52 protein-coding genes, 1 tRNA gene and 1 pseudogene (2 of these 54 cut by a window edge) are annotated in these 55,856 nt (G+C 64.8%); 28 read left to right on the top strand and 26 right to left on the bottom strand.

Translation table 11 applies throughout. From position 1 onward, the window contains the following. Positions 1–54: pseudogene (locus QQW98_RS06320) on the bottom strand (tyrosine-type recombinase/integrase) (it extends 1,175 nt beyond the left edge of the window). Positions 55–231: 177 nt separating this feature from the next. Then, positions 232–318, bottom strand: a tRNA-Leu gene (locus tag QQW98_RS06315). Positions 319–573: 255 nt separating this feature from the next. Here QQW98_RS06315 and QQW98_RS06310 point away from each other — a divergent pair. Continuing rightward, entirely contained in the window at positions 574–1,566 is a 993-nt protein-coding gene (locus QQW98_RS06310) for a complex I NDUFA9 subunit family protein (protein ID WP_290136680.1), read from the top strand. Between the two features lie 13 nt (positions 1,567–1,579). Here QQW98_RS06310 and QQW98_RS06305 read toward each other — a convergent pair whose 3' ends face one another. Next, positions 1,580–2,437: a dienelactone hydrolase family protein gene (locus QQW98_RS06305; RefSeq protein WP_290136679.1), complete on the bottom strand. Its 858-nt coding sequence runs from the start codon at positions 2,435–2,437 to the stop codon at positions 1,580–1,582. 139 nt (positions 2,438–2,576) lie between these two features. Between QQW98_RS06305 and QQW98_RS06300 the strand changes: the two genes are divergently transcribed. After that, complete coding sequence (locus QQW98_RS06300) at positions 2,577–4,001, top strand: aldehyde dehydrogenase family protein (protein ID WP_290136678.1); 1,425 nt, start codon at positions 2,577–2,579, stop codon at positions 3,999–4,001. A gap of 28 nt (positions 4,002–4,029) precedes the next feature. Here QQW98_RS06300 and QQW98_RS06295 read toward each other — a convergent pair whose 3' ends face one another. After that, positions 4,030–5,148 carry an FAD-dependent monooxygenase gene (locus tag QQW98_RS06295; RefSeq protein ID WP_290136677.1) on the bottom strand — a complete coding sequence of 373 codons (1,119 nt, stop codon included), beginning with the start codon at positions 5,146–5,148 and terminating at the stop codon, positions 4,030–4,032. 71 nt (positions 5,149–5,219) lie between these two features. Here QQW98_RS06295 and QQW98_RS06290 point away from each other — a divergent pair, with 71 nt between their 5' ends. Further along, positions 5,220–5,345, top strand: a complete 126-nt coding sequence (locus QQW98_RS06290; RefSeq protein ID WP_290136676.1) for a hypothetical protein — start codon at positions 5,220–5,222, stop codon at positions 5,343–5,345. Positions 5,346–5,348: 3 nt separating this feature from the next. Here QQW98_RS06290 and QQW98_RS06285 read toward each other — a convergent pair whose 3' ends face one another. From QQW98_RS06285 to QQW98_RS06265, 5 genes are all read right to left on the bottom strand, one after another. Next, complete coding sequence (locus QQW98_RS06285; protein ID WP_290136675.1) at positions 5,349–6,002, bottom strand: YceI family protein; 654 nt, start codon at positions 6,000–6,002, stop codon at positions 5,349–5,351. A gap of 70 nt (positions 6,003–6,072) precedes the next feature. Beyond that, the gene (purU, locus tag QQW98_RS06280) at positions 6,073–6,927 is read right to left on the bottom strand and encodes a formyltetrahydrofolate deformylase (RefSeq protein ID WP_290136674.1); all 855 of its coding nucleotides are present in this window, start codon (positions 6,925–6,927) and stop codon (positions 6,073–6,075) included. Positions 6,928–6,949: 22 nt separating this feature from the next. Further along, a complete protein-coding gene (locus QQW98_RS06275; protein WP_290136673.1) occupies positions 6,950–7,960 on the bottom strand; it encodes an NAD(P)H-dependent flavin oxidoreductase in 1,011 nt (336 codons plus the stop codon). A gap of 22 nt (positions 7,961–7,982) precedes the next feature. After that, positions 7,983–9,140: a formate-dependent phosphoribosylglycinamide formyltransferase gene (gene purT / locus QQW98_RS06270; protein ID WP_290136672.1), complete on the bottom strand. Its 1,158-nt coding sequence runs from the start codon at positions 9,138–9,140 to the stop codon at positions 7,983–7,985. Positions 9,141–9,147: 7 nt separating this feature from the next. Then, positions 9,148–10,443 carry an aspartate kinase gene (locus tag QQW98_RS06265; protein ID WP_290136882.1) on the bottom strand — a complete coding sequence of 432 codons (1,296 nt, stop codon included), beginning with the start codon at positions 10,441–10,443 and terminating at the stop codon, positions 9,148–9,150. A 52-nt stretch (positions 10,444–10,495) separates the two neighbouring features. Between QQW98_RS06265 and ubiG the strand changes: the two genes are divergently transcribed. Further along, positions 10,496–11,245 (top strand): bifunctional 2-polyprenyl-6-hydroxyphenol methylase/3-demethylubiquinol 3-O-methyltransferase UbiG, encoded by a 750-nt coding sequence (ubiG, locus tag QQW98_RS06260; RefSeq protein ID WP_290136671.1) that lies wholly within the window; start codon positions 10,496–10,498, stop codon positions 11,243–11,245. Next, positions 11,242–11,745 carry a DUF2721 domain-containing protein gene (locus tag QQW98_RS06255; RefSeq protein ID WP_290136670.1) on the top strand — a complete coding sequence of 168 codons (504 nt, stop codon included), beginning with the start codon at positions 11,242–11,244 and terminating at the stop codon, positions 11,743–11,745. Before ubiG ends, QQW98_RS06255 begins: the two co-directional genes overlap by 4 nt. A gap of 3 nt (positions 11,746–11,748) precedes the next feature. On the opposite strand, the gene QQW98_RS06250 is transcribed toward QQW98_RS06255, so the two are convergent. From QQW98_RS06250 to QQW98_RS06240, 3 genes are all read right to left on the bottom strand, one after another. After that, positions 11,749–12,093 carry an arsenate reductase gene (locus tag QQW98_RS06250; protein WP_290136669.1) on the bottom strand — a complete coding sequence of 115 codons (345 nt, stop codon included), beginning with the start codon at positions 12,091–12,093 and terminating at the stop codon, positions 11,749–11,751. A gap of 1 nt (position 12,094) precedes the next feature. Then, positions 12,095–12,571, bottom strand: coding sequence for a crossover junction endodeoxyribonuclease RuvC (ruvC, locus tag QQW98_RS06245; protein WP_290136668.1), 477 nt, complete (start codon positions 12,569–12,571; stop codon positions 12,095–12,097). A gap of 93 nt (positions 12,572–12,664) precedes the next feature. After that, entirely contained in the window at positions 12,665–13,411 is a 747-nt protein-coding gene (locus QQW98_RS06240) for a YebC/PmpR family DNA-binding transcriptional regulator (protein ID WP_290136667.1), read from the bottom strand. Here QQW98_RS06240 and QQW98_RS06235 point away from each other — a divergent pair. Then, positions 13,410–14,249, top strand: coding sequence for a CPBP family intramembrane glutamic endopeptidase (locus QQW98_RS06235; RefSeq protein ID WP_290136666.1), 840 nt, complete (start codon positions 13,410–13,412; stop codon positions 14,247–14,249). The two genes, QQW98_RS06240 and QQW98_RS06235, sit on opposite strands and share 2 nt — an antisense overlap. Here QQW98_RS06235 and QQW98_RS06230 read toward each other — a convergent pair. Genes QQW98_RS06230 through QQW98_RS06220 form a run of 3 tightly spaced genes read right to left on the bottom strand, consistent with a single transcriptional unit; the run spans position 14,246 to position 15,205 of the window. Further along, positions 14,246–14,599, bottom strand: coding sequence for a hypothetical protein (locus tag QQW98_RS06230; protein ID WP_290136665.1), 354 nt, complete (start codon positions 14,597–14,599; stop codon positions 14,246–14,248). The two genes, QQW98_RS06235 and QQW98_RS06230, sit on opposite strands and share 4 nt — an antisense overlap. Beyond that, positions 14,596–14,943 carry a heavy metal-binding domain-containing protein gene (locus QQW98_RS06225; RefSeq protein WP_290136664.1) on the bottom strand — a complete coding sequence of 116 codons (348 nt, stop codon included), beginning with the start codon at positions 14,941–14,943 and terminating at the stop codon, positions 14,596–14,598. Before QQW98_RS06225 ends, QQW98_RS06230 begins: the two co-directional genes overlap by 4 nt. 25 nt (positions 14,944–14,968) lie before the next feature. Beyond that, positions 14,969–15,205 (bottom strand): DUF2312 domain-containing protein, encoded by a 237-nt coding sequence (locus QQW98_RS06220; RefSeq protein ID WP_290136663.1) that lies wholly within the window; start codon positions 15,203–15,205, stop codon positions 14,969–14,971. 228 nt (positions 15,206–15,433) lie between these two features. On the opposite strand from QQW98_RS06220, the gene pyk reads away from it, so the two are divergent. Both pyk and QQW98_RS06210 read left to right on the top strand, forming a co-directional pair. Further along, positions 15,434–16,885, top strand: coding sequence for a pyruvate kinase (gene pyk / locus QQW98_RS06215; RefSeq protein ID WP_290136662.1), 1,452 nt, complete (start codon positions 15,434–15,436; stop codon positions 16,883–16,885). Positions 16,886–17,040: 155 nt separating this feature from the next. Further along, complete coding sequence (locus QQW98_RS06210; RefSeq protein ID WP_290136661.1) at positions 17,041–19,407, top strand: TonB-dependent receptor; 2,367 nt, start codon at positions 17,041–17,043, stop codon at positions 19,405–19,407. 60 nt (positions 19,408–19,467) lie between these two features. Here the strand turns inward: QQW98_RS06210 and gltX are convergent, their stop codons facing one another. The 3 genes from gltX to QQW98_RS06195 all read right to left on the bottom strand — a co-directional run bounded on the left by gltX (position 19,468) and on the right by QQW98_RS06195 (position 22,961). After that, positions 19,468–20,817 (bottom strand): glutamate--tRNA ligase, encoded by a 1,350-nt coding sequence (gene gltX, locus QQW98_RS06205; protein WP_290136660.1) that lies wholly within the window; start codon positions 20,815–20,817, stop codon positions 19,468–19,470. A gap of 27 nt (positions 20,818–20,844) precedes the next feature. Then, positions 20,845–21,177, bottom strand: coding sequence for a hypothetical protein (locus QQW98_RS06200; RefSeq protein ID WP_290136659.1), 333 nt, complete (start codon positions 21,175–21,177; stop codon positions 20,845–20,847). A gap of 116 nt (positions 21,178–21,293) precedes the next feature. Then, positions 21,294–22,961: an NAD+ synthase gene (locus tag QQW98_RS06195; protein WP_290136658.1), complete on the bottom strand. Its 1,668-nt coding sequence runs from the start codon at positions 22,959–22,961 to the stop codon at positions 21,294–21,296. A gap of 174 nt (positions 22,962–23,135) precedes the next feature. On the opposite strand from QQW98_RS06195, the gene QQW98_RS06190 reads away from it, so the two are divergent. Genes QQW98_RS06190 through QQW98_RS06180 form a run of 3 tightly spaced genes read left to right on the top strand, consistent with a single transcriptional unit; the run spans position 23,136 to position 25,296 of the window. Beyond that, positions 23,136–24,419 carry a pilus assembly protein TadG-related protein gene (locus QQW98_RS06190; RefSeq protein WP_290136657.1) on the top strand — a complete coding sequence of 428 codons (1,284 nt, stop codon included), beginning with the start codon at positions 23,136–23,138 and terminating at the stop codon, positions 24,417–24,419. 26 nt (positions 24,420–24,445) lie between these two features. Beyond that, positions 24,446–24,895 (top strand): TadE/TadG family type IV pilus assembly protein, encoded by a 450-nt coding sequence (locus QQW98_RS06185; protein ID WP_290136656.1) that lies wholly within the window; start codon positions 24,446–24,448, stop codon positions 24,893–24,895. Then, positions 24,892–25,296 carry a TadE/TadG family type IV pilus assembly protein gene (locus QQW98_RS06180; RefSeq protein WP_290136655.1) on the top strand — a complete coding sequence of 135 codons (405 nt, stop codon included), beginning with the start codon at positions 24,892–24,894 and terminating at the stop codon, positions 25,294–25,296. The genes QQW98_RS06185 and QQW98_RS06180 overlap by 4 nt, the downstream gene beginning before the upstream one ends. Positions 25,297–25,408: 112 nt before the next feature. Here QQW98_RS06180 and rpoC read toward each other — a convergent pair whose 3' ends face one another. Continuing rightward, positions 25,409–29,752, bottom strand: coding sequence for a DNA-directed RNA polymerase subunit beta' (gene rpoC / locus QQW98_RS06175; protein WP_290136654.1), 4,344 nt, complete (start codon positions 29,750–29,752; stop codon positions 25,409–25,411). An 82-nt stretch (positions 29,753–29,834) separates the two neighbouring features. Further along, the gene (gene rpoB, locus QQW98_RS06170) at positions 29,835–34,046 is read right to left on the bottom strand and encodes a DNA-directed RNA polymerase subunit beta (protein ID WP_290136653.1); all 4,212 of its coding nucleotides are present in this window, start codon (positions 34,044–34,046) and stop codon (positions 29,835–29,837) included. A gap of 409 nt (positions 34,047–34,455) precedes the next feature. On the opposite strand from rpoB, the gene QQW98_RS06165 reads away from it, so the two are divergent. From QQW98_RS06165 to QQW98_RS06135, 7 genes are all read left to right on the top strand, one after another. Continuing rightward, complete coding sequence (locus QQW98_RS06165) at positions 34,456–34,590, top strand: hypothetical protein (RefSeq protein WP_290136652.1); 135 nt, start codon at positions 34,456–34,458, stop codon at positions 34,588–34,590. Positions 34,591–34,601: 11 nt separating this feature from the next. Further along, complete coding sequence (locus tag QQW98_RS06160; protein WP_290136651.1) at positions 34,602–35,144, top strand: DUF2975 domain-containing protein; 543 nt, start codon at positions 34,602–34,604, stop codon at positions 35,142–35,144. Then, entirely contained in the window at positions 35,144–35,380 is a 237-nt protein-coding gene (locus tag QQW98_RS06155; RefSeq protein WP_290136650.1) for a helix-turn-helix domain-containing protein, read from the top strand. The genes QQW98_RS06160 and QQW98_RS06155 overlap by 1 nt, the downstream gene beginning before the upstream one ends. A gap of 52 nt (positions 35,381–35,432) precedes the next feature. Further along, positions 35,433–35,696, top strand: coding sequence for a hypothetical protein (locus tag QQW98_RS06150; RefSeq protein WP_290136649.1), 264 nt, complete (start codon positions 35,433–35,435; stop codon positions 35,694–35,696). A 310-nt stretch (positions 35,697–36,006) separates the two neighbouring features. After that, a complete protein-coding gene (gene rplJ, locus QQW98_RS06145) occupies positions 36,007–36,522 on the top strand; it encodes a 50S ribosomal protein L10 (protein ID WP_290136648.1) in 516 nt (171 codons plus the stop codon). A 78-nt stretch (positions 36,523–36,600) separates the two neighbouring features. Next, a complete protein-coding gene (gene rplL, locus QQW98_RS06140; RefSeq protein ID WP_290136647.1) occupies positions 36,601–36,978 on the top strand; it encodes a 50S ribosomal protein L7/L12 in 378 nt (125 codons plus the stop codon). A 271-nt stretch (positions 36,979–37,249) separates the two neighbouring features. Beyond that, the gene (locus QQW98_RS06135) at positions 37,250–37,543 is read left to right on the top strand and encodes a GIY-YIG nuclease family protein (RefSeq protein ID WP_290136646.1); all 294 of its coding nucleotides are present in this window, start codon (positions 37,250–37,252) and stop codon (positions 37,541–37,543) included. 331 nt (positions 37,544–37,874) lie between these two features. Here the strand turns inward: QQW98_RS06135 and QQW98_RS06130 are convergent, their stop codons facing one another. Together QQW98_RS06130 and QQW98_RS06125 are read right to left on the bottom strand one after the other, a co-directional pair. Beyond that, positions 37,875–39,626, bottom strand: coding sequence for a cation:proton antiporter domain-containing protein (locus tag QQW98_RS06130; protein WP_290136645.1), 1,752 nt, complete (start codon positions 39,624–39,626; stop codon positions 37,875–37,877). 63 nt (positions 39,627–39,689) lie between these two features. Beyond that, positions 39,690–40,232: an acyloxyacyl hydrolase gene (locus QQW98_RS06125; protein ID WP_290136644.1), complete on the bottom strand. Its 543-nt coding sequence runs from the start codon at positions 40,230–40,232 to the stop codon at positions 39,690–39,692. A gap of 110 nt (positions 40,233–40,342) precedes the next feature. Here QQW98_RS06125 and QQW98_RS06120 point away from each other — a divergent pair, with 110 nt between their 5' ends. The 5 genes from QQW98_RS06120 to QQW98_RS06100 all read left to right on the top strand — a co-directional run bounded on the left by QQW98_RS06120 (position 40,343) and on the right by QQW98_RS06100 (position 47,279). Continuing rightward, positions 40,343–41,773 carry an MATE family efflux transporter gene (locus QQW98_RS06120; protein WP_290136643.1) on the top strand — a complete coding sequence of 477 codons (1,431 nt, stop codon included), beginning with the start codon at positions 40,343–40,345 and terminating at the stop codon, positions 41,771–41,773. Between the two features lie 174 nt (positions 41,774–41,947). Further along, a complete protein-coding gene (gene groES, locus QQW98_RS06115) occupies positions 41,948–42,235 on the top strand; it encodes a co-chaperone GroES (protein WP_290136642.1) in 288 nt (95 codons plus the stop codon). Positions 42,236–42,312: 77 nt separating this feature from the next. Then, positions 42,313–43,965: a chaperonin GroEL gene (gene groL / locus QQW98_RS06110; protein WP_290136641.1), complete on the top strand. Its 1,653-nt coding sequence runs from the start codon at positions 42,313–42,315 to the stop codon at positions 43,963–43,965. Between the two features lie 156 nt (positions 43,966–44,121). Next, positions 44,122–44,748, top strand: coding sequence for a biliverdin-producing heme oxygenase (locus tag QQW98_RS06105; RefSeq protein WP_290136640.1), 627 nt, complete (start codon positions 44,122–44,124; stop codon positions 44,746–44,748). Further along, the gene (locus tag QQW98_RS06100) at positions 44,745–47,279 is read left to right on the top strand and encodes an HWE histidine kinase domain-containing protein (protein ID WP_290136639.1); all 2,535 of its coding nucleotides are present in this window, start codon (positions 44,745–44,747) and stop codon (positions 47,277–47,279) included. The genes QQW98_RS06105 and QQW98_RS06100 overlap by 4 nt, the downstream gene beginning before the upstream one ends. Before the next feature lie 21 nt (positions 47,280–47,300). On the opposite strand, the gene QQW98_RS06095 is transcribed toward QQW98_RS06100, so the two are convergent. Beyond that, on the bottom strand, positions 47,301–47,864 hold the full coding sequence (locus tag QQW98_RS06095) for a DUF305 domain-containing protein (protein WP_290136638.1): 564 nt from the start codon (positions 47,862–47,864) through the stop codon (positions 47,301–47,303). 18 nt (positions 47,865–47,882) lie between these two features. Next, the gene (locus QQW98_RS06090) at positions 47,883–48,152 is read right to left on the bottom strand and encodes a metal-sensitive transcriptional regulator (protein WP_290136637.1); all 270 of its coding nucleotides are present in this window, start codon (positions 48,150–48,152) and stop codon (positions 47,883–47,885) included. 96 nt (positions 48,153–48,248) lie between these two features. On the opposite strand from QQW98_RS06090, the gene QQW98_RS06085 reads away from it, so the two are divergent. Then, the gene (locus QQW98_RS06085) at positions 48,249–49,997 is read left to right on the top strand and encodes a copper resistance system multicopper oxidase (protein WP_290136636.1); all 1,749 of its coding nucleotides are present in this window, start codon (positions 48,249–48,251) and stop codon (positions 49,995–49,997) included. A gap of 356 nt (positions 49,998–50,353) precedes the next feature. Further along, positions 50,354–51,106, top strand: a complete 753-nt coding sequence (locus QQW98_RS06080) for a copper resistance protein B (protein ID WP_319023305.1) — start codon at positions 50,354–50,356, stop codon at positions 51,104–51,106. Between the two features lie 21 nt (positions 51,107–51,127). Here the strand turns inward: QQW98_RS06080 and QQW98_RS06075 are convergent, their stop codons facing one another. Then, positions 51,128–53,362 carry a DUF305 domain-containing protein gene (locus QQW98_RS06075; protein ID WP_290136634.1) on the bottom strand — a complete coding sequence of 745 codons (2,235 nt, stop codon included), beginning with the start codon at positions 53,360–53,362 and terminating at the stop codon, positions 51,128–51,130. 128 nt (positions 53,363–53,490) lie between these two features. Here QQW98_RS06075 and QQW98_RS06070 point away from each other — a divergent pair, with 128 nt between their 5' ends. Together QQW98_RS06070 and QQW98_RS06065 are read left to right on the top strand one after the other, a co-directional pair. Then, complete coding sequence (locus QQW98_RS06070) at positions 53,491–53,898, top strand: baeRF12 domain-containing protein (protein ID WP_290136633.1); 408 nt, start codon at positions 53,491–53,493, stop codon at positions 53,896–53,898. Positions 53,899–54,018: 120 nt separating this feature from the next. Further along, entirely contained in the window at positions 54,019–55,029 is a 1,011-nt protein-coding gene (locus QQW98_RS06065) for a serine hydrolase (RefSeq protein WP_404800876.1), read from the top strand. Between the two features lie 111 nt (positions 55,030–55,140). Here QQW98_RS06065 and QQW98_RS06060 read toward each other — a convergent pair whose 3' ends face one another. After that, entirely contained in the window at positions 55,141–55,410 is a 270-nt protein-coding gene (locus tag QQW98_RS06060; protein WP_290136632.1) for an entericidin EcnAB, read from the bottom strand. Between the two features lie 294 nt (positions 55,411–55,704). Here QQW98_RS06060 and polA point away from each other — a divergent pair, with 294 nt between their 5' ends. Then, a protein-coding gene (gene polA, locus QQW98_RS06055; RefSeq protein WP_290136631.1) for a DNA polymerase I crosses the window boundary here: on the top strand, positions 55,705–55,856 show its 5' end (the start). The gene runs 2,704 nt beyond the window's last position; the window shows 152 of its 2,856 coding nt (coding positions 1–152); it begins with the start codon at positions 55,705–55,707; the stop codon falls past the right edge of the window.

Genomic DNA, 55,856 nt, shown 5'->3' with positions numbered 1-55,856 from the left:
GTAGGGCTTCGAGCCAGGCTTGAACGCCTTAATCTCGGCTACAGTCAACGTCATTTGGGGGAATGACCATTGGCCGAATGGGGCCACATCAAGTGAAATGCCCCCGCCAATGCCCCCATCAGGAGCGGGTTTTGGGGGCATGACCTGAATTGCCCAGAACCAACCATGGATTACAAATGCCCTGTTTTACAGGCTTTTGCAAGCAATCTGGGATGTTGAGGAATGTTGAAATGGTGCCCAGAAGAGGACTCGAACCTCCACGACCTTGCGATCGCCGCCACCTGAAGACGGTGCGTCTACCAATTCCGCCATCTGGGCACACTGTGCAGGTCCGGTCGTCGAATGCCGGGCTGCCGGGTAGGCGCGGGCCACTAGCGAAGGGGTGGCGGGGTTGTCAACGCAAGATCGCCCCGACACCGGACAATTCTGCGGCGGAGAATTCTTCGCCAGGCAATTCCCAACCCGGCGAGCTGCCGGATTGCCGACCTTGCGGTCCGGCCCGGCATTGGGCAAAGGCGGCGGCGAAGACAGCCGCGCGGCACATAACCCATTCCCGCGCATTGAAAGGGCATCATGGCAACGCGCAATCCTTTGAACGGCAAGCTCGTCACGCTGATCGGCGGGAGCGGCTTTTTCGGCACCCATATCGCCCAGGCACTGCTGGAGCGCGGGGCGCGGGTGCGCATCGCCAGCCGGTCGCCGCAAAGCGCCTTCAAGCTGAAGGCGATGGCGAACCTGGGGCAGACCCAGTTCACGCGCTGCGACGTCACTAACGAGGCGAGCCTGCGCCACGCCGTCGCCGATGCGCACGGCGTGGTCTATCTCGTCGGTGCCTTCAGCGGCAATCTTGACGCGCTGATGCGCGATGGCGCGGGCGATGCGGCGCGCTTCGCTCACGAGGCCGGCGCCAGCAGCTTCGTGCAGGTCAGCGCGCTCGGCGTCGATGCCGATTCCGATGTCGATTATTCACGCACCAAGGCGCAGGGCGAGGAACTGGTCCGGGAGGCTTTCCCGAAAGCGACCATCGTCCGCCCGTCGATCATTTTCGGCGAGGACGACAATTTCCTGAATATGTTCGCCAACTTGATACAGGGCTTCCCGGCCCTTCCGGTCTTCGGGCCGGATGCGCAGATGCAGGTCGTGAATGTCGACGACGCGGCAGAGGCGGTCGCCAATGCGCTGGCAGACCCCGGCAAGCATGGCGGCAAGACTTACGAGCTGGCCGGCCCGGAGGTCCTCACCATGGCCGAGATCAACCGCATGATCGCCGATGCGCAGAACCGCGACCGGACCTTCATCGAATTGCCCGACTTCGTCAGCCGCAACTTTGCCAAGTTCACCGGCTGGCTTCCGTTTGCGCCGATGACGATGGACCAGTGGAAGCTGCTGAAGCGGGGCAGCGTGGCGAGTGGCGATTTCCCGGGGATCGAGAAGCTGGGCGTGACTCCGCGGCCATTGTCGCTGTTCCTCGACCGCTGGATGACGACCTTCCGCAAGCATGGCCGCTTCGGCAAGGCCAGCGCATCGCGTCCCACCGCCACGGGCGGCGGGACGATCGGCACCTGACCGGCTGCCCGCGCTACAACGCGCTGGCGTAGGTCTCCAGCAACAGGGCATTGGCACGTTCTGCCGCGGCGCGGTCGTATGCCGGCGAGTCTGGCACGGTCCACCCGTGGTCGCCTGCAAATACGTCGACCAGTCCTGCGGCACCGGTGTCGGCCATCGCGCTGCGCAGGATCGCCTTGTGATCGGGATTTTCCGCATCGTCATCCTGCGCGATGGCGATGAGATAATTCGCATCCCCGCGCAGCATTGTGTGCGGGCTGTTCTCCGCGTCCCGAACAAGGCCGCCGCCATGGAAACTGGCGGCCTCGCGAATGCCGGGCACTGCCGCGGCGCTCCAGATCGTGAACGGACCGCCCATGCAATAGCCCTGCGTGCCCATTCCGCGCGCGCCATCAACCGCCGACCGCTCCATCAGCCAGCCGGCTGCGGCGCGCGCGGTGCGCTGCACGCTTCCGGCAGTCAGCTGGTCGCGCCAGGGCTTCACCTTTTCGAAGCCGTCCTGCTCGACGAAAGCCGCGAAATCGGCGAATTGTTCGCCCGAAACGCTCTGGTAATAAGGGTTGAGGACGAGCACGGCATAGCCCTCGCCCGCCAGCCGCCGCGCCATGGCGCGCTTCGCATCGCGCAGCCCGGCGATATCCGGCCACATGATGACCGCCGGCGATTCGCTGTCGGCGGGATGGACGAAGAAGGCGTCCATCGTGTCGTCGCCGATAGCGAACGATACGCTGCGTTCTGCAAGCCTGCCGGTATCGCCGCCGCCATAGGTTGTGCAGGCGGACAGGCCCACGGCCCCGCCGGCGAGAGCGGCCCCTGCCCCGAACTTGCGGCGATCCATCGCCCATCTTGCCAGCAAATCGCGATCGCACATCGTCTCGTCTCCCCGAATGAAGCGGCTTCGCCTTCGTTTAATTGAACGCTTAAACTCCCGCCGCGTGCATGCTATCTATGCATGGAAAGCCATTCGGTGCCGGAGCGCGAAAAGCCCTGGCCCGCCAAAGGAGAGCGCGATGCCCACTGCCTACAAGAACCTGATCGACGGCGAGATGATCGAGACCGCCGACACGCTGGATGTCGTGAACCCCGCGAACGAGGAAATCATCGGCGTGGTGCCTGCCTGCGGCAGGGACGAGCTCGACCGCGCGGTCGCCGCCGCGCGCCGGGCGTTCAAGACATGGTCGAAGACGCCGATCGAGGAACGGCGCCAAGCTGTGCAGGCCGTCGCCAAGATCATCTCCGACAATCACGAGGAGCTCTATCGCCTCCTGACCAGCGAGCAGGGCAAGCCGCATGGCCAGGCCAAAGGCGAAATCCTCGGTGCCGCCTACATGACCGGCAACCAGGCCACGCTGGAGCTGGAAGACGAGATCAACGAGGACAGCGACACCCGCCTGTCGCGCACACGCCGGGTGCCGGTGGGCGTGGTCGGCGGCATCGTGCCGTGGAACTTCCCGGTGATGATGGCGATGCAGAAGATCGCGCCGGCCATGCTGTCGGGCTGCACCATCGTGCTGAAGCCCAGCCCCTTCACCCCGCTCGCCACGCTTCGTCTGGCGGAGCTGATCAAGGATGCGGTGCCTGCTGGCGTCGTCAACATCATCACCGGCGAGGATGCGCTCGGCCCGATGATCACCGGCCACCCGGACATCGACAAGATCACCTTCACCGGCTCCACCGCGACCGGCAAGAAGATCATGGAAGGCGCGAGCGCGGACCTGAAGCGCATCACGCTGGAACTGGGCGGCAACGATGCAGCCATCGTTCTGCCCGATGCCGACGTGGAAAAGGTCGCCGAAAAGCTCTTCTGGTCGAGCTTTTCCAACGCCGGCCAGGTCTGCATCGCATCCAAGCGGATCTACATCCACGAGGATATCTACGACGAGCTGTCTGCCGCCATCGCGGAGTATGCGAAAGGCGTGACCGTGGGCGACGGATCGCAGCAGGGCACCGGCGTCGGTCCGATCCAGAACAGGAAACAGTTCGAACGGGTGTGCGAGCTGATCCAGGATGCCAAGGACAACGGCTACAAGTTCCTGGTCGGCGGGGACACCGATCCTTCAGGCTCCGGCTATTACGTGCCGATCACCATCCTCGACAACCCGCCCGAAGACGCGCGGATCGTGGCGGAAGAGCAGTTCGGCCCGGTCATGCCGTTGATGAAGTTCTCGACCGAGGAAGAGGTGCTGGAGCGGGCCAACAACTCCGAATACGGCCTCGCCGGGTCGGTGTGGACGCGCGACACGGATCGCGGCGTGAAGCTGGCCGAGCAGATGGAAACTGGCACGGTCTGGATCAACGAGAGCCAGCACCTGTCGCCTTTCGCTCCGTTCGGCGGGCACAAGCAATCGGGCTTCGGCGCGGAATACGGCAAGGAAGGCTTGCTCGAATTCACCTATCCGCAGGTGATCACCGTTAACAGGAAGGCAATGGCCTAGGGTCAGGACCCATTACTGGCGCGGGCGATCAGCAATAGTCCGGCGGCGCGAGGCGCTGCCGGATTTGCCACGCGTCGACCCGCTTCGGGACCGCGCGAAAGATCGCGGATACACCGCGCCGCAGCCACGGCCTGCCGTGGGCGATCGCGCCCATTGTGGCGCTGTCGCGGTGGATGCGGGCGACGCGTTTCAGGCGCAGTCGGTCGAATTCCGGCAGGATCCTGTCGGGCGGGAGACGCCCTGCCAGGATGCCGAGCGCCCATGCATCCTCGATGCCCTGGCAGGCGCCTTGCCCCTGGTTCGGTTCCATCGCGTGGGCGGCATCGCCGATGCAGATGACCCGGCCGCGCCCGAAGGATTTCGGCATCGGGCGGGAATGGATCGGAATGGTGATCAGGGCTGCGGGATCGGATGCGGCCACAGCCTCCCGAATGCGCTCCGGGAAAGACTGCGAGCGGCGAAGCAATTCGGAATGGTCGAGCACGGCGATCCCGGCCTGAGTGCCGGTTGCCATGTAGAACCAGTATCCAGAGCCGCCGGCATCGAACAGGCCGAAGCGGTCGCCTTCGCCCCAGATTTCCTCGCCGTGCCCGGTCGCTTGCGGGGCGGCTTCGACCAGGTTCAGCACCCCGCCGTACCCGCGATAGACGGGCGGATTGCCAAGCAGGGACGTGGCGATGTCCGAATGGATGCCGTCTGCGACGATTAGGAGGTCGAAATCTCCTAGCAAAGTACCGTCCCGCGCAGTCAGGGCAACGCGCCCGCCTTCCTCCTGCGCGCGCCCGACCGCGACGCCGCAGCGCACGTCTCCGGCCCCAAGCCGTTCCAGCAATATCGCCTGGAGATCGGTTCGCAGCGGCAGCCAGCTGTCGCTGCCGGACAATTCGACGGGCCCGAAGAGGCCGCGTCCCTGCACGTCCCGCAGCGCAAGCCGTTCGACCCCTGCGGCCTTGCCGCGTACCGCATTCCCGCATCCGAGCCAGTCGAGGCCGGCCATCGCGTTGCCCCAGATCGACAGCGCCGCGCCTGTGGGGCGGATTTCTTCGGCCTGTTCGAACAAGGTCACGCCGAAACCTGCCTTGCGCAAGGCGATGCCCGCAGACAATCCGGCGATGCCGCCCCCGATTACTGCCGCCGACGAAGCCATGCGCTTCTCCCCGTTTGCGCACAGGCTACCGAATTTGCCTTCCGTTTCCAGTGCATTGGACGCATCCTTGCATGCGGCGGATCAAACGATGCGCCCGCGCCGCCAACAAGTTCGACGCGGTGCGCACGCCTTCCGGCGGCCGCATCTATGCCATCGGCACCGAAGTCCAGGTGCTGGACTTCAGTTTCGCCGACTGAGCCCTATTGCTTCTCGAACGCGGCGCTGATCGTCAGTTCGACCGCGTCGCCGACGACTGGCAGCGCATAGTCGATACCGAAGTCGGAGCGCATGATTGTGGTCGTGCCGTGGAAGCCGATGGTTTCGGCCTGGCTCATCGGGTTGCTGCCGGCACCGGTGAAGCGGGCCTCGATCGTGACGGGCTTCGTCACGCCGTTCATCGACAGATTGCCCGCCACGATGGCGCGGGTGCCGTCGCCATAGACGGTGACTGCAGTCGATTCGAATGTGGCGGGTGCAGGCTCGGCGCCGAAGAAGTCGGGCGATCCACCGTCCTTACCGGGCCGCAGCAGGTGATTGCGCAGGCCTTCGCTCGGCACGGCGACGCTGGTGATCGGCACGCTGACCGAAACCCGCGCGTCCTGCGGATTGGCGGGATCGATCACCAGCGTTCCTTCCGCGTCGCCGAACACGCCGTGATAGTCGTTGAAGCCGAAGTGGTTGACGCTCCAGCCCACCAGCGTGTGGGCCGGGTCGGTCTGGTAGGTTCCGGCGGCGACACGGCTGACGTCCATCTGGCCGGGCAGGTCCGCGCCGTGATGGTCGGCAGATGCTGGCAGCGTGGCGATGGCGGCAAGGCTTCCCGCTGCGGCAAGGGCGATGGCGAATTTCTTCATGGTGTTCTCCGGACTCTTGTGCTCGGCCTTCCAATGCAGGAGCCGCGCCGTGCGTTCCGGTTACCCCGCCTCAGCCGGAGAAGACCACGGTCCGCCCGCCGTTTACGAGCACCCGGTCGGCAAGATGCAGCCGGACCGCCTCGGCAAGCACACGGCTTTCGATGTCGCGGCCCTTGCGGATCAGGTCTTCGGGGCTATCGGCATGGCCGATCGCCTCGGCATCCTGGTGGATGATCGGCCCCTCGTCGAGATCGCTGGTGACGTAATGCGCGGTGGCACCGATCATCTTCACCCCGCGCGCATGGGCCTGGTGATAGGGTTTGGCACCCTTGAAGCCGGGCAGGAAGCTGTGGTGGATGTTGATGCAGCGCCCGGCAAAATGGGCCGCCTGCTCGTCCGACAGGATCTGCATGTAGCGCGCCAGCACGACCAGTTCCGCGCCGGTTTCCTGCGCCAGGCGGCGCACCTCGGCCTCCTGCGCTGCCTTGGTGTCCGGCGTGATCGGCAAGTGGTGGAACGGCAGTTCGCCCAGCTCCGTATGCTCGATCGCCTCGCGCGGATGGTTGGAGACGATGGCGACTGGCTCCATCGCCAGTTCGCCGATGCGCCAGCGGTAGAGCAGGCTGGCCAGGCAATGGTCGAACTTGCTGACCATGATCATCACCCGGCGCGGGCGGTCGCGCTGCACCAGCTTCCATTCCATGCCGAACCGGACGGCGATGGGGGCGAAGCCGCTGCGCAGATCCTCGCGGGTCGCCTCGCCGGGGTCGAACTCAACCCGCATGAAGAACGCGCCCGCGCCGGTGTCGTTGAACTGCTGCGCTTCCAGCACGTTGCCGCCGCGCTCGAACAGGAAGCCCGTCACCTTCGCCGTGATGCCGGGGCGATCCGCGCTGGACAAGGAGAGGATGAGGGGTGCGCTCATGCGAGGAATTCGGATCCGTGCCTTAGCGCCGCGACAGCGCCTCTTCGCACTGCGTCATCAGCTTGGCGATGATATCGGCGGCGGGTTCCTCTTCCTTCAGCATCCCGACCGACTGTCCGGCCATCAGGCTGCCGTTCTCGACATCGCCGTCGATCACCGCGCGGCGCAGCGCGCCGGCCCAGTAGTGCTCGATCTGCAGCTGCGCTTCGGCCATCGCGATCTCCTCGCGGTCGAGCACGGCGGCGACTTCGCGCTGCTTAGCAGTGAATTCTTCCGTGCCCTTGTTCTTCAGCGCCCGGACGGGGATCACCGGCAAGCGCGCATCGACCTGGACCGAAGCGACCGCATCGCGTGCGCTGGCGCGGAAGAAGGCCTTCTTGAAATCGGGGTGGGCGATGCTCTCCGTCGCGCAGGCGAAGCGGGTGCCCAGTTGCACGCCGACCGCACCCATTTCGAGATAGCCCGCGATCGCCTGGCCGCGGCCGATTCCGCCGGCGACGAAGACGAGGTGGTCCTCGGCCAGTTCGGGCAGGAATTCCTGCGCCAGCACGCTGGTCGAGACGGGGCCGATGTGGCCGCCCGCTTCCATCCCTTCGATCACCAGCGCGTCCCCGCCGCTCCGCAGCAGTTTCTTCGCCAGTGCGAGCGTGGGCGCGAAGACGATGACCCTGGCGCCGCCTTCCTTGATCTTTTCGACGCTGCCCTTGGGCGGGATGCCGCCAGCGAGCACGACATGGCCGACACCGTGCCGCGTGCAGACCTCGATCAGGTCGAACAGCTGCGGGTGCATGGTGATCAAATTCACGCCGAAGCGCTTGTCGGTCAGTTTCCTCGTTTCGGCGATCTCGGTATCGAGCAGTTCCGGCGTCATCGCGCCGCAGGCGATCACACCAAAGCCGCCGCCGTTGGAGATGGCGGAAACGAGGTTGCGCTCCGAAACCCAGCTCATCGCGCCGCACAGGATGGCGTGCTCCGAACCGAGGAACTCGCGGCCGCGCCGCATCAACGCGTGTGATCGTTTGTAATCTGTCATGACCCGGCCTTTAGGGTCCGCCTCAGCGGTAGGCAATCCGCACCTTGGCTGCGGCTGAGCCGGCGGTAGCGCGCGCCGCATCGGTGTCCGGCCCGCTGGCGAGGGCCACACCCATTCGCCGGTAGGGGCGCGTCAGGGGTTTGCCGAAGATCCGCAAGTCGGCGCCTTCTGCCATCGCATCGGCAAGCCCTTCGAAACCGAAGTCGGAGCTCTCCCGGTCGGCAAGGATCACGGCGGAGGCGCTGGGCCGCGCGCGGATATCGTCCGGCACCGGCAGGCCCAGGATCGCGCGGGCATGGAGGTCGAATTCGGTCAGGTCCTGGCTGACCAGCGTGACCATGCCGGTATCGTGCGGGCGCGGGCTGAGTTCGGAAAAGATGACCTCCCCGCCCTTCACGAAGAATTCGACGCCGAACAGGCCGTGTCCGCCCAGCTCGTCCACCACCTTGCGCGCCATGGCCTGCGCGGCGGCGATGGCGGCGTCGGTCATGGCGGCGGGCTGCCAGCTTTCGCGGTAATCGCCGCGTTCCTGCCGGTGGCCGATAGGCGGGCAGAAGCTGACCCCGCCGGCATGGCGCACGGTCAGGAGCGTGATCTCGTAGTCGAAGTCGACGAACTGCTCGACGATGACGCGCCGCCGGTCGCCGCGCATGTTGTCTGCGGCATAGGTCCATGCCGCCTCCAGCTCGCCCGGACCGCGCACGGTCGACTGGCCCTTGCCGCTGGACGACATGACGGGCTTGATGACGCAGGGCAGGCCGACATGTTCGGCTGCCGCCAGCACCTCGTCCAGATTCTCGGCGTAGCGATAGCGCGAGGTGACGAGGCCCAGCTTGTCGGCGGCGAGGTCGCGGATGCCGTCGCGGTTCATGGTCAGCTGCGTCGCGCGCGCGGTCGGCACGACATTGAAACCGTCCGCCTCCAGCTCGGCGAGCACTTCGGTGCGGATCGCCTCCACTTCGGGCACGATGAAATCCGGGCGGTGCCTTGCGGCCACCGCGCGCAAGGCCTCCCCGTCGAGCATCGAGAACACTTCCCGCCCGTCGGCCAGCTGCATCGCCGGCGCATCGTCGTAACTGTCGCAAGCGATCACCCGCGCGCCGAGCCGCTTGGCGGAAATGACGAATTCCCGCCCCAGCTCGCCGGACCCGAGCAGCAGGATGGTGGCGATGTGGCTCACGAGCGGTTCAAGCTGCCTCGTCTTCCGCGTCGAGGCCGTAGGCAGTGTGGAGGACGCGGACGGCGAGTTCGGTTTCGTCCTCGTCGATCAGCACGCTGATCTTGATCTCGCTGGTGGTGATCGCCTGGATGTTGATTCCGCGCTCGGCCAGCGCGGCAAACATGTCCGCCGCGACGCCCGCATGGCTCTTCATGCCCACGCCGACGACGCTGATCTTGGCGATCTGGCTGTCGGTGATGATGCGGTTGAAACCGATCTCGCCGCGGTGTTCCTCCAGCAGCGCCTGCGCGCGGGGCAGGTCGGCCTGCGGGACAGTGAAGGTGACGTCGGTCTCCCCTTTGTCGCGCCCCACGTTCTGGATGATCATATCGACATTGATGCTGGCCGCCGCCAGCGGGCCGAAGATATGCGCCACCGCCCCGGGCTTGTCCGGTACGCGAGTCAGGATCACCTTCGCTTCGGTCTTGTCGTGGGCGATGCCGGTAACCAGCTGCCGTTCCATATCCAGCTTCTCCTCGAGCGCCGTCATTTCCACTTCCGACACGATCAGCGTGCCGGGCAAATCGTCCGCCGACGGGCCGTCACCGTCGGTAAAGCTGCTGAGTACCTGCACGCGCACGCCGGACTTCATCGCCAGGCTGACGCTTCGGGTCTGCAGCACCTTGGCGCCGACGCTGGCGAGCTCCAGCATTTCCTCGTGCGTCACCGCCTTCAGCTTGCGCGCCTTGGCCACTATGCGCGGGTCGGTAGTGTAGACCCCGTCCACGTCGGTATAGATGTCGCACCGGTCGGCACCGATGGCGGCCGCCACTGCCACGGCCGAGGTATCGGAACCGCCGCGGCCCATGGTGGTGATGCGCCCTTCGTCCGAAACGCCCTGGAAGCCGGGGATGACCGCGATCTGGCCCTCGCCCATCGCCGCCAGCAGGCCTTCCGCATCGATGGCTTCGACCCGCGCCTTGGCATGGGCCTCGATAGTACGGACCGGCAATTGCCAGCCGAGCCAGCTGCGCGCCTTCATGCCCATGCCCTGCAACGTGAGCGCGAGGAGGCCGCTGGTCACCTGCTCCCCGCTTGCCACGACGACGTCGTATTCGGCCGGATCGTAAAGCGGGTTCGCCTCGCGCGCGAAATTGACCAGCCGGTCGGTCTCGCCCGCCATGGCAGAGACGACCACCGCCACCTCGTCGCGCGTGCCGTCGGGTTTGGGCGCGGCCTGCCGGCGCACGATGTTGGCGACCCGGCGAATGCGCTCGGTCCCGGCCATCGAAGTGCCGCCGAATTTCATCACGATCCGGGCCAAAGTCGCCATGCTCCTGCTGGTGCGGGTTGAACCGCGCTGTTAGAGAGCCGTCATGGCGAATGCAAATGTCTCGGGTGCAACCAGTGGCGCAACGATCCGTCCCGATGAGGCGCAGCACTTCGGCGCGCTGGCGCGGGACTGGTGGGACCCGATGGGCTCCTCCGCCATGCTGCACCGCCTCAATCCGGTGCGCCTCGGCTTCATCCGCGAGGCGGTGGACATCCATTTCGGCAGCGATGCCTTTGGCTACGAGCCGCTTTCAAGGAAGAGCGCGCTCGACGTCGGTTGCGGGGCCGGCTTGCTGTGCGAACCGCTGGCGCGGCTCGGCGCGGACGTCACCGGGGTGGACGCTGCGGCGCAAAACGTCGCGGTGGCGCAGGCGCATGCCGATGCGATGGGACTTGCCATCGCATACCGCCACGGGGAGCTGGGCGAGCTAGGCCTCGGCCAGTTCGACCTCGTCACCTCGATGGAAGTGATCGAGCACGTGGCAGACAAGGGCGCCTTCATCGCCGCGCTGACGGACTGCGTGGCCGATGACGGCCTGCTTGTGCTGTCCACCCCGAACCGTACGCTCGCCAGCCGCGCGCTGCTGGTCGGCGCGGCGGAAGCGGTCGGCGCAGTGCCCAGGGGCACGCATCACTGGGAAGATTTCATCACGCCCGACGAGCTCGAGCAATTGTTGCACGCCGCCGGTTTCACGGTCACGGACTGCAGGGGCATCGCCTTCAACCCCGCCAAGGGCTTCACCCTCTCCGCCAATCGCGACCTCAACTACATCCTCTCGGCCCGCCGCGCATGATTGCCGAACTGCTCGCCGCAGCGGGCGACAGCCTGATCGAACGGACATCCAGCACGCTGCGGGTGCAGAGCATCGTGCAGCTGTCGCTCGCACCGGTGTTCATGCTCGCGGCGATCGGCGCGGTGCTCAACGTCATGAACATGCGCCTTACGTGGATCGTCGAGCGGGTGGACAAGCTCGAGAAGCGGGAGGAAGAAGGGCGCACCGATCGCGAGATCGAGGAGCTGCCGGCGCTGCGCCGCCGCCAGAAATATGCCCACGACGCGATCAACCTCAGCACCGGGGCAGGCCTGCTGATCTGCGTGGTCATCATCCTGCTGTTTGTCAGCGCCTTCATCCGCACCGCCATCGGCACGTGGGTCGCCGCCACGTGGATCACCGCGATGGTGCTGGTTTCGGGCGCGCTGCTGATGTTCCTGCTGGAAACGCGCCTCGCCACGCGGTCGGCCCGCGAGATGCGCAGTCTTTCCCGCCGCATCGAACGGCGCGAACGGGACTGAAATTCAGAGGTAGGCATTTTCCCAGATCGTCTCGTTGAAGCCGACGTCGGTCTGCCCGTCATGGGTGACGACGGGGCGCTTGATCATGCTGGGATGCGCCACCATCAGTTCGACCGCCTTGTCGCGGTCCAGCCCTTCTTTGTCCGCATCGTCCAGCTTGCGGAAAGTGGTGCCGCGGCGGTTGAGCAGCACCTGCCAGCCGACCGCATCGGCCCATTCGCCGACCATGCCGCGCGACGGCGGCTCTTTCTTGAAGTCGTGGAAGGTGTGGTCGAGACCCTTCGCCTCCAGCCACTTGCGCGCCTTTTTCACTGTGTCGCAATTGGGAATGCCGTAGAGGTCGATCATGTCAGTGTCCTTTCGGGGCGAGATGCGCGCTCGCGATGGCGACGGCAAGCGCGTCGGCCGCATCGGCACCCGCCACCTGGGCGCCGGGAAGCAGCACTTTCAGCATAGCCTGCACCTGTGCCTTGTCCGCGGCGCCGGTGCCGACGACCGACTTCTTGACCAGCCGCGCGGCGTGTTCGCTGACCGGGATCGATGCGCGGCCGCATGCGGCAAGCACCGCTCCGCGCGCCTGCGCCAGCTTCAGTGTCGACTGCGGGTTCTTGTTGAGGAAGACCTCCTCGATCGCCGCCCGGTCCGGCGCGTGAGAGGCCAGTACCGCGTAAATGGCATCGTGCAGGTGGTGTAGCCGGTCCGCCATCGGCGCCTTCGCGTCCGTCTTCACCTGCCCGTTGGCGACATGGCTCAGTCGCGCGCCCTCGCTGCGCACCACGCCCCAGCCGGTACAGCTGAGCGAGGGATCTAGGCCGACGATGATCACTTCACCAGTTCGCCAGAGTCCACGAAAACAGCATCAGCAATAGCGCACAAATTCCGCGGGCCACTACACAAACGGCAGCGAACTCCGTCCGGCTCACCCGCCGACCTGCTCCATAACCTCGTCGGAAATGTCGTAATTGCCCCACACGGTCTGCACGTCGTCATCGTCGTCCAGCACGTCGATGAGCTTGAGCAGCGTGGCTGCGTTCTTTTCGTCCATGTCGACGGTTAAGTTGGGCTTCCACGCCAGCTTGACCGTCTCCGCCTCGCCCAGCGTCCCTTCGAGGTCGCTGGCGACCTGGTGGAGATCGTCGGCCGCAGTCCAGATCTCGTGGCCGTCATCCGAGCTGGCGATATCTTCCGCGCCCGCTTCCATCGCCGCTTCCAGCACCTTGTCCTCGCTCCCGGCATCGGCGGGATAGACGATCAGGCCCAGCCGCTCGAAACCGTGGACCACGCTACCTTCAGTGCCGAGATTGCCGCCGTGCTTGGAAAAGGCGGTGCGCACGGCGGTGGCGGTGCGGTTGCGGTTGTCGGTCAGCGTTTCCACGATGATCGCGCTGCCGCCCGGGCCATAGCCTTCGTAGCGCACTTCCTCGTAATTATCGCCGTCCGTCGCCGATGCCTTGTCGATCGCGCGCTGGATATTGTCCTTCGGCATCGACTGGGCCTTGGCCGCGTTCACCGCCAGGCGCAGGCGCGGGTTCATGTCCGGATCGGGCATGCCCATCTTCGCCGCCACGGTGATTTCGCGGCTGAGCTTGGAGAAGAGGTTGGAACGCTTCTTGTCCTGCGCACCCTTGCGGTGCATGATATTCTTGAACTTGGAATGGCCTGCCATGGTGTCGCTTGAACCTGTGGTGGATGAAATCGGGGGCCGCAATAGCCGCATGACGATGGATACGACAAGCCCGCCGATGGGTGCGGACGGCGCTGTGTCGGGCAAGCAAACCGCGCCTGCAACGATGCGCCATGAATGGCGCCGCTATGCCGGCTTCCTGCGCCGGCCCGTCCTGCCGGAAGAACAGGTGCGGACCGGTGGCAGCGGGTTGGCCGCGATCTTCCGCATGCTGGGCCTCGACCTGCTGCTGATGGCAGGCCTGGGGGTGATTGCGATGCTGGTCATCGCCGCGGGCGTGGAGCTTCCCGAAACCGCGCTGGCGGGCATGGAGATCGAAATCGGCCTCGCGCTGGCGGTCGTGATCGTTGCGCCGCTGGTGGAAGAACTGCTGTTCCGTGGCTGGCTGTCGGGCAAACCCGGGCGCGTCGCGGCCTTGCTCGCCATCCTGGGCGGGGCAGCGCTCGGCGGCGTGTTGACGGCCACGGGCCCGCAGACCGATGTGCCGGGACCGGCCTTGTTCGCGACCGGCGGCGGCATCGTCCTGGCGGTGATCCTGTTTGTCGCGCTGCGGAATCACGACGCGCCGCAATGGTACCGCAGGGCCTTCCCGATCTTCTTCTGGCTGAGCACGCTCGCCTTTGCGTTCATCCACGTCTTCAATTTCGAAGGCGCGGAGATGCTCGCCGCTCTGCCGCTTGTGCTGCCGCAATTCATCACCGGCTCGATCCTCGGCTACATGCGCGTGCACTATGGCCTGTGGTCGAGCATCGTGCTGCACATGCTGCACAACGGCGCCGCCCTGTCGCTGGCATATGCGGCGACGGAGCTTGCCGCCTAGTCGAGGATTGCCGCCCAGTCGGTGTCGTTTTCGGCCTGACGCCGCAAAACCGTGCGCCCGCTGACGAAGAGTTCGACATCCACCGGGCCTGCATCGCCGCCTTCCATGAGGCAGGCGCTCAGCTCGATGACGTCGTCCCTGCGGTTTGCCGACAAGGCATTCCATCGTTCCAGATCGATCAGCCCGCGCACCGGCGAAGGCTTGACCTTCTGGAAGTCGTTCTCGCGATAAAGCATGTTGCAGGCCTGCATCCGGGCCGTCCTGTCCTCGAACGAAAGAGGCGCCTCGACCGAAGGCCGCGCGCACGCGGCGAGGCAGACGATCAGGACCGCCGGCAGGACCTGCTTCAAATTGTCACAGCCGTACCGCTGGCGCTGACCATCAGCATCGAGCCGGTATCGCCGATCACCTCGTAATCGAGGTCGACGCCGACCACCGCATTGCCGCCCACGCGGCCAGCCTCGGCCTGCAGCTCCGCAATCGCCTGCTCGCGCGCGTCGCGCAGGATACGTTCGTAGCTGCCCGAGCGGCCGCCCACGATGTCGCGGATATTGGCGAACAGGTCGCGGAAGAGATTGGCGCCGACGATCACCTCGCCGGTCACGATACCGCGATATTCCTGGATCGGCCGCCCCTCCAGCGTGGGCGTCGTGGTGACCGGAAAGTGGCGCGCGTCCTTGTACTGCGGGGGCATGTTCGTCTCCTTTTGGCTGGGCCGCCTATGCCATGCCGAGCGCGGCCTTGTATGTATCGAGCACCATTTCCTGCTCGCTGCGGTCGTCGGGCTTCATCTTCCGCAGGCGAACGACCTGGCGCATGATCTTGGGGTCGTATCCGACCGCCTTGGCTTCGGCATAGACGTCGCGGATATCGTCGGCGATGCCCTTCTTCTCTTCCTCGAGGCGCTCGATCCGTTCGATCAGCAGGCGCAGGCGGTCGTCGGTGGCATCGGCCATTTCGTATCTCTCTTCTCTATCCGGGTGAATCGGTTGGCGGCCTGATAGCGAGAGCGGGCGCGGGGGTGAAGCGCGCAATCCCCGGCGCGGTCGGAGGCCAGCAAGGGCGCGAGCAACCGGCATCGGCGGCATTCGAATGCAGGCGCGCGCCGCCATGCGCTCGCTTGTCTTGCGCCTGCATGCTGCCATAGGGTCGGCGAAACGCAGCCATCCGGAGTTACGCAGCACATGGCACAGATCGATCCGCGCGACCGCAAGGTGAAAATTCTCGCCACGGTCGGCCCTGCCAGCCGCGATCCGGCCATGCTGCGCAAACTGCTCGATGCCGGCGCTGACGCCTTCCGCATCAACATGAGCCACGGCGAGCGCGATATCCACGGCGATACGATCAAGGCGATCCGCGACCTTGAAAAAGAAACGAAGCGCCCGATTGCGATCCTGTGCGACCTCCAGGGCCCCAAGTTGCGCGTCGGCACTTTCAAGGACGGCAAGGCGGTGATCCGCCATTCCGGCCACTTCACGCTTGATCGCAAGGACGAACCGGGCGACGAAACCCGCGTCCAGTTGCCGCATCCAGAACTCTTCGGGATCCTCGAAAAAGGCCAGCGCCTGCTGATCAACGACGGCAAGATCAGGCTCCGCGTAATCCGGGCGGACGGGAACGAGATCCTGACCAGAGCGGAAGTCGGCGGCGTCATATCCGACCGCAAGGGCGTGAACGTGCCCGATGCCGAAGTGCCGATCCCGGCCCTGACGAAGAAGGACCGCACCGACCTTGCCTATGCGATGGATCACGGGGCCGACTGGATCGGCCTCAGCTTCGTGCAGCGCGGGGAAGACCTGGCCGAAGCCCGCCGCCTGATGGGCGGGCGCGGCGCCCTGTGCGCCAAGATCGAGAAGCCGGGCGCGGTCAACCGCCTCGCCGAGATCCTCGAACTGGCGGACGGCGTGATGGTGGCCCGCGGAGACCTCGGCGTGGAGCTTGATCCGCAGGACGTCCCGCCGATCCAGAAGCGCATCGTCAACGCGGCGCGCGAGCTCGGCAAGCCGGTCATCGTGGCAACGCAGATGCTCGAAAGCATGATCGAAAGCCCCGCGCCGACCCGTGCCGAAGTCTCCGACGTCGCCAACGCGGTCTATGACGGGGCCGACGCGGTGATGCTGAGCGCGGAGACCGCGGCCGGCGAATGGCCGGAAGAAGCGGTGCGGATGATGGACCGGATCGCGGCTTCGGTAGAAGCCGATCCTGCCTATGCGGAGCGGGTGCATTTCCACCAGCTCTCCGCCCATCCTACAACCGCCGACGCACTGAGCCATGCCTGCATGACCATTGCGCAGACGGTACAGACGGCGGGCATCATCGTGTTTACGGGTTCCGGCAGCACGGCGCGGCGCGTGGCCCGCGAACGGCCGGCGGTGCCGATGTTGGTGCTCACCCCCTCCACCGCCACGGCGCGCCGTACCGCGCTCCTGTGGGGTGCGCATTCGGTGACCACCAAGGACATCGGCAGCTTCGAGGAGATGATCGCCAAGGGCAAGCGGATGGCGCTGCGCCACGGCTTCGGCAAGGCGGGCGCAAAGCTGATCGCGCTGGCCGGCGTCCCTTTCGGTACGCCGGGGTCCACCAACCTCCTCCACGTCGTCACCCTGCAGGGCAACGAGCTCGACGGCCACGCTTGAGCGCAGTCGCGCAACGTCGCGGCGAAGCTGCGGTAGCGGCCAAAATGCCACACGCCGCAACGGTACTGTAACAACATTTAATCGCTCGCTTGAATTTTGCTGTGTTGCCTCGTTAATGCGGCGGGGCATACGAATGCATTGAGGAGAGAGAACTCATGAACTTCCTTGGACGCTCCACCACGTCACTGACCGCGCTTGCCCTGACGGGTGCAGGCATGGTCGCCCTGCCCTCCGCCGCGTTGGCGCAGGACGCGCAGGACTACGATTCCGATGCCGCTACGCCGGGCGAGGCGCAGGAGCCGGAAGGCCGGCAAGGTCGCCAGAGCGCGCTCGACGATCTCAGCGGCGTGATCGTCGTCACCGCGACCAAGACGGAAGACGCCGAAGAAGTGCAGGACGTGCCGCTGTCGGTCACCGCCTTCAACTCGCAGAGCCTCGAAGCGCTCAAGGTACGCGACGTGCAGTCGCTGACCTATTCCGCGCCGAACGTCTCGCTCGACCAGGTCGGCACCAGCCGCGGTATGGCGAACTTCTCGATCCGCGGCCTCGGCATCAACTCCTCGATCCCGTCCATCGACCCGACGGTCGGCGTGTTCGTGGACGGCGTATATCTGGGCGTGAACGGCGGGGTCGTGTTCGACCTGTTCGATCTCGACAGCGTGGAAATCCTGCGCGGTCCGCAGGGCGTGCTGTTCGGCCGTAACGTGACCGGCGGCGCGGTCCTCCTCAACACCGGCAACCCGACGGAAGAATTCCAGGGCAAATTCCGTGCGGCCGTCGACGGCCCGTTCGTGGACGACCGCGGCGGCGCCAATTACTACGCCAGCGGCGTGGTGTCCGGACCGCTGGTGGAAGACACGGTGCTGTTCAAGCTGGGTGCGTACTACAACAACGACGAAGGCTATTTCACCAACCTTTTCGACGGATCGAACCAGGGCGCGGCGGAAACGTATATCGTCCGCGGCGCACTCGAACTGCGCCCGCGCGACGATGTCACCCTGCTCGCCAAGCTGGACTATTTCGATTCCACCGGTGACGGCCCGGCCGGCCAGAACCGCGGGATCTTCCGGCGCGATACGTTCGATTTGTCGATCGACAACCGCGGCAGCTACGATACCGAAATCACCACCGGCAGCCTGCGCGCCGATGTGGAGGTAGGCCCCGGTACCCTGAGCAACATCTTCGGCTATCGCGACTACTCCGCCTTCACCAACGGCGATATCGATTCTGCGCCCATTTTCGGTTTCCATTCCGACACGGAATTTACCCAAGAACAATATTCAAACGAAATCCGCTACGCGATCTCGGAAGCCGATTACGACCTGACCTTCGGCGGGTTCTACTTTACGCAGGACCTGGCCTACACCGAAGTGCGTGACCTGCCCCCGCTCAGCCCGCTGACCTTCTATGGCGGCGGCACGCAGGAACACACGGTGCTGGGCGCGTTCGCGTCTGCGAAGTACTACCTCACCGAACGCCTCAGCGTGCAGGCCGGCCTGCGCTGGTCGCGCGAAGAGAAAGACGACACGGTGACCTACATCCGCCCGCGGCCGATGTGTTCCGTGGTCGACGGAACCTGCCCCACCACCGGCACCAATCCGTTCATCCCGACCGAGAACAACGGCTTTGAAGACGGCAACGTGTGGGAAAACCTCAGCCCGAAGCTCGGCCTGCAGTACGAACTCGACAACGCGCAGGTCTACGCTTCGTGGACGCGCGGCTACCGTTCGGGCGGTTACAACTTCCGCATTACCAACGCGCAAGTCTTCGAGAACGTCGTGGTCCCGGCAACGGGCGGGAATTTCTACTTCGATGAAGAGCGCGTAGACAACTACGAACTGGGCGCGAAATTCCAGAGTCTGGACGGCCGCATCACGCTGAACGGCGCGGTCTATTACACCGACATCGCCGACATGCAGCGCGAAGTGAACCAGTCCAGCCCCACCGCGGGCGTCAGTCAATTCATCCTGAACACGGCCGATGCCTCGATCTACGGCGGTGAGCTCGAAGGCCGCTTCCGCGTCCTCGACAGCCTGCTGCTGACCGGCAACATCGGCATCATCGATGCGAGCTATGACGAAGTGCGCTTCGACATTTCCGGCGACGGGGTGATCGATGGCGCCGATCTGGCGCTGAAATTGCCGCGTGTGCCGGATCTCACCTGGGGCCTCGGGCTGATCCACGAACTGTACTTGGGTTCGGACAGCGAAATCCTGACCCGCGTGAACTTCCAGCATCGCGACGAGTTCGCGTACACCGACAGCAACCTCGGCTACATCCAGGAAGCCGACATGCTGGACGTGAACATCACGTGGAACACGCCGATGGAAGGGCTCAGCTTCTCGATCTACGGCAAGAACCTGCTCGACGAAGTGCAGGCCGGCGGCGACACGCAAGTGCCGTTCGGCGGGCCGCTGTCGACCGGACAGGCGGTGCCGTTCGCGTTCTATCCTCAGTTCGGTACGCTCGCACCGCTGAGCAAGGGCCGGACGCTGGGCGCGGAAGTTACTTTCGAATTCTGACGCAGCGCAGATACGATGGATAAAGGGGCGGTCCGGCAACGGGCCGCCCTTTTTCGTAGCCTAACGGCCGGCGGCGCGCTCCAGCCGGGCGCGGGCCTCGTCCTCGCCGATCAGCGGGAGGAGAGCCCCCATATCGGGCCCCGAAGCACGCCCGGTGAGCGCAAGGCGTAAGGGCAGGAAAAGTGCCTTGCCCTTGCGGCCCGTGCTGTCCTTCAGCGCGCCGGTCAGCTGCCCCCACGGATTGTCGCCCCATTCGAGCGCGCCGGCCGCTTCACCGACATAGGCACGATCTTCGTCGGATAGCTCGGTCCGCTCAACGGGACCGGTGACGACCTGCCACCAATCGATGACTTCGCTCGCCTTCTCGAGGTTCGGCCGGATCGCAAGCCACGCGGCTTCGGTGAAGCCGCTTGGCAGGTAGCCGCGCACCCTTTCAAACGGCAGCTGGTGGACGATCTGCGCGTTGATGCGGTGAAGCTCGGTCTCGTCGAATTTTGCCGGTGCGCGGCCGAACGTCGACAGGTCGAAGGTATCGACCAGCAAGGCCCGATCCGCGATCGGTTCGACCGGTTGCGACGTGCCGAGACGGGCCAGCATCGCAACCAACGCTTCGGGCTCATACCCTTGCGCGCGAAAGTGATCGCAGCCCAGCGAACCGAGGCGCTTGGAGAGCTTCCCTTCGCTCCCGACCAGCAAGGCCTCGTGCGCGAAAGAGGGCATTTTTGCTGCAGCATAGCGCGCAGCAATAAGTGCGGTAAACATTTGAATTTGAACCGCAGTGTTGGAGACATGGTCCTCCCCGCGCAGGACGTCAGTCACGCCCATGTCGAGATCGTCGACCGCGCTCGGGAGCATGTAGAGCCAGCCTCCGTCGGCGCGCCGCACCACCGGGTCCGACAGTTGTGCCGGATCGAATTTTTGCGGTCCGCGGACACCGTCGTTCCACTCGATCGGCGCATCGTGATCGAGCTTGAAGCGCCAATGCGGAGCAATCCCTTCAGCCTCTTTCGCGGCCCGCTCCTCGTCGCTCAGCGAAAGCGCCCCGCGGTCGTAAACGGGCGGCTTGCCGCGTCCGAGCCGGATCTTGCGCTTGAGCTCGAGTTCTTGCGCCGTCTCGTAGGCGGGATAGATGCGCCCCGCGGCCTTCAGCGCCTCGAATGCCGCATCGTACAACTCCAGCCGCTGCGACTGCCGCGCCTCCCCGTCCGGCTCCAGCCCGAGCCAGGCGAGGTCGGCACGGATGGCATCGACATATTCCTCGCGGCTACGCTCGGCATCCGTGTCGTCGATACGCAAGAGGAAGCGCCCGCCGTGCTTCTTCGCCAGCATCCAGTTGTGCAGCGCAGTGCGGATGTTGCCGACATGGAGGCGGCCGGTCGGGGAAGGCGCGAAACGGGTGATCGTGGTCATGCGCGCGGCCTTAGCGCGAGCATGGTCCTATTGCGAGAAGAGCATGATGCTGTGATCGCCCCCTTCGAACAGCAGCCCGTTCTCCGCCGTGCGCGAAACGGTGGGGTTGCTGCCGAACACGGCGACGATCGCATTTTCCGCAGGGTAGCGCCCGCGGTCGCACACGGCGATCGGGACCGCTTCGGTGAATATCCGCCCGCCGGTGTAGGTGTAGGTCCAGGTGCCGCTGACGCATAGGGAGCCGTAGCGGATCGTGTCATGCGTGATGGCCACGGTGATTGCCCATCCCAGGTCCACTTCTGCTCCGTCCGCGCCGGCGACCCTGTAATTCCCGACGATGGTGTCCGGCGCGGTGCCCACGGCGATCCCATTCGGGGAGGCGACGGGTTTTTGGGCAGCGTCTCCGTCCGGCACAGCGGCCTGCTGCCCGCAACCGGCGAGTGCGCAAGCGAGCGCGGCTATCGGTACCCGCCCCATCATCCGCTGCGGAAGCCGTGCGTTATCGGATACCGCCGGTCGCGGCCGAAGTTCTTCATCGTCAGCTTGACCCCCGGCGGGGCCTGGCGGCGCTTGTATTCGGCGAGGTGAAGGAGATGTTCGATCCGCTTCACGGTGGCGCGGTCCAGCCCTTCGGCTGCCAGCGTGTCGACCGACTTGTCCTGCTCGATCAGGCCGTGGAGGATCCGGTCGAGCACGGGATAGGGCGGCAGGCTGTCGCTATCCTTCTGGTCGGGCCGCAGTTCCGCGCTCGGCGGCTTGTCGATGATGTTCTGCGGGATCACCTCGCCCCCCGGCGCACCGTCCACGGCAACCCGCGGGATCGCCGTATTGCGCCACGCACAGGCTTCGAACACGGTCATCTTGTAAGCGTCCTTGAGCGGGTTGTACCCGCCCGCCATGTCACCGTAGATCGTCGCATAGCCGACGCTCATCTCGCTCTTGTTGCCGGTGGTGACCAGCATCGGGCCGAACTTGTTGGACAGAGCCATCAGGGCCACGCCGCGGATGCGCGACTGGATATTCTCTTCGGTGAGATTGACCTCCGTATCGGCGAAGTCCTCTTCCAGCATCGCGTCGAAACCGGCGATGGCGGGCTGGATCGGAATGATCGAATAACGGACGCCCAGCGCCTGCGCGCAGGCCTTTGCATCTTCGAGGCTGGTCTCCGACGTGTAGCGGCTCGGCAGCATTACGCACCACACGCGGTCCGCGCCCAGCGCGTCGACGGCGATCGCGGCGCAGGCCGCGCTGTCGATGCCGCCCGACAGGCCGAGCAGCACACCTGAAAACCCGTTCTTGTTCACGTAATCGCGCAGGCCCACGGTCATCGCGCACCAGACGTCTTCCGGATAGGGGGCAAGGCTGGCGAGCGGTTGCGGCTCGCAGCGCCAGCCGCCGGTCTCGCGCCGCTGCCACTCCGTGATGGCCAGGGCCTCGTCCCAGTCGGCCATCTGGAGATAGACCTCGCCGTCGTCTCCCACCACGAAGCTGGCCCCGTCGAACACCAGCTCGTCCTGCCCGCCGACCCGGTTCAGATAGGCCATCGGCACGCCGGTTTCGTCGGCACGCTTGCACGCGACCTGCTCGATCCTGAGGTCGTCCTTGTCGACTTCGTAGGGGCTGCCGTTGACGCACAGGAAGATTTCCGCGCCCGCTTCTGCCAGGTGCTTGCACACCTTGGGATGCCACACATCCTCGCAGATCGGCAGGCCGAGCGAGACGCCGCGGAATAGCACCGGCTCCGGCAGCGGGCCGGGATCGAACAGGCGCTGCTCGTCGAACGTGCCGTAATTCGGCAGTTCGTACTTGTGCCGGATCGCGGACACTTTGCCGCCGTCGAGCAGGGCCACGGAATTGTAGAGCATTTCGCCCTCGCGCACGACCGTGCCAACCAGCATGGCCGGGCCGCCGTCGGCCGTATCCCTCGCCAGTTCATCCAGCGCAGCCGCAGCCCGCTCGATCAGGGCGGGGCGCAGCACGAGGTCTTCCGGCGGATATCCGATGATCTGCATCTCCGGGAAGACCACCAGGTCCGCAGCCGCGGCCTTGCCCCGCCACGCGCGCATGGCAGCGACGTTGGCGTCGATATCGCCCACGCGCTGGTCGATCTGGGCAAGGGCGATGCGAAGCCGGTCGGTAGCCATGACCCGTGTGTGCCCCCAATGCGCCGGCAGGGCAAGTAAGGACGCCGACCGCTCTTCGCCGATCCCAGAGGGTTAATTTCGCCCTAACGTTTACCCTATTTTCAGTATCTTGACCTACTGATCAGTGACCTTCCCCGGGCTACACCGCACGGTGTGATAAAAAGGATTGCCCCGATGAGACTGAAAACTCGGCTCGCGACACTGCGCGATTCTGCGCGCGCACTGTGGCAGGACACGGGCGGCCAGTCGCTGATGATTTTCGGCCTGATGGCGGTGCCGCTGTGCGGCGCGGTCGGGATCGGCCTGGATGTCGCGCAGTGGACGGTATGGAAGCGACAGTTGCATAGCGCCGCGGATGCCGCCGCTCTCGCCGGTGCGACCGCGAAAATCGAGGGCAAGAACGTCAAGGCTGCGGTCAACAAAGCGCTCGCGCAGAATACGCAGCGTGCATATACCGTTGTGGCAATCGAAGATGGTCCGACGAGCGGTGCGTACTCCGGAGACACCAAAGCCGTCCGCGTCATACTACGAACTTCGCAGAAGCTCAGCTTTTCCAGCATGTTCATGAAGCAAACGCCGGCCATGGATGTTGCTGCCACAGCGATCGGCGCCACGGAAGTCGGGAACTGCGTGATCGCTCTCGACACGACGGGGACACCGCTCCAGATTGGCGCGTCGTCCAGCGTCGATTTCGATTGCGGGATGGCTTCGAACAATGATCTCGACGCCTTGAGCTCCGACATGATCAGAGCCAAGGCTCTCTCGGCAGCCGGAAACGTGAACGTCGGGTCGCAAGTGACCCCGGAAACCCGAATCAATCCAGGCGCTGGCCAAGCTGCCGATCCGCTGGCCGGGAAACTTACGATGCCTGCGGTACCCGGGGGGTGCGTCGATGACCTGTCCGTCCGTTCCAACAAGACGGTGGCAATCAGTCCGGGCTGCTGGGCCAGTATGGATGTCAAAGGCAACCTTACGATGGCCCCGGGGACCTACATCATCAACGGGGGCGATATCAGGATCAATGCGAAAGCCCGGATAACCGGGATCGGCGTTACGATCATCATGACGAATTCGTCGACCTCGCCGAGTGCCCCGATTGGCGGCTTCAAGGCAAACGGTAATTCGATCGTGCAATTGAAGGCTCCGACCACCGGAACGTGGGCGGGCATCCTTTTCTGGCGAGACAGCCGTGCTTCGGTAAGCAATCCCATGGTCTTAACCGGGACGAGTGGCACAGAAACCGGCGGCGGCGTGTTACGCTCCACCTATGAGGGCGCAGTATACTCCCCCTCAAGCGCAGTCGAATTTACCGGAAACAGCAGCGTCGACACCCCTTGCATGCAACTTGTTGCGCGACGGGTGAAATTCTGGGGCAACTCAACGGTGATCAACAAATGCCCCGGCGGCGCAAGCGGGGCAAACTTCGCCGATACAATCAAGCTAAAGCTGGTCGAATGATGAGGGGTCGGAGCATGCTACGTCGATTGGCCCGCGATCAGGCGGGCGTAGGTACAATAGAGACCGCAATTGTCGTCCCTGTGATGACGTTCATGGCGCTCGGATTTGTCGATTTGACCTTGGGATTCGCAGAGAAGCTCGAAATGCAGCAGCACGCGCAAACAGGTGCCGAGCTGATTGTCGCCAACATCCAGGACCTGCCTTCCGATGATGACATCAAATCGCAGCTGGCAACTGCGAGCGGTCTGAAGGCCTCGAACTTCAAGGTGACCCGCTGGACCGAATGCGGAGCCTCGAAAGTCGTTTTCAAGGCGAAATGCGCCGACGTTTCAGCGGTATCGGCGCATTTCATCAAGATCGAAGCCGAGGACGTATACAAACCCGTACTGGGGGATATCGGACCCTACGGCTACATCGGCGACACCACGCTGAAGGGCGACATCACCGTGCGCGTACCGGATGCAAGCGAAATATGACCGGCTTTTTCGACAAACTCCGCCGCAATGAAGTGGGCGCGCCACTGGTCGAATTCGCTTTGACCCTACCGATTATAATGATCGTGTTCATGGGCGCGTTCGGCATCGGAAATTACATGTATGCCAAGAATGCGGTAAATCATGCGCTGGACGAAGCGGCACGCACTGCTTCCATTTTCCCGACGCCTACCGATGCAAAGATCAAGACGGCCTATTCCAATGCCTTGACGCGGGATTTCACCGCGGACGGGGGAACCACCCTCACCCCGATCCACGGCAAATCGGGCACCATCGACTACGTGGACCTCAAGGCCACCGCATCGATCGATGTGGATTTCGCATTCTACACGAAAAAGGGCGTCAAGATCGAAGCCAAGCGGCGGGTGTTCGTAGCCAACTGAGATTCCGGCTGCCGCCCATCCCGCGCAGCCGGAAACCAAAGCAAAAGCCCCGCCGGAGGAACGCTCCGGCGAGGCTTTCTGTTGGTCGGTCGGCTAGCGATCCGAAGCGCGCTTACTCGCCGTCGGTCGGCTCCTGCGTCGGCTCGTCGGAAGCGGCATCGCTGCCTTCTTCCTTGGCTTCTTCGGTCAGGTAGTCGCCGGCATCTTCGTTGCTACCGTGGCTCTCGCCCTCGGCAGCACCGATCGGCGTATCGCCGATGGCCGCGGCCTCGTCCTGTGCCAGTTCGGCCTCGTGCTCTTCCTCGGCCGTATCGGCCAGCACCAGCGCTTCCTGCATCTTGCGATACTGGGCGCGCAGCGCGGCGTCGCGGCTGGAGGCGGTCACGCGGACGCGGTTCATGCCCGCACCGGTCCCGGCGGGGATGAGGCGGCCGACGATCACGTTCTCCTTGAGACCGATCAGCGAGTCCTTCTTGCCTTCGACCGATGCCTGCGTGAGCACGCGGGTCGTTTCCTGGAAGGACGCGGCAGAGATGAAGCTGCGGGTCTGGAGCGATGCCTTGGTGATGCCCAGCAGGATCGGGGTGCCCTGCGCATGCTTCTTGCGCGGGGCAAGCTTGGCATTGGTTTCCATCATTTCGGCATAGTCGACCTGCTCGCCCGGCAGCAGCGTGGTGTCGCCGCCATCGGTGATCTCGACCTTCTGCAGCATCTGGCGAACGATCACCTCGATGTGCTTGTCGTTGATCTTCACGCCCTGCAAGCGATAGACCTCCTGGATCTCGCTGACGAGATATTCGGCCAGCGCTTCCACGCCGAGCACTTCCAGGATGTCGTGCGGGTTCGGGCTGCCCGAAACCAGCGTATCGCCCTTCTTGACGAAGTCGCCTTCCTGCACGTCGATCACCTTGGTCTTGGCGATCAGGTACTCCACCGGATCACCCTCTTCCGGGACGATCGCGATCTTGCGCTTGGCCTTGTATTCGCGGACGAATTCGACCTTGCCGCTGATCTTGGCGATGACCGAAACGTCCTTCGGCATGCGCGCTTCGAACAGTTCGGCCACGCGCGGCAGACCGCCGGTGATGTCGCGGGTCTTGGCAGCTTCGCGGCTGGCACGGGCGAGGATGTCACCGGCCTGCACTTCCTGGCCGTCCTCGACCGACAGGGTCGTGCCCGGCGCCAGCATGTAGCGCGCGGCATTTTCCTCGTCGCTCTCGCCTTCGCCGAGCAGGGTCAGGCGGGCCCGCAGGTCGTCCTTCTTGGAACGGCCGGTGGCGCGATACTCGGTAACCACGCGCTGGGCGATGCCGGTGGCTTCGTCCACGCGCTCTTCCAGCGTCTTGCCTTCGACCAGGTCCTGGTACTTCACCACACCGGCCTGTTCGGTGATAATCGGCAGGGTGAACGGATCCCATTCCGCCAGCCGGTCGCCTTCCTTCACGGATGCGCCATCCTTGTGCATCAGGACGGTACCGTAAGGCAGCTTGTGGATTTCCCGCTCGCGGCCCTCGGCGTCGATCACCAGCAGTTCGCCGTTGCGGGCGAGGCTGAGGATACGGCCCTTCTTGTCCAGAATCGTCGGCATGTCGCGATACTGCACGGTGCCGTCGCTGGTGGCTTCGAGGTGGCTCGTTTCGTTGACCTGCGCCGCGCCGCCGATGTGGAAGGTCCGCATCGTCAGCTGGGTACCGGGCTCGCCGATCGACTGCGCGGCAATGACGCCGACAGCCTCGCCGATGTTGACCGGCGTACCGCGGGCAAGATCGCGGCCGTAGCAGGTCGCGCAAACGCCCTGTTCGGCCTCGCAGACCAGCGGCGAACGGATCTTCGCCTGCTGCACTTCGGCAGCTTCGATCTCCGTCACCATGGCTTCGTCGATCAGCGTATTCTTCTTGACGATGACCTCGTCCGTCGCGGCGTTGACGATGTCTTCCGCCGTGGTCCGGCCGAGAATACGCTCGCCGAGCGAAGCGATCACGCTGCCGCCTTGCACGATGGCACGCATTTCCAGCGCGTTCTTGGTCTTGCAGTCCGTTTCCACGATGACGCAGTCCTGCGACACATCGACGAGGCGGCGGGTCAGGTAACCCGAGTTCGCCGTCTTCAGCGCCGTGTCGGCCAGGCCCTTGCGGGCGCCGTGGGTGGAGTTGAAGTATTCAAGAACGGTCAGGCCTTCCTTGAAGTTCGAGATGATCGGCGTTTCGATGATCTCGCCCGACGGTTTGGCCATCAGCCCACGCATACCGGCGAGCTGCTTCATCTGCGCCGGCGAACCACGCGCACCCGAATGGCTCATCATGTAGATCGAGTTGATCTGCGCCTCGCGGCCGTCCTCGTCCTTCGGCGTCGCCTTGATCTTGTCCATCATGGCGTTCGCCACCGTGTCGCCGCAACGGCTCCACGCGTCGATCACCTTGTTGTACTTTTCCTGCTGGGTGATCAGGCCGTCCTGGTATTGCTGCTCGTAATCGGCAACCAGCGCCTTGGTTTCCTCGATCAGCCCGTCCTTCTCGTGCGGGATGATCATGTCGTCCTTGCCGAAGGAAATGCCGGCCTTGAAGGCGTGGCGGAAGCCCAGCGTCATGATCGCGTCGGCGAACAGTACCGTGTCCTTCTGGCCGGTGTGGCGATAGACCTGGTCGATCACGTCGGCGATTTCCTTCTTGGTGAGAAGGCGGTTCACGACCTCGAAGGGCACCGTGTGGCTCTTGGGCAGGCATTCGCCGATCAGCATGCGGCCCGGCGTGGTGTCCACGCGCTGCATGTATTCCTTGCCCTTTTCGTCCGTCTGCGGGACGCGGGTGGTGATCTTGGAATGCAGCGTCACGGCGCCGACTTCCAGTGCCTGGTGAACCTCGGCGATGTCGGCCAGGATGCGGCCTTCGCCCGGCTCGCCGTCGCGGTCCATGGACAGGTAATACAGGCCCAGGATCATGTCCTGCGAAGGCACGATGATCGGCTTGCCGTTGGCGGGCGAGAGGATGTTGTTGGTCGACATCATCAGCACGCGCGCTTCCAGCTGGGCTTCCAGCGAAAGCGGCACGTGGACGGCCATCTGGTCACCGTCGAAGTCGGCGTTGAAGGCCGAACACACGAGCGGGTGCAGCTGGATCGCCTTGCCTTCGATCAGCACGGGCTCGAACGCCTGGATGCCGAGACGGTGGAGCGTCGGGGCGCGGTTCAGCATGACCGGGTGCTCGCGAATGACTTCGTCGAGGATGTCCCAGACCTCCTTGCGCTCCTTCTCGACCCATTTCTTCGCCTGCTTGAGGGTCATGGACAGACCCTTCGCATCGAGGCGGGCGTAGATGAACGGCTTGAACAGCTCGAGCGCCATCTTCTTGGGCAGGCCGCACTGGTGCAGCTTGAGTTCCGGACCGGTCACGATGACCGAACGGCCCGAATAGTCGACGCGCTTGCCGAGCAGGTTCTGGCGGAAGCGGCCCTGCTTGCCCTTCAGCATGTCGGACAGCGACTTCAGCGGGCGCTTGTTGGCGCCCGTGATCACACGGCCGCGGCGGCCGTTGTCGAACAGGGCGTCGACCGATTCCTGCAGCATGCGCTTTTCGTTGCGGACGATGATGTCCGGCGCGCGCAGTTCCATCAGGCGCTTCAGGCGGTTGTTGCGGTTGATGACACGGCGATAGAGGTCGTTGAGGTCGGACGTCGCAAAACGGCCGCCGTCCAGCGGCACCAGCGGGCGCAGCTCGGGCGGGATCACGGGCACGACTTCCAGGATCATCCATTCCGGGCGGTTGCCGGAATCGATGAAGCTTTCGACGACCTTCAGGCGCTTGATGATCTTCGCGGGCTTGAGCTTGGACTTGGTGGTCGCAAGCTCTTCCATCAGGTCGTCACGCTCCTGCTCCAGGTCGAGGTCCATGAGCATGAACTTGACCGCTTCCGCCCCGATGCTGGCGGAGAACGCGTCTTCGCCGTACTCGTCCTGCGCCTCGATCAGCTCGTCTTCGGACAGCAACTGGTATTTCTCCAACGGCGTCAGGCCCGGCTCGGTGACGATGTAGCTTTCGAAATACAGCACGCGCTCGAGCTGCTTCAATTGCATGTCGAGCAGCAGGCCGATGCGGCTCGGCAGCGACTTCAGGAACCAGATGTGCGCGACCGGCGCAGCCAGTTCGATGTGGCCCATGCGCTCGCGGCGGACCTTGGTCACGGTCACTTCGACGCCGCACTTTTCGCACACGACGCCCTTGTACTTCATGCGCTTGTACTTGCCGCACAGGCATTCGTAGTCCTTCACCGGACCGAAGATGCGCGCGCAGAACAGGCCGTCACGCTCGGGCTTGAACGTGCGGTAGTTGATCGTTTCCGGCTTCTTGATTTCGCCGAAGGACCAGCTGCGGATACGTTCCGGCGACGCGATACCGATCTGGATCTGGTCGAAGGTTTCCGGCTTGGCGAGCTGGTTGGTGAATTTGGTCAGTTCGTTCATTTGTCACATTCCCTTGCGGGTGAATTCAGGGGCGGGAGGAGTGGGCGGGCAACCGGACAAGCCGGGTCCGCCCCACCCCGAATTATTCTGCCGCGATCTGCATGCCGTCTTCGTCCTCGTCACCATCGGTGAGCGAGGACAGTTCGACGTTGAGGCCGAGGCTGCGCATTTCCTTCACGAGCACGTTGAAGCTTTCCGGGATGCCAGCCTCGAACGTGTCGTCGCCCTTGACGATCGCTTCGTAGACCTTGGTCCGGCCGATCACGTCGTCGGACTTCACGGTCAGCATTTCCTGCAGCGTGTAAGCGGCGCCGTAGGCCTGGAGCGCCCAGACCTCCATTTCGCCGAAGCGCTGGCCGCCGAACTGCGCCTTACCGCCCAGCGGCTGCTGGGTGACAAGGCTGTACGGGCCGATCGAGCGGGCGTGGATCTTGTCGTCCACGAGGTGGTGCAGCTTCAGCATGTAGATGTAGCCCACGGTCACCTTGCGGTCGAACGCGTCGCCGGTGCGCCCGTCGAACAGCGTGACCTGGCCGGAAGACGGCAGGTTCGCCTTTTCGAGCATGGTGGTCACGTCGCCTTCGCGCGCGCCGTCGAACACCGGGGTGCCCATGGGCACACCGTCCTTCAGCAGGCCGGCCATCTCGACGATCTCTGCCGGGGTCCGGCTGTCGATATCGGCGTGATATTCCTCGCCGTACGCATCCTTCATCCGGTCGATGACCGCCTGCGGCGGCTTCGCCTTGTCCGGATCGGGATTGGCTTCGCGCCATTCTTCCAGCGCCTGCGTGATCTGCTGGCCGAGGCCACGGGCAGCCATGCCGAGGTGCGTCTCGAAGATCTGGCCCACGTTCATGCGCGACGGCACGCCCAGCGGGTTCAGTACGATGTCGACCGGCGTGCCGTCCTCGAGGAACGGCATGTCTTCCTGCGGCAGGATGCGAGAAATCACGCCCTTGTTGCCGTGGCGGCCGGCCATCTTGTCGCCCGGCTGCAGCTTGCGCTTCACCGCGACGAAGACCTTGACCATCTTGAGCACGCCCGGAGCGAGCTCGTCGCCGCGCTCCAGCTTCTCCTTGCGGTCTTCGAACTTCTCGTCGATCCGCTTCACGCTCTCGTCGTACTGGGTCTTGATCGCCTCGACCTGGCCCTGCGTCTTGTCGTCGGCCACGGCGAACTTGAACCATTCGTGCTTCTCGACCGTGTCGAGCAGCGCGGCGTCGATCACCGTGCCCTTCTTCACGCCCTTCGGCGCGGCAGAAGCGGTCTGGCCTTCGAGCATGTCGGCAAGGCGGTTGTAGGTCGCGCGGTTGAGGATGGCGCGTTCGTCCGCCGCGTCCTTCTTGAGCCGCTCGATCTCCTCGTTCTGGATCGCACGCGTACGGTCGTCCACCTCGATACCGTGGCGGTTGAACACGCGCACTTCCACCACCGTGCCGCTGGTGCCCGGGGGCAAGCGCAGCGAGGTGTCGCGAACGTCGCTGGCCTTCTCGCCGAAGATGGCGCGTAGCAGCTTTTCTTCCGGCGTCATCGGGCTTTCGCCCTTCGGCGTGATCTTGCCGGCGAGGATATCGCCCGGATGCACTTCGGCACCGATGTAGACGATGCCCGCCTCGTCGAGGTTGCGCAGCGCTTCCTCACCCACATTGGGGATGTCGCGGGTGATGTCTTCCGGACCCAGCTTCGTGTCGCGGGCCATCACTTCGAATTCCTCAATGTGGATCGAGGTGAACACGTCGTCCTTCACGATGCGTTCGCTGATCAGGATCGAGTCTTCGTAGTTGTAGCCGTTCCACGGCATGAACGCGACAAGGCTGTTCTTGCCCAGCGCCAGTTCGCCGAGGTCGGTCGACGGGCCGTCGGCGAGGATTTCGCCGGTTTCGACCACGTCGCCCACTTTCACCAGCGGGCGCTGGTTGATGCAGGTCGACTGGTTGGAGCGCTGGAACTTCTGCAGCGTGTAGATGTCCACGCCGCTCTCGCCCTCTTCCACGTCACCCTGCGCACGGATCACGATCCGGGTCGCGTCGACCTGGTCCACGATGCCGCCGCGCCTGGCGGAAATCGCCGCGCCGCTGTCACGCGCCACGGTGGCTTCCATGCCGGTGCCGACGAAAGGCGCTTCGGCCTTCACCAGCGGCACGGCCTGGCGCTGCATGTTCGAACCCATCAGTGCGCGGTTGGCGTCATCGTTTTCCAGGAACGGAATGAGCGATGCGGCGACCGAGACGAGCTGCTTGGGCGAGACGTCCATCAGCGTGACATTCTCGTTCGGGGTCATCACGAATTCGCCGTTTTCGCGGGCCGAGACCAGCTCTTCGACGAACTTGCCGTCCTTGTCCGTGTCGGCCGAAGCCTGCGCCACGGTATGCTTCTGCTCTTCCATGGCGGAGAGATACTGCACGTCGGAGGAGACCTTGCCGTCCTTCACCTGGCGATACGGCGTTTCGATGAAGCCGTACTTGTTGACGCGGGCAAAGGTCGAAAGCGAGTTGATCAGGCCGATGTTCGGGCCTTCCGGCGTCTCGATCGGGCAGATGCGGCCATAGTGCGTCGGGTGGACGTCGCGGACTTCGAAGCCTGCGCGCTCACGCGTAAGACCGCCCGGGCCGAGTGCGGAGACGCGGCGCTTGTGGGTAACTTCCGACAGCGGGTTGGTCTGGTCCATGAACTGCGAGAGCTGGCTGGAGCCGAAGAACTCGCGCACGGCAGCCACGGCGGGCTTCGCGTTGATGAGGTCGTTCGGCATCACGGTGCTGACGTCGACGGAGCTCATGCGCTCCTTCACGGCGCGTTCCATCCGCAGCAGGCCAACGCGGTACTGGTTTTCCAGCAGCTCACCCACCGAACGCACGCGGCGGTTGCCGAGGTTGTCGATGTCGTCGACTTCGCCCTTGCCGTCCTTCAGGTCGACCAGTTCCTTGACCACGGCAAGGATGTCTTCCTTGCGCAGCGTGGTGACGGTGTCTTCGGCGTCGAGGCCGAGACGCATGTTCAGCTTCACGCGGCCCACAGCCGACAGGTCATAGCGGTCGTCGTCGAAGAACAGGCCTTCGAACAGTGCTTCGGCGGTTTCCTTGGTCGGCGGTTCGCCCGGGCGCATCACCTTGTAGATCGCCTCGAGGCCTTCCTCGCGGTTTTCGGCCTTGTCGACCTGCAGCGTGTTGCGGATCCACGGGCCGGTGGTGACATGGTCGATGTCGAGCAGTTCGATCGCGTCGACGCCGGCGTTGTCCAGCTTCTCAAGGTTCTCGGGGCCGACTTCCTCGCCCGCTTCGACATAGATGCGACCGGTCTTCTCGTCGATCATGTCATAGGCGGCATAACGGCCGAAGATTTCCTCGGTCGGGATCAGCAGCGTGTCGAGCCCGTCCTTTTCCGCCTTGTTGGCAGCGCGCGGGCTGATCTTCTTGTTGGCGGGGAACACTTCCTCGCCGGTCTTGGCATCGACCAGCGCGAAGGCCGGCTTCGCGCCGCGCCACTGTTCGGCCACGAACGGGATGGTCCAGCCGGCAGCATCGTCGGCGCCCTTGGCACCGGCGGCGCGCTTCCAGGTCACGCGGTCGTAGAAATGCTCGAGGATATCCTCGGCGGTCAGGCCGAGGGCGTAGAGCAGCGCGGTGACCGGCTGCTTGCGCTTGCGGTCGATGCGGACGTTGACGATGTCCTTGGCGTCGAATTCGAAGTCCAGCCAGCTGCCGCGGTACGGGATCACGCGCGCGGCGAAGAGGTACTTGCCGCTGGAGTGGGTCTTGCCGCGGTCATGGTCGAACAGCACACCCGGCGAACGGTGCATCTGCGATACGATCACGCGCTCGGTGCCGTTGATGATGAAGGTGCCGTTGCCCGTCATCAGCGGCATGTCGCCCATGTAGACGTCCTGCTCCTTGATATCGAGGACGGAGCGGGTTTCGGTTTCCTGGTCCACCTCGAAAACAATCAGGCGCAGTGTGACCTTCATCGGGGCGGCGTAGGTGATGCCGCGCTGGCGGCATTCGGTGGTGTCGTATTTCGGCGGCTCGAGCTCGTAGTGCACGAAGTCGAGCTCGGCGGTGCCGGCGAAGTCGCGGATAGGGAAGACGCTGCGGAGCGTCTTTTCGAGGCCGGAGACATAATCGATCGAGGGATCGGAGCGCAGGAACTGCTCGTAGCTTTCGCGCTGGACCTCGATCAGGTTCGGCATCGGGATGACTTCGTGCACGTCGCCGAAGATCTTGCGGATGCGCTTCTTGCTTGCGCCGCCCCGATTGTTGAGGGCTGCGTTGGGGGCTGTCTTGCCGGCCTTGGTCGCCATAGAAATAAGTCGCCTTGCGTATCTCTGCCGCGCGCAAACGCTGCGCCCGGCGGGGTGATTCGGTCATGCGGGGTGAGCCACCTGAGAGCGGACGCAAACAGCGACCGCAGCCCGCACGAACCCCTTGCGGGCCCGCAGCCACAGTCGCTTTTCCAGCTCTCACGGATGGCCCGTCGCTTCCATCCTTCTGCCCGCCCCCGCGCATGGGCGTGCCGTTCTCGAAGCGATCGGTCGGGTCCGCATATAGGGAGCCGGGCGGAGAGCGTCAACCGGCGGGTAAGGACAGATAGGACTGCGCGAAGGCGGGCAGTCGCATTTGTCGTATTATCGTTTTTCGATATTATCGATTGACAATAAATCTCGCGCCTTTCATATCGTATTTCGATAAGTCGCAGACGGGAGATCTACCATGCCCAACCTCATCGACACACTGGCCGCCGCGCTCGCGGCGAGCGTGATCGCCGCGCTCAGCGTGAAGGCGGTCTCCTCCATGCCCGCAGCCGGGTTCGCCTTGGCGATCGCCCCCGCCATCATCCTCGCTTAAGGAGAATTTGCATGTCCGAACGCTCGAAAGATTCCTTGCTCGTCGCCGGCAAGGCAATCGCTGCCGTGCTGCAGGCCCTGTGCGGACTGGCGGCCATCCTCGCCCTGTTGGCGGTGCCGTTCTTCCTGCTCGTCGGCCAGGACATGCTCGGCGGAATCCTGAAAGCCAGCGACCTCCCGGTCCTGCAGGCGGCGCCGCTCGCCTACCCCGGTATCGGCCTGTTCATGGCGGCCAGCTTCGGCGCCCTCTTCCTCTTCTTCGGCAGGATGCGTGCCATCATTGCCAGCGTGGCGGAAGGCGATCCGTTCATTCCCGAGAACGCACGGCGACTCAATGCGATGGCATGGCTGCTCCTCACCCACGAAATCGCTGCCGTGATCGTCGGCCAGCTGCGTCTCTACGGTGCCAATGCCGTCGATCCGGCTGCCGGAGATTCGCTCAATTACAGCCCCTACGACCTCAACGGCCTCCTGATGGTGCTGGTCCTTTTCATCCTCGCCCGCGTATTCCGCCATGGTGCCGGAATGCGCGAAGACCTGGAAGGAACGGTGTGATGGGCACCGACACCGAAGGAGCCAACATCGTGGTGAAGCTCGACGACCTGCTGCAGGAGCGCCGCATGACGCTGACCGAGCTGGCGGACCGGGTCGGCCTCACCCTTGCCAACCTGTCGATCCTCAAGACCGGCAAGGCCAGGGCCATCCGCTTCTCCACGCTGGAGGCGATCTGCCGCGAGCTCGATTGCCAGCCGGGCGACCTGCTGGGCTATGCATCCGGCAAACCGCAATGACGGAACGGCCGGACCGATGAATGCATTGGTGACCATGGAAATGGAGAAACCGATGAAGAAACTTGCGATGATTGCCGCCCTGCCTCTCGGCCTGGCGGTTGCGGCCTGCGGCGAGCCGCTCGACGGCAGCGACACGGCCGACTTGGCGCCGGAAACCACCACGGGCGAGACCGGGCCGGACGATGCCGGAGCCATGAACCCCGCAGAAGACGGGATGCTGGATACCGATGTCGAAACCGTCGAGGACACGATGGAAGATCCGATGGCTGAAGACTCCATGACGGACCAGCAGCCAGAGGACCAGATGGCGGAATGATACGCCCGAGCGAATAGCTTGACTCGGACCTGAAAATCCTTAGAGGCCCGCCGCAGACCGGTGGGCCTCTTTTGGTTCGCAGGTCATCCGTCCGAGACAGTCGGTGAGGCGGGCGCAAGCCTTCCTCTTAATTTCCGACCGAGATGGGAAACGAGATTTGCGCGGCAGGCCACGTCTTGCCGCACCGGGCGCGAAGGCGCCCCTCCTTCCCTTCGATAAACGGACTCGTCCGCGCGGCACCAGCCGCGTGGCAACTTGAGCCGGTCGCATGCGGAGCCATCCGGGTGCGATCATTTAGAAGGAGTATGGCATGGATCGTTCGCAGAAAACCGAAGCGGTCGCCCAGCTCAACGAAATCTTCAACGAGAGCGGCGTGGTCGTTGTGACCCGCAATCTCGGCCTGACGGTGGCCCAGTCCACCGATCTGCGCACGAAGATGCGTGAAGCCGGTGCGTCCTACAAGGTTGCGAAGAACCGCCTTGCTACGCTCGCCCTGAAGGACACGCAGTACGAAGGTCTCGAAGATCTTCTGAGCGGCCCGACTGCCCTCGGCTATTCCGCCGATCCGGTCGCTGCCGCGAAGGCTGCGGTGGACTTCGCCAAGTCGAACGACAAGCTGGAAATTCTCGGCGGTTCGATGGGCGGACAGATGCTCGACGAAGCAGGGATCAAGGCACTCGCCTCGATGCCGAGCCTCGACGAGCTGCGCGGCAAGCTGGTGGGCCTCGTCAACGCCCCGGCAACGAAGATTGCCCAGGTCGTCAACGCACCCGCAGGCAAGCTCGCCCGTGTCTTCGGCGCATATGCCGCCAAGGACGCTGCGTAAGCGGTTTTTCCAATACGAAACATCTCATGGGGCCGGATCGCAAGGCGGCCGCGCCCGACAGAACTGGAGTGAATTACTATGGCCGATATCGCCAAGCTCGTTGAAGAACTTTCGAAGCTGACCGTCCTCGAAGCTGCCGAACTGGCAACCGCGCTGGAAGAAGAGTGGGGCGTGAGCGCCGCTGCAGCCGTGGCCGTCGCTGGCCCCGCCGGTGGCGGCGATGCCGCTGCACCCGCCGAAGAGAAGGACGAATTCGACGTCATCCTCACCGGCGACGGTGGCAAGAAGATCCAGGTGATCAAGGAAGTCCGCGCCATCACCGGCCTGGGCCTCACCGAAGCCAAGGGCCTCGTCGAAGGCGCGCCGAAGCCGCTCAAGGAAGGCGTGAACAAGGCGGAAGCCGAAGAAATCAAGGGCAAGATCGAAGCAGCCGGCGGTACCGTCGAACTGAAGTAACGGACAGGGGACGCATGTCCCCGCCGTTATCCTCGCGAAAGCGGGGATCTCGATCAGCCGGGCTTCGATCTCTCTGATACACGAAGGGGCGGTGCCGCAAGGTGCCGCCCCTTTTGCATTCGTGGGCGTGGGGTGGACCTCCATTACGACCCACTCCCGCTCAGCCTGAGCCTGTCGAAGGCCATGCGCGGCCCCAAACATCCGCACTTTGGAACCCCACCCGCTCAGCCTGAGCTTGTCGAAGGCCACGCGCCGGGGTTAGCCCCCCGGCATGGACTTCTACACCTACCTGCTCCGTTGCAACGACGGGAGCTACTATGCCGGTCATACCGACGATCTCGATAGGCGGATTGCGGAGCATCAGACCGGCGAACTCGGCGGCTACACTGCGAAGCGGATGCCGGTCACACTTGTATGGTCTGACAGGTTCCCGACGCGGGACGAGGCATTTGCAGCCGAGCGGCAGATCAAGGGCTGGAGCAGGGCAAAGAAAGAGGCGTTGATAGCAGGGGACTGGGAGCGGATTTCGGCTCTTGGACGTAACAGGCAAGGCTCATGTGGCTAGCCCCAGCGCATGGCCTTCGACAAGCTCAGGCTGAGCGGGTGTGGGTGCCAAGGGACGTGTGAATGGGACCGCGCGTGACCTTCGACAAGCTCAGGCTGAGCGGGTGTGGGTGCCAAGGGACACGTGAATGGGGCCGCGCGTGGCCTTCGACAAGCTCAGGCTGAGCGGCGGTAGGTGCTAGGATACGTGTGGCTAGCCCCAGCGCGTGACCTTCGACAAGCTCAGGCTGAGCGGGGCCGGGTGCCAAGGGACGCGTGAATGGGGCCGCGCGTGGCCTTCGACAGGCTCAGGCTGGGCGGGGGTGATTGGCGCGAGGAGCGCCCCCACGCACCTAGTTCGTGGCAGGGCCCATCTGGTCGGCGTAGAATCCGTCCCGTCCGGCCATGATGTCGTCCGCGTCGATCTGGCGTTCCAGCCGGTCGCGGTCGCGGTGGCGGAAGGCGGCCTCGGTATCGTCGATACCCGCGCTCTTCAAGCCCATCCGGGCGAGCGCCTTGCGGCCCATGCGGATGGCGGATTCCAGCACCTCGCGCTGGACGTGGTCGACTTCCGACCCGGCCAGCGCCATCAGCGTGCGGCGGTCGAAGGCGCGCACCATGATCGCGGCCTGCGGAAAGGCGCCCCTCACCGCGGCGACGAGTTCGGGCGTCACCTGGTCGCCGTCGATGCAGAAGACCAGCAGCTTCGCCTCGTCCGCCCCGGCCTGCCGCAGCAGGTCGATGCGCGTCCCGTCGCCGAACCACACTTTTGCGCCGAATTCGCCGGCGAGGTCGATCTGGTCCACCTTGCGGTCGATCAGCGTGACCGGCACCTCTGCGGTCACCAGCATCTCCGCCACCGTCTGGCCGAAGCGGCCGAAGCCGATGACCAGCGCATGGGCACCGCCGCCGTCCGGCGCGTCGCGTTCCCGCTCCTCGTCCCGCTTGCGGATGCGGTCGTTCAGCATCATCAGGAACGGCGTAGTCGCCATCGACAGGGTCACGATCGCGCCGAACAGGCTGGCGATCTCGGCATCGATCAAGCCGCCGGCCTGCGCCTGCGTAAACATGACGAAGCCGAATTCGCCGCCCTGGCTCAGCAGCAGTCCGAGCGCGAGCGCGCCGCGCCAGTCCATGCCGAGCAGCTTGCCGAGGCCGAAGATGATCGCCGCCTTCACCGAGATCAGCGCCAGCGCCATGCCGGCCACGAAGCCGGGGTTCTCGGCAATCGCGCCCAGGTCCAGCATCATGCCGACCGACAGGAAGAACAGGCCGAGCAGGATCGAGCGGAACGGCTCGATATCGGCTTCCAGTTCGTGCCGGTAAGGCGTGTCGGACAGCATCACCCCGGCGATGAATGCGCCGAGCGCCGCGGACAGCCCCAGCGCCTCCATCAGCGCGGCGGCACCGATCACCACTGTCAGCCCGGCGACGATGAACATCTCGCGCTCGCCCAGCCGGCCGATCAGCGCGAACAGCGGGCGCAGGAGGAACCGCCCGGCGAGCACAAGGCCGATGGTGGCGGCGATGCTCATCAGGGCCAGCTGCCATCCGGGCAGGCCTTCCTCGGCGCCCGGCGCCACGCTGAGCGCGGCGATGATGGTGATCAGCGCGATGATCGACAGGTCCTGGAACAGCAGGATCGAAAAGGCACGCTCGCCCAGCGGGGTGTTGAGGCGGCCGCCCGATTGCAGCATCGGCAGCACCTGCGCGGTGGAGGACAGGGCGAGCGGCAGGCCGAGCGCGAGCGCGGCGGTCCACGGATAGCCCGTCACCAGCAGGATCAGCCCGGTCAGCGCGAGGCCGCACAGCGCGACCTGCGCCAGTCCGACGCCGAAAATCGCCTTGCGCATCCGCCACAGCCGCGCCGGGTTGAGCTCCAGCCCCACGATGAAGAGGAGCAGGATGATGCCGATCTCGGCAAAGGTCAGCGTGACTTCCGCATTGCCGGCAAGGTTCAGCACTTGCGGCCCGACGATCGCGCCGGCCACGAGGTAGCCGAGCGTCGCGCCCAGCCCCAGCTTGCGGAAGATCAACACGAAGATGAGGCCGAAGCCGAGCAGCGTCAGGACTGCGAGTAATATCGAATGTTCGCCGCCGTGCATCGGTTGGCCTCCCCCGGATTGCCCGCAAGGTAGGTGCTGGCAGCGGCCGCGCCAAGGCCGCCGTCAGCGGATCGCGTAACTCAGGCGCAGGCCCATCATGTCGATGCCCGGGTTCTGCTGCGCGTTGAACAGGCGCGCGTGGCTGATGTGGACCCAGCTTGCCTCCAGCGAGAGGCGCTCCGACAGGCGGGCGCCGATGGCGATTTCCGGCTCGAACAGCACCCGGCTGCCGAGATCGGTGCGCTTGCCGGTGACCTCGCTGACCCGCAGTGACGGGCCATCGTGCACCACCAGTCCCAGTCCGGGCCGGATATAGGCCGCGCGGCCGACCGGCACCTGCCACGAGAGGCCTCCGCCGGCGAAGCTGGTGTCGCCTTCGCTGTTGAGCGATGCGATCAGGTAAGGTTGCGGCGAACCGATGAAATCCAGCGCCTCCTCGCGTTCGAAGCGGTAGCCGAGCTGGAGGTCGACACCGCTTTCCTCCACCGCAAAGGTCAGCGGGGTCTCAACTTCGTGGGCATAGACCCCGCCATAGACCTCCTGCGCCTGCGCGGTGGAGGCGAGGACACTCGCGAAAAGGGCGATCGTTGCAGCACGGCGTTTCATGGGGCCGCCATGTCGCTGTTGCCGCCTTGCCGCAAGCTGAAGCGAAAATTCGCCCCGTGTCCCGCCCGCCCTATCGCCCGCCCGCGCCCGCGCCTATCCGGGCCGGCTTTATGCAGCGCATCGAATCCTTGCCGCCGGGCCGCACGCCCTGGCGAACCGAGCTGGCGGCCACGTTACGGCTGAGCTGGCCGCTGGCGCTCGCCAACCTGCTGCAGATGCTGACTTACGCGATCGACGTCATTTTCATCGCGCGGCTGGGCGAGAGCGAGTTGGCCGCATCGACGCTGGCCGTGTCGCTGTTCGGCCTCGTCGTGTGGGCGTTCTGCGGCCTGACCGGCGCGGTCGCCCCCGTCATCGCCGCCGAACTCGGCGAGCGCGCCCCCGCCCTGCGCCCGGTGCGCCGCGCAACACGCATGGCCTTGTGGCTGGCGGTCATCACCGGCGTCATCGGCATGGGCCTGTCGATGCTGATCGGCCCGCTCGCCCGCGCCACCGGACAGCAGCCGGAAATCGCCGCGATGGCCCACACCTACATGGGCGTGGTCGTCTTCTCGATGATCCCCATGCTGCTCGCCAACGTGCTGCGCAATTACGTTTCCGCGCTCGGCCGCCCGATCTTCGCCACGGTCATCACCGGCATCGGCGTGGGCGTGAATGCGCTGGCCAATTACGCCTTCATCTTCGGCAATCTCGGCGCGCCGGCGCTGGGCCTGGTTGGGGCGGGCATCGCCACGGTGACGACGTCGCTGTTCGTCCTGTTCGCCTATGTCCTCGCCATCCGGATGGACCGCAGGATGCACCGCTACCGCATCTTCGGGCGGTGGTGGGCGCCGGACTGGGAGCGGTTCTGGCTGATCGCCCGCGTGGGCACGCCGATTGCGCTGACGATCACGGCAGAGGCGGGCATTTTCGGCGCGGCCGCTTTCCTGATGGGCGCCATCGGCACGTCGGAGCTGGCCGGCCACACCATCGCGCTGCAGATCGCCGCGCTGATGTTCCAGGTGCCCTTCGGCATCGGCCAGGCGGCCACGATCCGCGTCGGCTATTTCTACGGCGCGAGCGATCCCGCGGGCATGGCGCGCGCGGGCTGGACGGCCATTGCGGTGGGCACCGGCTTCATGGCCTGCACCGCAGCGCTGATGGTGTTCGCGCCGCGCACGCTGATTTCGATCTACGTCGATCCCGACGCGGCCAAGAACGCCGCGCTGGTCGGCTTCGCCTTGCGCTACCTCGTCATCGCCGCGGCCTTCCAGCTGGCAGACGGAGTGCAGGCCGTCGCCGCAGGCGCACTGCGCGGATTGCAGGATACGCGCGTGCCGATGTGGATCGCGCTGTTCGCCTATTGGGTCCCCGGCTTCGGCGTGGCGCTGGCGCTGGGGTTTGCCACGCCGCTGGAGGGCACCGGCGTGTGGATCGGGCTTGCCACCGGGCTGGCCGCAGCGGCGATCCTGCTGCTGGGCCGGTGGATGCGGCGCGAGACGCTGGGCCTGACGCATCGCGCGGCGGGAGAGCCGGCGGAGCCGCAAATCCCGCTGCCCTGAAGGGCATTCTCCCGGCCCGTCCAACATGCGCCACGGCCCGGCGGAAACCGCGAAACTTTTTTGCCTCCGGCCCTGTTGACTCGGTGAAGATGCCGCCCCATCTGCGCGGCGCTGGCACTCTCCATCCGGGAGTGCCAATCGACACATCAACCTTTATTACGAAAAGAGGTTCACATGGCATTTCGTCCATTGCACGACCGCGTTCTGGTCCGCCGCATCGAAGCCGATGAGAAGACGGCCGGCGGCATCATCATCCCCGACAGCGCCAAGGAAAAGCCGAGCGAAGGCGAAATCGTCGCCGTCGGTTCGGGCGCGAAGGCGGAAGACGGCACCGTCACCCCGCTCGACGTCAAGGAAGGCGACCGCGTTCTGTTCGGCAAGTGGTCCGGCACCGAAGTCAAGCTCGACGGCGAAGACCTGATCATCATGAAGGAAAGCGACATCATGGGGATCGTTTCCTGACGATCTTCCGGGCCCCGCCCATTGGCTAGGCCCGCCGCAATTTCCGAATCCAAGACATTCCAAACGGAGAAACCAAAATGGCAGCCAAGGACGTAAAGTTCAGCCGCGACGCGCGCGAAGGCATCCTGCGCGGCGTCGACACGCTCGCAAACGCAGTGAAGGTCACGCTCGGCCCAAAGGGCCGCAACGTCGTGATCGACAAGAGCTTCGGCGCACCGCGCATCACCAAGGACGGCGTTTCCGTCGCCAAGGAAATCGAACTGAAGGACAAGTTCGAGAACATGGGCGCGCAGATGCTGAAGGAAGTGGCATCGAAGACCAACGATCTCGCCGGTGACGGCACCACCACCGCCACGGTGCTGGCGCAGTCGATCGTGACCGAAGGCATGAAGTCGGTCGCCGCCGGCATGAACCCGATGGACCTGAAGCGCGGCATCGACCTCGCCGTCGGCAAGGTCGTCGAAAACCTGGCGGGCCGTTCCAAGGACGTGTCCGGCAGCGAGGAAATCGCGCAGGTCGGCATCATCTCCGCCAACGGCGACCGTGAAGTCGGCGAGCGTATCGCCGAAGCCATGGACAAGGTCGGCAAGGAAGGCGTGATCACCGTGGAAGAGGCCAAGGGCCTCGAATTCGAACTCGATGTCGTCGAAGGCATGCAGTTCGACCGCGGCTACCTGTCGCCCTATTTCGTGACCAACCCCGAAAAGATGACGGTCGAGCTCGAAAACCCGTATATCCTGATCAACGAAGGCAAGCTGTCCAGCCTGCAGGCCATGCTGCCGGTGCTCGAAGCTGCGATGCAGAGCGGTCGCCCGCTCCTCATCATCGCGGAAGACATCGAAGGCGAAGCGCTGGCCACGCTGGTGGTCAACAAGCTGCGCGGCGGCCTGAAGGTCGCAGCGGTCAAGGCACCGGGCTTCGGCGATCGCCGCAAGGCCATGCTGCAGGACATCTCGATCCTGACCAAGGGTGAGCTGATCAGCGAAGACCTCGGCATCAAGCTGGAAAGCGTCACGCTGAACATGCTGGGCCAGGCCAAGCGCGTGTCGATCGACAAGGACAACACCACCATCGTGGACGGTGCCGGCGACGAAGCCGACATCAAGGCCCGCGTCGAGCAGATCCGTGCCCAGATCGAAACGACCACGTCTGATTACGACCGTGAAAAGCTGCAGGAACGCCTGGCGAAGCTCGCCGGCGGTGTTGCCGTAATCAAGGTCGGCGGCGCTTCGGAAGTCGAAGTCAAGGAACGCAAGGACCGTGTCGACGACGCGCTGCACGCAACCCGCGCAGCCGTGGAAGAAGGCATCGTCCCGGGCGGCGGTACCGCCCTGCTCTATGCCTCCTCGGCGCTCGACGGCCTGACCGGCATCAACGACGACCAGACCCGGGGCATCGACATCGTCCGCCGCGCGCTGCAGGCGCCGGTGCGACAGATCGCCGAAAACGCCGGCCATGACGGTGCGGTGGTTGCCGGCAAGCTGATCGACGGCAAGGACGAAACCCTCGGCTTCAACGCCGCGACCGACACTTACGAGAACCTCGTGAATGCCGGCGTGGTCGATCCGACCAAGGTTGTCCGCACCGCGCTGCAGGACGCAGCATCGGTCGCCGGCCTGCTGATCACCACCGAAGCAGCCATCGTGGACGCTCCGGAAGACAAGGCAGCCGGTGGCGGCATGCCCGACATGGGCGGCATGGGCGGCATGGGCGGTATGGGCGGCTTTTAAGCCCCCGACCACTCACGCACGAGAAACGGGCCCGGCAGGAGCGATCCTGCCGGGCCTTTTCGTGTCCGCCCATGGGAGACGGACCGGAAATCGGCCAAGCATCCAGAAGCTTAGACATTTTTTGCCATTTGGTGCATTAAGGCCCGACGGGGATCGATGAACGCGCATCACGCCATTCCGGAATCGTCCACCGCCATGCCGGGCGCGGCAGGCGGCGGCGTGCGCGCGCGGCGAAACGGCGCGCGCTTCCATTTGCGCGATGTCACCCGCGGGGAGCACGACGACACCGAAGCGGCCTTCGCGCCGTTCGACCTGTCGAAGCCAGCCGGATATCGCGCCTTCCTGCAAGCCCACAACGGCGCGCTTGCCGCCCTCGAAGGGCCCATCGAAGGCCGTGGCTGGCCGGAGTATGCGTCGCGCCGCGGTCTCCTGGAAGCCGACCTGGCCGATCTGGGTGATGCCGAGCGTCCTTCAGCGATGGAGCCGCCCGCCCTTTCCGGCGACGCACACGTCTGGGGCGCGCAATACGTGCTCGAAGGTTCGCGCCTGGGCGGGCAAATCCTCGCGCGGCAGGTCGCCAAGGGCAGTCCCACACGCTATCTGTCCGGCAACGACGAAGCGGGAACCGACGACATGCGGCCGTGGCAGGAATTCTGCGCCGCGCTGGAAGACGAGGCCCGCCGCCACGGGCCGCAATGGCTCGCCGATGTCGAGGACGGTGCACGCGCCACCTTCCGCCTCTTCCGCGAGGCGGCGAAAATTTTTTCAGGAACGACGATTTGACCGAACTCCTCCCTCCCGACGCGCAAATCGGCATCACCAATTGCGACCGCGAGCCGATCCACATCCCGGGCGGGATCCAGGACATAGGTTTCCTCGTCGCGCTCAGCGCCGACTGGCTTGTCCAGCGCGCTGCAAACACGGAGAAATTCCTCGGCATCGCGCCCGAAGACATGCTCGGCAAATCCCTGCCTGATGTCTTCGCCAAGCAGGCCGTCGACCTTGTCCGCGACCGGATTTCCATGCTGCGCGGCAAGGATTCGGTGGAGCGGCTGTTCGCCGTGCCGCTGCTGGAAGACGGTTCGCTGTTCGACCTCGCGCTGCATTTCTCCGGCAGCTCGGTCGTGCTGGAGGCGGAGCGGTCGAAGGGCGACCAAGTGGAAGTGTCCTCCACCACCCGCAACATCCTCGGCCGGCTGGCGGCCAGCCGCGACGTCGAGAGCCTGCTCAACGAATGCGCCCGGCAGGCCCGCGCACTGCTCGGCTTCGACCGGGTGATGATCTATCGCTTCGCCGCCGACGAAAGCGGCGAGGTGGTGGCGCAGTCCGTCGCCCGCGGGTTCGAGAGTTTCCTCGGCCTCAACTTCCCCTCCACCGACATCCCGCAGCAGGCGCGAAAGCTGTATGTGCGCAACACGTTCCGCATCATCGGTGATGCCACGGCGGAGCAGGTGCCCATCGTGCAGCGCGGCGAGGGCGAGCCGCTCGACCTGTCGCTGGCGCTCTACCGCGCGGTTTCCCCGATCCATCTCGAATATTTGCGCAACATGGGCGTGGCCGCGTCGCTTTCGATCTCGATCATCGTGGGCGGCAAGCTGTGGGGCCTGATCGCCTGCCACCACCACCAGCCGCACATGCCGTCCTTTGCGGAGCGGAGCGCGGCCGAACTGTTCGGCCAGATCTTCTCGCTCCAGCTCGAAAGCCGGCTCAACGCCGAAAGCACGGATTACGAATCGAAGGCCCGCCACGTCGGCAACCGGGTGATGACCGCGGCGGCGCAGGATACGCAGAAACTGCTCGACGCTGAATGGCTGCTCCAGTTGATGGACGATGCGATCGAATGCGACGGCATCATGGTCCACATGGAAGGCGAGATGTCGTCGGCCGGCATCCACCCGGACGAGGGCATTTTCCAGCGCCTGATCGACACGCTGAACACACGTGATGCGCAGCTCATCCACCATTCGCACAATTTGTCGGCCTACCTCGGCGAGGATGGGCTCGACACGCCCGCGGCCGGTTTCCTCGCCATCCCGATTTCGCGCCGCCCGCGCGATTACATGGTGCTGTTCCGCGAGGAGCAATTGCGCTCCGTGCGCTGGGCGGGCGAGCAGGCGAAGCACGTCACCCAGACCGAAGACGGGCTGGAACTGACCCCGCGCAAGAGTTTCGAGGCCTGGAAGCAGACGGTGACCGGGCAGTCGAAACCCTTCAATCTGTCCGAAGTGCGTGTGGCCACTTCGCTGCGCAGTACGCTTCTGGAAATCGTGCTTCGGCTGAGCGAGGCGGCTAGCGAGGAACAGCGCAAGGCGACCGAGCAGCAGAAATTGCTGATCGCCGAACTCAATCACCGCGTGCGCAACATACTCGCCCTGATCCGCGCGCTGATGAGCCAGACCAAGCGCAAGAAAGGCAGCATTTCCGACGTCGTCGATACGCTGGAAAGCCGGGTCAAGGCGCTCGCCACCGCGCACGACATGCTGACGGCGGAAAACTGGGCCCCGACCCCGCTGCGCACGCTGTTCGAAGTCGAACTGCAAGCCTATATGTCGCCCACGAAACAGCGGGTGACGATGGACGGGCCGGACGTCTCCATCCTGCCCGAAGCCATCCCGATCATGGCGCTGGTGATCCACGAACTGGCCACCAACGCGGCGAAATACGGCGCGCTGAGCGACAGCGGCACGATCGCGCTCGACTGGTATTGCGACGACGACAAGAACCTGGTGCTCAACTGGCGCGAGAAGGGCGGTCCGGCCGTGCAGAAGCCGGAGCGACAGGGCTTCGGCACCACCATCATCAACAACTCCATCCCGCACGAACTGGGCGGCGAATCGGCGATCAAATACAATGTCGGCGGCATCGAAGCCTGCTTCACCGTACCGGCCAAGCATGTCGTGGTCATCGAGGATGAAGACGTCGAAGAAGCGTCGGCTGAAAAGCCCAAGATACGCTCCATCCCGCTCGGCAAGGAACGGATGCTGCTGGTCGAGGACAGCATGCTCATCGCGCTCGATGCCGAAGACCAGCTGCGCGACATGGGCGTGGGCGAAGTGGTGCTGGCCGCGAGCAACAATGCCGCGCTGCGGGCGCTCGACGAAGACATCACCATCGCCATGCTCGACTTCAACCTGGGCGACGAGACCAGCCTGCCCATCGCGGAAAAGCTGCGCGAGAAGGGCGTACCCTTCTTCTTTGCCTCCGGCTACGGCGCGGGCGACGTGCTGCCGGCCGAATTCGCCGACGTGCATGTCATCACCAAGCCCTATTCCCGCGACCAGATAGAGCAGGCCATCGCGCAGATCCGGGGCTGATTGCCGGGAAGCTGACCGGTCCTATTCTCCGGGAGTGGGCGTACCCGGATTGACCTTGCCTTCGAAGGCGGGGACGGGCCGTGCGGCCGCGTCCGCCTCGGTCGCGGCGATGCCGTTGGCTTCGATATCCTCCAGCAGCCAGCGCATCTCATCGATTTCCCTGCGCTGCGCGCGGATGATGTCGTTGGCCAGCTTGCGCACGCGCACGTCCTCGATACCCGCCCGTTCGCTCGTCATGATAGCGATCGAATGGTGCGGGATCATGGCCGACATGTAATCGCTATCGTCCACCGTCACCTGGCTGCGCAAGAGGAAGAGGGCGAGCGCAAAGGTCACCGCCGACACGCCGATGATGATCCAGTTCTTCGCCCGGTTACGGTACATGCCCCACATGAAGGCGAGCATCACGACCGCCATCACCGCGCCCATGACGAACATCATCCAGAACCGCGTCTCGCTCCAGAAGACATGGTCCAGCGCATAGGTGTTGAGATACATCAGGCCGAGCATGATGACGGTGGAGGTCCCCACCATCGCCATGAAGCGTGCGTAATTGCCCAGTCCGTTCTTGTCGTTGTGATCCATGGTTTGCCCTGTCAGTGCCTATTTTCTTGAGCCCGCGAACAGCTCGACCAGTTCTGCGAATTTCTCTTGCTGTTCTGCCGCATCGCCGCTGGCGATGGCTTCGGCCACGCAGCAGGCGGCATGGCTTTTCAGCACCTCGCTCTCGACCCGGCCCAGCGCTGCGCGCACCGCCTGAATCTGCTGGAGGATGTCGATGCAGTAGCGGTCATCCGCCACCATCTGCGCCACGCCGCGCACCTGGCCTTCGATCCGGTTGAGCCGGTTCTGGATATTTTTCGTGTTGCCCATTGCGTCAAGCCTCAAAATCCATATACCCCCTCCGGGTATGGATATATACCCCTTTGGGGTATGTAGCCCCGACAGTGGTTGAAAGGCAAGCCTTCCATGAAGCAGATGATTTCAAGGCGCGGATTCCTGGGCAGTTCGATGATCGCCGCCAGCGCCGCAGCCGGTGCCGCTCCGGCCTGGGCGCGCGGCGAAACGATGCACGAGGCGGCCAAGGGGCCGGGCACGGTTTCGGGTGAGGATATCGACCTGACGATAGGCCACGCCCGCTTCTCCACCGGGGCTCAATCGGGCAAGGCGATCGCCATCAACGGCACGATCCCCGGCCCTTTGGTGCGCCTGCGCGAAGGGCAGGACGTGCGGCTCAACGTCACCAACACGCTGGACCATGACAGTTCGATCCACTGGCATGGCCTCTTGGTCCCGTTCCAGTTCGACGGAGTGCCAGGCGTAAGCTTCCCCGGCATCGCACCGGGGGAAACCTTTACCTATGAATTCCCGATCCGGCAGGCGGGCACATACTGGTGGCACAGCCATTCCGGCCTGCAGGAACAGATGGGCCATTACGGGCCGATCGTGGTGGAGGCGGCAGACGGTTCCGATGCCCGCTTCGATCGCGACTATGTGGTCCTGCTAAGCGAATTCACGCCGATGCATCCGCACGATATCATGCGCAAGCTGAAGGTGTCGGAAGGCTATTTCAATTACACCAAGCAGACCGCGACCGAAGGCGACATGCCGGTGGCCGACCGCGTGATGTGGGGCGGCATGCGAATGAACCCTCGCGACATTTCGGACGTCACGGGATCGACCTACACCTATCTTGTCAACGGCCACGGACCGCTGGACGACCTGGAATATCTCTTCACACCGGGAGAGCGGGTGCGGCTGAGGATCATCAACGGCAGCGCGATGACCTTCTTCAACGTACGCCTGCCCGGCGTTCCGATGACCGTGATCCAGGCCGACGGGCAGGACGTGCAGGATGTCGTTGTCGACGAATTGCAGATCGGCACGGCGGAAACCTACGACGTCGTCGTCGAGCCTGGCGCTGGCGCGCACACCATCGTGGCGGAGGCGATGGATCGCAGCGGCATGGCCATCGCCACGCTGACCAGCGAGAGCGGCCGAAAGGGCATCGTACCCCCGCTGCGCGAAGTTCCGACGCTGACCATGGCCGACATGGGCATGGCGATGGACCATTCCGGCATGGCAGCCGGCGGAGAGATGGCCGGTATGAGCGGGGAAATGGATCACCCCGCCGGCCACGCCATGGGCGCGATGGATCACGACATGCGCAAGACCGAAAACCTGCCGCCCGATGTCGAGGCCGGGCCGGGGGTCGACATGGTCGCGCCAATGCCGGCGGACCGTATGGATTTTCCCGGGCTCGGCCTCGACAGCGTCGACCACCGCGTGCTGCGCTACACCGATCTGAAGGCCGTGCGACCCAATTCGGTACGACCGCCCGAACGGGAAATGGAAATCCACCTCACCGGCAACATGGAACGCTACATGTGGTCCTTCGACGGCAAGGTCTTCACCTCCGTCACCGACGACCCGATCCGTTTCGGCTTCGACGAGCGGGTTCGCGTGACGCTGGTCAACAACACGATGATGGCCCACCCGATCCACCTGCACGGCCATTTCTTCGAACTGGTCAACGGTGCGGGCGAAGCGCACCAGCCGCTGAAGCACACGCTGGTCGTGCAACCGGGTAGCAAGGCGACGTTCGACCTCACCGCAAACGAGCCCGGCGACTGGGCTTTCCATTGCCACCTGCTGTTCCACATGCATGCCGGGATGATGCAGGTCGTCACCGTTCGCCCCTTCCCGGAGGCCGGATGATGCGCAGCCTGCCGATCTTTCCAGTAGCGATGCTGATTAGCCTGTCCGCGCCCGCGGCGGCGCAGGACCATGCGCAGCACCCGCCTGCCGGGCCGCAGGAAATGGACCATTGCGCGATGGGCCATCTGCCGCCCGAACAATGTCCTCCAAAGGACGCACCGCCGCCCCCTTCCGAGCCCGCCATGCCTGAGCCAGCCATGCGGGTCCCTGCGGAAATGGATCACTGCGCAATGGGCCACCTGCCGCCCGAACAATGTCGGCCGAAGGACGCTGACGATCCGCACGCCGGTCACAGGATGGAGGGAGGGACCCCCGCTCAAGGCGATGCGCATGCCAGCCATGCGATGGGGGCTGCGATGGCTTCCGCCCCGGAAGCACCGCCCCCGCCGCGCGCTTTCGGCGGGCCGCGCCACGCTGCCGACGCCATCTGGGGCGAGGCTGCAATGGGACGGGCGCGCGAACAGCTGGCGCAAGAGAACGGCGGCCAGGCTTTCGGTACGCTGATGGCGGAGCGACTGGAATATCGCGCGGGCGAGGAAGACCTTTACCTGTGGGACGTGCAGGGTTGGTACGGCGGCGATCTCGATCGCCTGTTCCTCAAGTCCGAAGGCGAAGGAGAGTTCGGCGGCGGACTGGAAAGCGCCGAGGTCCAGGCGCTGTGGAGCCACGCCATCGGCCCGTTCTTCGATCTGCAACTGGGCGCGCGATACGATTTCGCGCCGCTCGACCGGACCTACCTCGTCGCCGGCGTTCAGGGCCTCGCGCCTTACATGTTCGAAGTGGATGCCGCCGCCTTCCTGTCGGATGAGGGCGACCTCACCGCGCGGATCGAGGCGGAGTACGACCAGCTGATCACCCAGCGCCTCGTCCTGCAACCGCGCGTCGAAATCGGCCTTGCTGCGCAGGATGTGCCGGAGCTCGATCTGGGCTCCGGCATCACGAAGGTCGAGGCGGGGCTGCGCTTACGCTATGAAATCGCGCGCGAATTCGCCCCTTACGTGGGCCTTTCCTACGAGGCGGCCCTCGACCGTACGGCGGATTTCGCCCGTGACGACGGGCGCGATCCGGACGGGATGGCGCTGGTTGCCGGGGTGCGCGCCTGGTTCTGACGCGCACCCGAGTGCGGCAAATCAGCCCCCGTTGCGGCTTTCTTCGATCGCGTCCTGCGGCCAGGTGACCTGCGTCTGCGTCTGCGGGTTGAAGACGCCGCCGGGATAGATCGCGGCCTTGGCCGCGTCGATCTCGGCCTGGCTCAGGAACTCGCTCGGCGTCAGTTCGAACACGTCGAGGCCGCGGGCGATTTCCGTGCCGTAGATCTTGCCGTCGTACCAGTAGGCCGACCAGTAGCCGCCCATCGTCAGGCGCGGTTCGAACACCGGGCCGCGGTCGAAGAAGGCGATTTCGAACGGATTGGCGGGATCGGTGAAGTCGATCACGCTGATGCCGCCCTGGTACCATGCCTGCACGAAGATATCGCGGCCCGGCACCGGGATGATCGAACCGTTATGCGCGACGCAGTTTTCCTTGTCGCTTTGCGGCGCGGGCATCTTGAACTTGCCCTGCTGCACCAGCGCGCGGCCTTCGACGGAATAGAACGCGTCTGCGCCCCAGTCCATCCGGTCGCCGGCCTGGCACCGCGGACGGCCACCGCCGCCCCACTCGTCGGTGAACAGCACGACGCTGCCGTCGTTGTTGAACGTGGCGGAGTGCCAGTAGGCAAAGCCCGGATCGGTCACGGCGTCGAGGCGGACGGGGTTCAGCGGATCGGTGATGTCCATCAGGATGCCGTTGCCCGAACACGCGCCGGCGGCGATGTTCTTGGCCGGGAACACGGTGATGTCGTGGCACTGGTCGGTCCGGTAGGTGTCCTGCGTACCGTTGCCGTGGTCGCCGCCGGTCCACAGGCCCGCGACCTCGCCCGTTTCCTGGTTGGCGAAGACGCGCGGGCTGCGCACGATGCGCGCGGCGGCGGGATTGGCCACCGGCACTTCGATCACGTCGATGCTGAAATAGGACGTGCCGTCGCCACCCGGGATTTCGGTGCAGCCGGGCAATTCCTCGCCGGAACGCACGCGCGCGGTGCCGGAGTTGTAAATGACCAGCCGGTCGGCATCGGCGCTGACGATGGAGTGGGTGTGCGAGCCGCGGCAGGTCTGCACCTGCCCGACCTGCACCGGCGCCGTCAGGTCCGAAATGTCGAAGATGCGCAGGCCGCGGAAACGCTCTGCGCTGACATCGCCCTCCACGCCCTGCCGGCCGCAATCGACGCGGCCGCGGGTCTGTTCGACCGACATGATGAGGAGGTCGCCCGCGATCGAGACGTCGCCCTGCCCGCCGGGGCAGACGACCGAACTGATCAGCTGCGGTGCGGCATCGTCGGTCAGGCGATAGATGTTGAAACCGTGGTAATTGCCCGCGACCATGATGTCGTCCTGGAACGCCATGTCGGTCTGGCTGAAGCTCAGGAGCGGGCTGCGCGGGCTCCATTCGGTGCCGGCGGCGGGATCCTCTGCGGTCGCCTCGCTCGCTTCGCCTTCGGCTGCGGCCATCGCCCGCTGCTTGGCGAGCGGCAGGCCGGCGGGGTTGTCCGCATCGAAGAAGCCGGCGGGCTTGGGAAGGCTGGCGAGCAGCGTCATGTTGGAAATCGCCGTGCCCGCGTCGCGGAAGCCGGCAGAAAGGCCCGCGCGCGGATCCTCCGAAAGGCCGGCGAGCAGCACGTTCATCCGCTCGATCTCGCTCGACTGGTCGTTCTTCACATCGCTGGTGAAGCTGTAGAGCTGCGGATCGTAGGCCGCGCCGGGGGTAGAGAACAGCTCGTCCACCATGGTGATCGCGCCCCTGTGATGCGCGGTCATCAGCTGCAAGAACAGGCGGTCGAACTCGGTCCCGTTGAGGCTCGCCAGCCGGGCGATGTCCTCGGCCGAGGCCATGCCCTCCATTGCAAAGCCGCCGTGCATTGCGTGCATCGCGTGGGGGCCGCTGGCGGCGGGGACGGCGAAGCCGCGATCGGCCAGCCAGGTGTTCATGAAGGCGATCTCGTCCGCCTGCCCGGCAAGGATGCGGTTGGCGATCGTGATCACGTCATCGTTGCTGGTGCGCCCGTCGACCAGTTCCGACAGGACGACCGCCTGGCGGTGATGCGGGATCATGGCCTGGAGGAAATGCCCGTCCGCCTCGATGAAGCGGGTGTCGGCGATACGGGTCGCCTCGTCCGCGGTCAGCGCGCGGCCCTGAGCGCCCGGGGCGCCGGGCTGTACGATCGGCACGTCCTGTGCCATTGCTGTGCCGGCCATCAGCATGGCGGCGATTGTGAAACCTGCGCCCATGAAACATGTGTTGGCGCGCCGAAGGGTCTTGGTCGTCATAAAAATATTCTCCCAGCTCGGCGCGACATAGGCACGCCTTGGCCCCTGCTCGTCAAGCGGCCATGCAACTTTGGTCGGCGAGCATCGTTGGTTTGTCGAAGACATCAATGCAGACGAGGAGAATCCGAATGGAATTGCCGCACAATTCGCACGTTGCCGTGGTCGATGGGGAACGCTTCGTGCTGTTCCGCAACGCAGGCAGCTCGGCCGAACCGCGCCTTGAAGACGCGCAGGAGGTTTCGGTCGAAGGCGAGAATTTCAGTGCCGGCGTCAAGCACCAGGACCCGGTCAGCCAGCGGCACGGGCGGACGGACCTTGAAGAACTCGCCCACGCGACCGCTGCAGCCGAATGGCTCAACCGCGCCGCTCTGGACGGCACGATCGAGAAACTGGTGGTGATCGCCGACCCCAAGTCGCTCGGCGAAATGCGCCGCCACTACCACGGCAAGCTGGAAGAAATGCTGGTCGGGGAAGTCGACAAGACCATGACCGGCGAACCCGCCGACAAGATTGCAAAGGCCATTGCTGCCGCCTGAGTGGGCCGCTGTAACGTCGTTTCGTCCGGCTGAAGGAATCGGCCCGTCGCGCATGCATTGTGCGCGGCGGGCCGTTGCGGTTAATATTTTGCCAACGACCAATCTGATAGCTTGCGAATCATGACCTTACCAACCTTGCGCAAACTCTTCCTTTCCCTTGGCGCGATGGGCGCCGCCCTCGGCCTGCCAGCAGTCGCCGCGGCCGACGATCTCAAGGCCACGTTCGATGCCTCGCTCGGCACCGAAGTCCGCGCCCCGGCCGATTTCAGCGCGCAGTACCGCAGCGAACTCGAACGCCGGATCGCCGCCATTGCCGACGGGTCGCGTGGCCGCATCGGCGTGTTTGCGATGGATTTGCAAAGCGGGGAGACGGTGTCGGTCCTCGGCGACCAGCGTTTCCCGATGGCCAGCACCAGCAAGATCGCGATTGCCGCGACGTTCCTCGAAGGGGTCGATCAAGGGCGCTGGAGCCTGACGAGTGAATTTCCGCTGCTGCACCCGACGCGCTCGGCCAAGTTCAGTTCGTCCGTCGCGCCGGTGCGCACCGGCGACTATCTCAGCGCGATCAAGCTGATCGACCTGATGATCACCCGCTCCAGCAACCCGGCGACCGATGCGCTGCTGCGCGTCGTCGGCGGGCCGCAGGCGGTCAACGACTGGATGCGCCGTGCAGGCATCGACGAATTCACTCTCAGCCGCGACATCGCCACGCTGGTCCGCGACGACGGGGAATACGATCCCGCCGCGATCATCGACCCGCGCGACAGCGCCACGCCGCGCGCGATGGTCCAGCTGATGAGCGGGATCTGGCAGGGACGCTGGCTGAGCGATTCCAGCCGGCGGGTCATCATTTCGGCGATGGAGCGTTGCCGCACCGGAACGCGCCGCATCCCGGCCCGCATGCCGAGCTACGTAACGGTCGCCCACAAGACCGGCTCGCTCAACAACACGTCGAGCGATATCGGCATGCTCACCGGGCCCGACGGGCGGACGATCGCGGTGGCGATCTACGTCACCGGTCAGGGCGCACGCGGCAATCGCGAGGCACGGATCGCGGAAATCGCGAAGGAAGTGTTCGACGGATACCAGCAGCCGGCCCGCGTCTGGACTTCGGCCACCTACGCCAACTGATGGGTCAGCGGCCTTGCGGCCCACATCGGTCGCACTTTCTCCGTCCGCGCATAAAGAAAGGGCGCGGCCTTGCGGCCACGCCCTTCCTGAAACGCTAGAAGCGAGCTGGGCTTAGTCAGCTTCAGCTTCGGCAGTCGTTTCGTTCTGCACTTCAGCTTCGGCTTCAGCAGCAGCTTCGTCGACTTCGGCAGCACCTTCAGCAGCCATCGCGTCAGCGTCGGCAGCCATTTCGTCGGCGCCTTCGGCCATTGCGTCCATGTTGGCTTCAGCGTCGGCAGCGGCCGAATCGGCGGTTGCTTCTGCGGACTCTTCGGTGCCTTCCGAGCAAGCGGCGAGCGACAGGGCGGTGGTGGCCACAGCGGCCAGTACGATCTTACGCATAGGTCAAATTCCTTGAACAGCGATTTTAAATCGCCCCGCCGAGCGGATGCCGCGGCGTTTTGGGCGGAGCCTGCGAAACCGCAGGACACGCCCCCTAAATAAAGGCGGAAATGTGGCAATGCAAGCCCTATGCGCAAAATCGCAGTTTTCCGCGATTCCCAGGCCCGTGACGGCGCATTTATACACAGGCGATGGCACAATTATGGCAGATTGTGTCGTGATTCGAGCATCCTGTGTCCGACATCCCGCGAAATCCGGCTGACCTCGGCCCTGCGCACTGCTAGCACCGCCGCCATGAGCGACAACAGCAAGCAGCATCTCTACCTGGTCGACGGGTCGGCCTATATCTTCCGCGCCTATCACCGCCTGCCTCCGCTGACCAATCCGGAAGGCACGCCGGTCGGCGCGGTCTATGGCTACACTACGATGCTGTGGAAGCTGGCTGA

Source organism: Alteriqipengyuania flavescens, from assembly GCF_030406725.1.
Classification (GTDB): domain Bacteria; phylum Pseudomonadota; class Alphaproteobacteria; order Sphingomonadales; family Sphingomonadaceae; genus Alteriqipengyuania_B; species Alteriqipengyuania_B flavescens.
Note: the sequence above shows the minus strand (reverse complement) of the source record. Positions and strands in the feature narration are given on the sequence as shown.

What these genes read in the sequence shown, in the direction of transcription:
- QQW98_RS06310 (WP_290136680.1), top strand. Translation starts at nt 574, where the DNA reads ATGGCAACGCGCAATCCTTTGAACGGCAAGCTCGTCACGCTGATCGGC.
- QQW98_RS06305 (WP_290136679.1), bottom strand. Translation starts at nt 2,437, where the DNA reads ATGTGCGATCGCGATTTGCTGGCAAGATGGGCGATGGATCGCCGCAAG.
- QQW98_RS06300 (WP_290136678.1), top strand. Translation starts at nt 2,577, where the DNA reads ATGCCCACTGCCTACAAGAACCTGATCGACGGCGAGATGATCGAGACC.
- QQW98_RS06295 (WP_290136677.1), bottom strand. Translation starts at nt 5,148, where the DNA reads ATGGCTTCGTCGGCGGCAGTAATCGGGGGCGGCATCGCCGGATTGTCT.
- QQW98_RS06290 (WP_290136676.1), top strand. Translation starts at nt 5,220, where the DNA reads ATGCGGCGGATCAAACGATGCGCCCGCGCCGCCAACAAGTTCGACGCG.
- QQW98_RS06285 (WP_290136675.1), bottom strand. Translation starts at nt 6,002, where the DNA reads ATGAAGAAATTCGCCATCGCCCTTGCCGCAGCGGGAAGCCTTGCCGCC.
- purU (WP_290136674.1), bottom strand. Translation starts at nt 6,927, where the DNA reads ATGAGCGCACCCCTCATCCTCTCCTTGTCCAGCGCGGATCGCCCCGGC.
- QQW98_RS06275 (WP_290136673.1), bottom strand. Translation starts at nt 7,960, where the DNA reads ATGACAGATTACAAACGATCACACGCGTTGATGCGGCGCGGCCGCGAG.
- ubiG (WP_290136671.1), top strand. Translation starts at nt 10,496, where the DNA reads ATGGCGAATGCAAATGTCTCGGGTGCAACCAGTGGCGCAACGATCCGT.
- QQW98_RS06255 (WP_290136670.1), top strand. Translation starts at nt 11,242, where the DNA reads ATGATTGCCGAACTGCTCGCCGCAGCGGGCGACAGCCTGATCGAACGG.
- QQW98_RS06250 (WP_290136669.1), bottom strand. Translation starts at nt 12,093, where the DNA reads ATGATCGACCTCTACGGCATTCCCAATTGCGACACAGTGAAAAAGGCG.
- QQW98_RS06235 (WP_290136666.1), top strand. Translation starts at nt 13,410, where the DNA reads ATGGTGTCGCTTGAACCTGTGGTGGATGAAATCGGGGGCCGCAATAGC.
- QQW98_RS06240 (WP_290136667.1), bottom strand. Translation starts at nt 13,411, where the DNA reads ATGGCAGGCCATTCCAAGTTCAAGAATATCATGCACCGCAAGGGTGCG.
- QQW98_RS06225 (WP_290136664.1), bottom strand. Translation starts at nt 14,943, where the DNA reads ATGCCCCCGCAGTACAAGGACGCGCGCCACTTTCCGGTCACCACGACG.
- QQW98_RS06220 (WP_290136663.1), bottom strand. Translation starts at nt 15,205, where the DNA reads ATGGCCGATGCCACCGACGACCGCCTGCGCCTGCTGATCGAACGGATC.
- pyk (WP_290136662.1), top strand. Translation starts at nt 15,434, where the DNA reads ATGGCACAGATCGATCCGCGCGACCGCAAGGTGAAAATTCTCGCCACG.
- QQW98_RS06210 (WP_290136661.1), top strand. Translation starts at nt 17,041, where the DNA reads ATGAACTTCCTTGGACGCTCCACCACGTCACTGACCGCGCTTGCCCTG.
- gltX (WP_290136660.1), bottom strand. Translation starts at nt 20,817, where the DNA reads ATGACCACGATCACCCGTTTCGCGCCTTCCCCGACCGGCCGCCTCCAT.
- QQW98_RS06195 (WP_290136658.1), bottom strand. Translation starts at nt 22,961, where the DNA reads ATGGCTACCGACCGGCTTCGCATCGCCCTTGCCCAGATCGACCAGCGC.
- QQW98_RS06190 (WP_290136657.1), top strand. Translation starts at nt 23,136, where the DNA reads ATGAGACTGAAAACTCGGCTCGCGACACTGCGCGATTCTGCGCGCGCA.
- QQW98_RS06180 (WP_290136655.1), top strand. Translation starts at nt 24,892, where the DNA reads ATGACCGGCTTTTTCGACAAACTCCGCCGCAATGAAGTGGGCGCGCCA.
- rpoC (WP_290136654.1), bottom strand. Translation starts at nt 29,752, where the DNA reads ATGAACGAACTGACCAAATTCACCAACCAGCTCGCCAAGCCGGAAACC.
- rpoB (WP_290136653.1), bottom strand. Translation starts at nt 34,046, where the DNA reads ATGGCGACCAAGGCCGGCAAGACAGCCCCCAACGCAGCCCTCAACAAT.
- QQW98_RS06165 (WP_290136652.1), top strand. Translation starts at nt 34,456, where the DNA reads ATGCCCAACCTCATCGACACACTGGCCGCCGCGCTCGCGGCGAGCGTG.
- QQW98_RS06160 (WP_290136651.1), top strand. Translation starts at nt 34,602, where the DNA reads ATGTCCGAACGCTCGAAAGATTCCTTGCTCGTCGCCGGCAAGGCAATC.
- QQW98_RS06155 (WP_290136650.1), top strand. Translation starts at nt 35,144, where the DNA reads ATGGGCACCGACACCGAAGGAGCCAACATCGTGGTGAAGCTCGACGAC.
- QQW98_RS06150 (WP_290136649.1), top strand. Translation starts at nt 35,433, where the DNA reads ATGAAGAAACTTGCGATGATTGCCGCCCTGCCTCTCGGCCTGGCGGTT.
- rplJ (WP_290136648.1), top strand. Translation starts at nt 36,007, where the DNA reads ATGGATCGTTCGCAGAAAACCGAAGCGGTCGCCCAGCTCAACGAAATC.
- rplL (WP_290136647.1), top strand. Translation starts at nt 36,601, where the DNA reads ATGGCCGATATCGCCAAGCTCGTTGAAGAACTTTCGAAGCTGACCGTC.
- QQW98_RS06135 (WP_290136646.1), top strand. Translation starts at nt 37,250, where the DNA reads ATGGACTTCTACACCTACCTGCTCCGTTGCAACGACGGGAGCTACTAT.
- QQW98_RS06130 (WP_290136645.1), bottom strand. Translation starts at nt 39,626, where the DNA reads ATGCACGGCGGCGAACATTCGATATTACTCGCAGTCCTGACGCTGCTC.
- QQW98_RS06125 (WP_290136644.1), bottom strand. Translation starts at nt 40,232, where the DNA reads ATGAAACGCCGTGCTGCAACGATCGCCCTTTTCGCGAGTGTCCTCGCC.
- QQW98_RS06120 (WP_290136643.1), top strand. Translation starts at nt 40,343, where the DNA reads ATGCAGCGCATCGAATCCTTGCCGCCGGGCCGCACGCCCTGGCGAACC.
- groES (WP_290136642.1), top strand. Translation starts at nt 41,948, where the DNA reads ATGGCATTTCGTCCATTGCACGACCGCGTTCTGGTCCGCCGCATCGAA.
- groL (WP_290136641.1), top strand. Translation starts at nt 42,313, where the DNA reads ATGGCAGCCAAGGACGTAAAGTTCAGCCGCGACGCGCGCGAAGGCATC.
- QQW98_RS06105 (WP_290136640.1), top strand. Translation starts at nt 44,122, where the DNA reads ATGAACGCGCATCACGCCATTCCGGAATCGTCCACCGCCATGCCGGGC.
- QQW98_RS06095 (WP_290136638.1), bottom strand. Translation starts at nt 47,864, where the DNA reads ATGGATCACAACGACAAGAACGGACTGGGCAATTACGCACGCTTCATG.
- QQW98_RS06090 (WP_290136637.1), bottom strand. Translation starts at nt 48,152, where the DNA reads ATGGGCAACACGAAAAATATCCAGAACCGGCTCAACCGGATCGAAGGC.
- QQW98_RS06085 (WP_290136636.1), top strand. Translation starts at nt 48,249, where the DNA reads ATGAAGCAGATGATTTCAAGGCGCGGATTCCTGGGCAGTTCGATGATC.
- QQW98_RS06080 (WP_319023305.1), top strand. Translation starts at nt 50,354, where the DNA reads ATGGCTTCCGCCCCGGAAGCACCGCCCCCGCCGCGCGCTTTCGGCGGG.
- QQW98_RS06075 (WP_290136634.1), bottom strand. Translation starts at nt 53,362, where the DNA reads ATGACGACCAAGACCCTTCGGCGCGCCAACACATGTTTCATGGGCGCA.
- QQW98_RS06070 (WP_290136633.1), top strand. Translation starts at nt 53,491, where the DNA reads ATGGAATTGCCGCACAATTCGCACGTTGCCGTGGTCGATGGGGAACGC.
- QQW98_RS06065 (WP_404800876.1), top strand. Translation starts at nt 54,019, where the DNA reads ATGACCTTACCAACCTTGCGCAAACTCTTCCTTTCCCTTGGCGCGATG.
- QQW98_RS06060 (WP_290136632.1), bottom strand. Translation starts at nt 55,410, where the DNA reads ATGCGTAAGATCGTACTGGCCGCTGTGGCCACCACCGCCCTGTCGCTC.